Consider the following 56,140-nt stretch of genomic DNA (forward strand, 5'->3'; position numbering starts at 1 on the left):
CGCGGCGCCGCCGACGTGCGGCTGGTGCGGTCACGTGGAGGCGTCCTGGTCCTGCGGAGCATGTGGCGGCGTCGGGCTGCGCGCCCCGGTCATCGGCGAGGCGCGCACCGCCGAGGAGATGGGCCGTTCCTTCGCCGGTGTGCGGGTGGTGACCTCCTCGGCGGGGTCGGTCCGCCAGACGGTGCCGGACACACCCGCGATCGTCGTCGCGACCATCGGCGCCGAGCCGGTGGTCGCGGGAGAACCGGGCACGCCCAGCGGCTACGCCGCGGTGCTGATGCTCGACACCTGGCTGCTGCTGGGGCGGCCCGACCTGCGCACCGACGAGGAGGCGCTGCGGCGCTGGAGCAACGCCGCCGGACTCGTCCGGCCCGGCGGCCGGGTCTTGGTCGTCGGTGACCCCGGCCTTCCGGTGCTGCAGGCGCTGGTGCGCTGGGACCAGCCCGGCTTCGCCCAGCGGGAGGCGGCCGCCCGCCAGGAGGCCCACCTGCCGCCGGCCTCGCGGCTGGCCACCATCACCGGCACCCCCGGGGCGCTCGACGACGCGCTCACCCTGCTCGCGCTCCCGCCGGGAGCCGAGGTGCTCGGCCCCGTGCCCGCCGAGCCGACCTCGACAGGTGATCCCCGGCTGCGCGCGGTCGTACGCGTCCCGCGGGCGCTCGGCACCAAGCTCACCGAAGCGCTCGGCGAGCTCCAGCGGGTGCGCTCCGCGCGGCGGCTCGACCCGGTGCGGGTCCAGGTGGATCCGCCGACGCTCTGACCGACCCGCGGCCCACGTATTGTGGTCTCGACAAGCTCGATCATCTAGGAGAACAGTGGCAGTCCAGCCCATCCGCCTCTTCGGCGATCCCGTGCTGCGCAAGCCGGCCATCGAGGTCGTCGACTTCGACAAGGAGCTGCGCAAGCTCGTCAGCGACCTGACCGACACCATGTTGGAGGCGCCCGGCGCCGGGCTGGCCGCGCCGCAGATCGGCGTGAGCCTGCGGGTCTTCACCTGGTACGTCGACGGCGAGGTCGGCCACCTGGTCAACCCCGACCTGACCCTGTCGGAGGAGACCCAGGACGGGGGAGAGGGCTGCCTGTCGCTGCCCGACATCACCTTCGACTGCCGCCGCGCGCTGTCGGTGGTGGCGAAGGGCTTCAACATGCACGGTGACCCGGTCACGATCGAGGGCTCCGAGCTGCTCGCCCGCGCCATCCAGCACGAGACCGACCACCTCGACGGCATCCTGTTCATCGATCGCCTCGACGAGGCCACGCGCAAGGCGGCGATGAAGGAGATCCGCGAGTCGGAGTGGTTCGGCCTGGAGAAGCCGACGGTGAAGATCTCCCCGCACGCGACGAACGGGTTCGGTTTCTGATGCGCGTCGTCTTCGCAGGCACTCCCGAAGTCGCCGTCCCGTCCCTCGACGCGATCGCCGCCTCCCGCCACGAGCTCGTCGGCGTCGTCACCCGGCCCGACGCCGCCCAGGGCCGCAGCAAGCGGCTGGTGCCCTCGCCGGTGGCCCAGCGCGCCGAGGAGCTCGGCGTGCCGGTGCTCAAGCCCGAGCACCCCCGCGAGCCCGACTTCCAGGACGCGCTCAAGGCGCTGGAGCCCGACTGCTGCCCGGTCGTCGCCTACGGTGCGATGCTGCCGCAGTCCGCCCTCGACATCCCGCCGCACGGCTGGGTGAATCTGCACTTCTCCCTCCTGCCCGCCTACCGCGGCGCCGCCCCGGTGCAGCGCGCGGTCTGGGCCGGCGAGGAGATCTCCGGTGCGACCACGTTCCGGATCGTGAAGGCGATGGACGCCGGACCGGTCTTCGGCACCATGACCCAGGCCCTCGCGCCCGACGAGACCTCCGGGTCGCTCTTCGAGAAGCTCACGGTCGGTGGTGCCCAGCTGCTGGTCTCCACCCTCGACGGCATCGAGGACGGCTCCCTGGAGGCACGCGAGCAGCCGGCCGACGGCGTCTCCTACGCCGACAAGATCACCGTCGAGGACGCCCGCATCGACTGGAGCCAGAACGCGGTCGCCATCGACCGGCAGATCCGCGCCTGCACGCCCGCGCCCGGCGCCTGGACGCTCCTCGACGGCGAGCGGTTCAAGGTCGGCCCGGTCACGGTGACCGACGAGTCGGTCGCGCTCGGCGAGCTCGTCGTCCGCAAGAACGAGGTGCTCGTCGGCGCCGGCACCACCTCGGTGCGCCTGGGTCGTGTGAAGGCCTTCGGCAAGAAGGAGATGCCGGCGGCCGACTGGGCCCGCGGCGTACGTCTGGAGTCCGGTGTCCGGTTCGAGTAGGGCACACCCGGGTAGGCGCTCAGGCCCCGGCCGAAGGCCTCCGGGGAAGCCACGAGGCAGCACCAAGCCCGCCGACCCGGCTCGCCTCGCGGCGTTCGAGGTGCTCAAGGCGGTACGGGTCGACGAGGCGTACGCCAACCTCGTGCTGCCGCACGTCCTCGGCCGCCTCGCGCTCGAGGGTCGCGACGCGGCCTTCGCCACCGAGCTGGCCTCCGGAACCCTGCGCCAGCAGGGCACCTACGACGCCGTGCTGGCCGCCTGCATCGACCGGCCACTGACCAAGGTGGAGGCGAAGGTGCTCGACGTGCTGCGGCTCGGCGCCCACCAGGTGCTCTCCATGCGCGTGCCCGACCACGCCGCGATCTCCACGACGGTCGACCTGACCCGGTCGAAGATCGGCCAGGGCCCGGCAGGCTTCGTCAACGCCGTGCTCCGCAAGGTCACCCGCAAGCCGCTCGAGGACTGGATCGCCGAGGTCGCCCCGGCCCGCGAGGAGGACCACGACGGCTGGGCGGCGGTGGCCTTCAGCCACCCGCGCTGGGTCGTCGAGCGGCTCGCCGAGGCGGTCGGCCGCGACGAGGTCGACGCCCTCCTCGAGGCCGACAACGTGCCGCCTGCCGTCACTCTGGTCGCCCGCCCCGGCCGGGCCACCGTCGACGAGCTCGGTGGACCACCGACCCGCTACTCGCCCTACGGGGTCACCCTCGGGTCCGGCTCGCCCGCCGGCGTCACGGCGGTCGCCGACGGCCGGGCCGGGGTGCAGGACGAGGGGTCGCAGCTGGTGGCCCTCGCCCTCGCCGAGGCGCACCTCGACGGCGAATCGACGGCGAAGGCCTGGCTCGACCTGTGCGCCGGGCCGGGCGGGAAGTCGGCCCTGCTGGCGGCCCTGGCCGCCCAGCAGGGCGCCGCGCTGGTCGCCAACGAACGCCAGCCCCACCGCGCCGGGCTCGTCCTCGCGAACCTGACCGACCGAGCCAGCGGCTCGCCGGTCGCCGGCGTCGCCGGCGTCGTCGCCGGGGACGGGACCAACCCGCCCTTCGAGGACGCGAGCTTCGACCGGGTCCTCGTCGATGCCCCGTGCACCGGCCTGGGAGCGCTGCGCCGCCGCCCCGAGGCGCGCTGGCGGCGAGCGACGGCCGACCTCGACGTACTCGTCGATCTCCAGCGTTCCCTTCTCGACCGCGCCCTCGACCTGACCCGCCCCGGCGGAGTGGTCCTCTACGCGACCTGCTCGCCGGTCCTCGCCGAGACCCGCGACGTGGTGAACCGCGTGCTGGAAGGACGCTCCGACGCCAGCCTCGAACCCGTCGCGGCCACCGTGGGCGCAGTCCCCGACAGCACCGGACCGATCGCGGGCACCGTCCAGCTGTGGCCACACCGGCACGGCACCGACGCGATGTTCATGGCCCTGCTGCGCCGCAACCCGACCGGCTGACGTCAGTCGAGGATGTGGCGCAGGTAGCGGCGCGGGTCTTCGAGATAGCTGCGCCAGTGGCGCACCAGCTCGAGCTCCTCCCACGTCGTCTCCCGCAGCCCCCACTCGCCGACCTCGAGGATGGTCGCGCCGGGCATCGCGGCGAGCACGGGGGAGTGGGTCGCGCAAAGCACCTGGCCGCCGTCCTCCACCACCTGGTCGAGGGCGGCGATCAGCCCCATCGTGGACATGAACGACAGCGCCGCCTCGGGCTCGTCGAGGCAGTAGAACCCCGGCGTACGGAACCGGTCGCGCAGCACCGCCAGGAACGACTCGCCGTGGCTCATCTCGTGGAAGACGGGCTCACCCGGCGGCGGCGCGCCGAGCTCCTCGATGTAGGTGTACCAGCTGTGCATCGTCTCCGCGCGCAGGAAGAACCCCCAGCGCGCGGCACCCAGACCCCGCTCGAGCCGGAGCACCCGACCCAGCGGTGACTCCGAGGCCCTCGTCGAGTGACGGCTGTTCTGCGAGCCACCCTCGGGATTGAGCCCGTACGCCGCGGCCACCGCCTCCACCAGGGTCGACTTCCCCGACCCGTTCTCCCCGACCAGGAACGTCACCCCGTCCGCGAGGTCCAACCCCTCCTCGACGATCTGCGCCACCGCCGGGACGGTCAGCGGCCACTCGCCGCGCGCCAACGGCTCGCGTCGGAGGTCTGCTTCGACGCGTACGACGGGCGGCTGGTCGAAGTCCATGTCCTGAATGTTAGGAGCGATGTGCCCTACGCTGGCGAGCATGGCCAAGGCATCGCCGTCGGTGGAGATAGAGGTCGACAACCGCGTCGTGCGGATCTCCAACCCGGAACGGGTCTACTTCCCCGAGATCGGGGCGACCAAGCTGGACGTGGCGCAGTACTACCTCGCGGTCGGGCCGGGGATCGTCAATGCGCTGTGGGAGCGGCCGTGCATGCTGCACAGGTTCCCGAAGGGGCTCTCGGGGCAGAAGGTGCACCAGAAGCGGCTGCCGCAGGGGGCGCCGGACTGGGTCGAGACCGTACGCCTCTACTTCCCGCGCTGGGGGCGGACGGCCGACGAGCTGTGCGTCACCGAGCTCGGTGCGGTGATCTGGGCGGTCCAGATGTCGACGGTGGAGTTCCATCCGTGGAACAGCCGTCGCGAGGACACCGAGAAGCCCGACGAGTGGCGCATCGACCTCGATCCCGGCCCGGAGTGCCCGTTCTCGACGGTGCAGACCGTGGCCGGCGTCGTCCACGAGGTCCTCGACGAGCTCGGCGCGGTGGGCTACCCGAAGACGAGCGGCGGGGCCGGGATGCACGTCTATGTGCGGACCCCGGCGGAGCACGGCTTCCAGGACGTACGCCGCGCCGCGCATGCCTTCGCCCGCGAGGTCGAGCGCCGGGCGCCGAAGCTGGTCACCACCGCGTGGTGGCGCAAGGACCGCGACCCGGCCCAGCTGTTCGTGGATTTCAATCAGAACACCCGAGATCACACCATTGCTTGTGCGTACTCGCTCCGCGGCGTTCCCGACGGCCGGGTCTCCACCCCGATCACCTGGGAGGAGACCAAGGACGTCGACCCGCGTGACTTCACGATGCGTACGGTGCCGGCCCGGTTCGCCGAGATCGGCGACCTGCACGCTGACATCGACGACCATCCGTTCTCGATCGAGCCGCTGCTGGAGTGGGCCGAGCGAGACGAGCGCGAGGGCGCCGAGACGCCAGAGTGACCCCGGCGGTCGAGCCGGTCGCGACCGGGACTCACCAGATCTTGAGCCGCTCGCCCAGGGTGCGGCCTAGCTCGCGGGAGTAGGTCGCGGTCAGGTGGTGGCTGTCGCGGTGGGTCACGGTGTCGCCGACGACGGTGGTGCAGATCTTCACCGAGTCGCAGAACATGTCGTCGAGGTCGATGGTCGGCACATGCGCCGCCCGTGCGGCCTGCATCTGCAGGTCGGCGCCGTCCTGCTGGCTCGCCAGCGGCTTGTAGGTGCACGGCGAGAGCGTCTTGTTGCTGCTCAGGCAGGTGGCCGGGTCGAACTCGAGGGCGGGTACGTCGCGCAGCCACACCGTCCGCTTGGCCACCGGCTTCACGTGGGCGAGGAGCCGCTCGTAGCCGCGGTAGACGCCGCGACGGACGACCTGGCGGTCGGTGTGACGGCCCGAGGAGTCGTGGTAGGCGGCACCGATGGGCCGCGAGGAGATCAGCAGCAGGTCGGGCCGAAGCTTCTTGACCGAGGCGAGCATGAAGTCGTGGAAGTCGTCGCACGAGGTCATCGGGTCGGTGCTGTCGATCTTGTCGGGCGTGACCAAGGAGACCGTGCACTGCGGCATCGCCAGCATGTAGGCGCGATAACCGGCGCGCTCGGCGATCTCCTCGACGGCGGGCGTCCAGTGGCGCGCGTGGGAGTCGCCGATCACGACGATCGTCTTCTCCGAGTCGGTGTCCCCGCGCGGGCACAGCTTGCGTACGTTCGTGGAGTAGTAGTTGCACTCGCCGACCGTCTCCACGTCGTCGGAGAGGTGGGTCAGCCCCGGCTCGAGGTTGGTGGGGATCGGCTGGTTCTTGCGGGCGGCGAGGACCGAGGCCTTCAGCAGCGCCGGCAGCGGATCGGGCGGCTCCTCCACCTTCGCCGCCGGCGGGGCCGAGCTCGCCGCGGGCCGCTCGGGCTGGTCGGACGAGTCTGCCTCGGCGAGCGTGATCGCCGGCTGGTAGCCGTCGCGAGCGGTGCCGGTGGCGTAGGTGTTGGCGCCGAAGCAGGTCACTGCGACCAGGGTGATGCTCAGCGGGTAGAGGGCGACCGGACCCAGCGCACCGGCCCGGCTGAGCAGCGGACGGCGCCACATCACGCCGCGCCGGAACGGCTCCTCGACGAAGTGGTAGGAGAGCCCGGCCAGCGCGAACGCGAGCGCGACGAGGAGCACCTGCTCCCACCAGCGCAGCTCGCGGCCGAGCTGCAGCTCGGCCAGGACGAGCACCGGGAAGTGCCACAGGTAGAGCGAGTAGGACCAGTTGCCGACCACCTGCAGCGGCTTCACGGACAGCAGCCGGCCGACCACGGTCGGACCGTGCCACAAGGTGCCGGCCACGATGATGAAGACGCTGCCGAGCACCGGCACCAGGGCTGGGGTGCCGGGGAACGGGGTGGCGTCGTTGAACTGCAGGCAGGCGCAGACGATGAAGAACATCCCGAACGCCGACAGGATCTGGGCCCGCCACCGCGCGGTGGCGTCCTGGGGCCCGTCGTCGCGGAACGCGATCGCTGCGATCGCGCCCAGACCGAGCTCCCAACCGCGGGTGAAGGGGGAGAAGTACGCCGCCTCGGGGCTGGTCCGGGTCAGCACCGCCGAGGCGAGCAGCGAGGCCACGATCACCACGCCGAGGGCGATGACCAGGGCCCGCCTCCTGCGGAGGTCGAGCCGGTCGAGGCCCTCGGGGCTCCCCGAGGTGGTCTCGGCGGCCTGGCGCCGCTTCCGGATCGCCCACACGCAGCCGAGGATCACCAGCGGCCAGACCAGGTAGAACTGCTCCTCGACCGCGAGCGACCAGAAGTGCTGCAGCGGCGAGGGCGGCAGGGCGGCGGAGAAGTAGTCGGTCTCCAACGACGCGAACCGGAAGTTGGCGGCGAAGGCCGCCGACCACAGCGCGTCGAGGGCGATCACCCGGGTGCGTACGAATCCGAGGAACAGGGCCGCGTAGACGACCGTGGCGAGCAGCACCAGGGTCGCCGCGGGCAGGATCCGGCGGGCGCGGCGGGCGTAGAAGCCGAGCAGGCTGACCCGCCCCTCGGTGCGCACCTGGCGGATCAGCTGCTGGGTGATCAGGAAGCCGGAGATCGCGAAGAAGACGTCGACGCCGACGAAGCCGCCGGTGAGCGAACCGAAGCCCACGTGGAGCGCGACGACCGCGAGCACGGCGATCGCGCGGAGACCCTGGATGTCGGGTCGATGGCGGGAGGAGGTCGCGGTCCCAGGGGTCGAGCCGGTGGACGAGCCGGTGGTCGATTCTGTCGAGACCACGAGCAGCCGCACCTCCCTCAGCCAAGCGCAACGGTCACATTCGTCGCGACGATAACTCCCGTAACCGGTCGATCCCGGTAGACGCGCCTAGGCCCCTAGTCGAGATCGCGGTCATCGCCCGCGGTGACGGGGCCGGGGGTCGGTGGGATCGGGGGAGGGGTGCCGCCGAAGGCGGGGCACAGCGCCTTGTGGGCGCACCAGCCGCACAGGCGGCTCGGGCTCGGCTGCCAGTCGCCGGTCTCCTGGGCGGTGCGGATCGCCCGCCAGATCGCCTCGGCCTTGCGCTCGGTCGCCAGCAGGTCGGCCTCGTCGGGCACATAGCGCAAGATGTCGCCCGAGCCGAGGTAGATCAGCTGCAGCATGGCCGGCACGACGCCGCGGGTGCGCCAGATGACCAGGGCGTAGAACTTGAGCTGGAAGAGCGCCTTCGCCTCGTAGGCCTCGCTGGGCACCCTGCCGGACTTGTAGTCGACCACCCGGATCCGTCCGTCGGGAGCGACGTCGACCCGGTCGATGAAGCCGCGCAGCAGCAGCTTGGAGTCGAGCAGCGCCTCGACGTAGTGCTCGCGCTCGGCGGGCTCGAGCCGGCGTGGGTCCTCCAGGTCGAAGTAGCGCCGCAGCACCTGCCGGCAGGAGTCCAGCCAGCTCTCCTCGGCCTCGTCGGTCGCCGAGGTGAACAGCGTGGCCAAAGCAGGGTCGAGGCTGCGTACGTCCTCCCAGGCCTGCTCCACCATCGACCGCGCCTGCCGAGGTGTGCGCTCGTCGGCCGGGAGGTCGAAGAGGTCCTCGAGCACCTTGTGGACCACTGTCCCGCGCGCGGCCGCCTCCGAGGGCGGCTCGGGGAGCTGGTCGATGGTGCGGAACCGGTAGAGCAACGGGCACGAGGTGAAGTCGCCCGCACGGCTGGGGGAGAGCGAGCCGAGCACCTCGACGCCGTCGACAGGGGTCGACCGCGCGTCGGCTGGTGAGGTGCTCATGGGAACGACACTAGGCGTGACCACCGACAGTCTCGGGTCGGCCCTGCCCGGCGACCGCCGCTCAAGTAGGCTCTGAACGTGGCAGACCCCGACCCACGCCCCGACCGCGACAAGGCCGTCGACGAGGCGCCGCCCACCTACCGGGCCCCCGGCACGATCAAGGTCGGCTCGATCGCGGGCAGCGACGTCCTGGTGACCCCGTCCTGGTTTCTCATCGCGGCGCTGATCGCCTGGCTGATGGCCCCGAGGATCGAGGCCGCCGAGCCCGGTCTGGGCTGGCTGACCTACGTCGCCGGGTTCGCGTTCGCGATCGTGCTCTACGGCGCGGTGCTGCTCCACGAGGCCGCCCACGCCGTCGTCGCCAAGCGGCTGGGCTACCCGGTCGGCGTGATCATGCTCCACTTCCTCGGCGGCGCGACCGCCGTCGAGAGCGAGGCGAAGCGGCCCCGCGACGAGTTCTGGATCGCCGTGGTCGGGCCGCTGGTCTCGCTGGCGGTCGGCGCGGCCGCCTTCGGAGTCTCGTTCCTGACGCCCGACGGGCTGATCGGTCTGCTCGTCATGGGCCTGTGCATCACGAACCTCTTCGTCGGCGTCCTCAACCTCGTCCCCGGTCTGCCGCTGGACGGCGGGCGGCTGCTGAAGGCGGGCGTGTGGGGCGTGACCGGCAACCCCAACCGCGGCAGCATCGTCGCCGGCTGGGCGGGCCGGGTGCTCGCCATCATCGTGCTGCTGTGGCCCTTCACGCAGGGCCAGATCCTCGGCGTGCAGCCGGACCTGACCGACTACGTCCTCGCCGTCATCATCGGCGTCTTCCTCTGGAGCGGCGCCTCCGCGGCGATCATGTCCGGGAAGGTACGCCTCCGGCTGCCGCTCCTGGTCGCCCGTGACCTCGCCCGGCGCACCCTCGCCGTGCCGGCCGACCTGCCCCTGGCCGAGGCCGTACGCCGCGCGCAGGAGGCCGAGGCTGGCAGCATCGTCACGGTCTCGAGCGCAGGTGAGCCGATCGGTCTCGTCCACGAGGGCGCCCTGCTGGCGACCCCGGAGGAGCGTCGGCCCTGGATGGCGACCTCGACGGTCACCCGGCGGCTCGAGGAGGGTCTCACCCTCCCGGCCGACATCGACGGCGAGGCGCTGATCCAGGCGATCTCCAAGACCCCTGCACCCGAATACCTCCTCGTCGAGCAGGACGGGTCGATCTACGGCGTGCTGGTCACCTCCGACGTCGACGCCGCCTTCAGCGCCGGAGCCTGAGCCGGCGGCGTCGCGGTTTGCCTGGTTGGCCGGGGGAACGGGTAGCCTCGGCGGGTGTCAAGCGCTGAGATCCCAGACATTCCGGCCGAGGCCCGTGCGGGTGTGCACCGTGGGCCGCTTCGCGAAGGCGAGTGGGTGCGGCTGACCGATACCAAGGGTCGCCGTCACAACTTCGAGCTCGTCGCCGGCAAGCGCTTCTTCTCCAACAAGGGCCACATCGACCACGACGAGCTGATCGGCCGCGAAGAGGGCTTCACCGTCACCGCCTCCACCGGCGGTGAATACCTGGTCTTCCGCCCCTTGCTGAGCGAGTTCGTCGTCTCCATGCCGCGCGGCGCCGCCGTGGTCTACCCCAAGGACGCCGCCCAGATCGTCGCCATGGCCGACATCTTCCCGGGCGCCTCCGTCGTCGAGGCCGGCGTCGGCTCCGGCGCGCTGACCTGCTCGCTGCTGCGCGCGGTCGGCCCGTTCGGCAAGGTCACCTCCTTCGAGCGCCGCGAGGAGTTCGCCGAGGTCGCCCGCAAGAACGTCGACCAGTTCTTCGGCACCCCCGCCGGCGAGATCCACCCCAGCTGGTCGCTCAACCTCGGCGACCTGCAGGAGGAGCTCCCGCGCCAGCAGATCCGCTGCGACCGGCTCATCCTCGACATGCTCGCCCCCTGGGAGTGCATCGACGCGGCCGCCGAGGCGCTCTACCCCGGCGGCATGGTCTGCGCCTACGTCGCGACCACCACCCAGCTCTCCCGCTTCGTCGAGACCGTCCGTGCCCACGGCGGCTTCACCGAGCCGCAGGCGTGGGAGTCGCTGGTGCGCGACTGGCACGTCGAGGGGCTCGCGGTGCGTCCGGGCCACAAGATGATCGGCCACACCGCCTTCCTGGTGACGGCCAGGCGGCTGGCGCCGGGCGAGCGCGCGCCTCGCAAGACGCGGCGACCGGCCCCCGGTGCGTACGGGCGTGACTACACGGGTCCGCGACCCGCCGACATGCCTGAGCCTCCCGACCCTGCGAGGGACGAGCAGGGTGGGAACGCGAAGGGGTCGAGCGAGCGCAGCGGGTGAGCTTGCGAACCCGCGAAGCGGGTCGAGACACCGGCTGCCGCCGCGGAGAGACGTCTCCCGAGCCCATCGCCGACGTCGTTCCGGAGACCGGCACCGACGTCGACTGAGCCGGTTCCGCGGCACACCGCGGCCTGGGCCGTGCCGCGGGTCGACACGAACCGGTCGATGTCGACTGAATAGTGTCCAACACCGATAAATCTCTCCCCTCTCCTACCCCTCAGCCTTGTAGGGTCGAAGAAGTAGAGGAGGTGTGCTGATGTCGACATCCGATGGATTCCAGTCCGAGGGGCGCAGCCCCGAGGAGCTCGAGAGTCATGTCCGTTTCCTCGAAGCTGAGGTGACCGACCTACGGCACAGACTGACCGAGATGCCGGGATCTTCGCGTGGCCTGGAGGCGCGGCTCGCTGACGCGCAGCGCTCCCTGGCCGCCGTCACGTCGCAGAACGAGCGACTCACCGTGACGCTTCGTGACGCCCGGGACCAGATCATCAAGCTCAAGGAGGAGGTCGACCGGCTGGCCCAGCCGCCGGCAGGCTTCGGCACCTTCATCGAGCGCAACGACGACGACTCGATCGACGTCTTCACCGGTGGGCGCAAGCTCCGGGTGACCGCGTCGCCCAACGTCGATCTCGACGATCTCCGGTATGGCCAGGAGGTCATGCTCAACGAGGCGCTCAACGTCGTCGCCGCGATGGAGTTCGAGAAGGTCGGCGAGGTGGTGATGTTCAAGGAGCTGCTCGCCGACGGCGAGCGCGCCCTGGTGATCGCCAACGCAGACGAGGAACGGGTCGTACGCCTGGCCGAGCCGCTCCTGCAGGACTCGATCCGTGCAGGTGACTCGCTGCTGCTCGAACCACGTTCGGGATATGTCTATGAGAAGGTCCCCAAGTCCGAGGTCGAGGAGCTCGTCCTGGAGGAGGTGCCCGACATCGCCTACGACTCGATCGGCGGCCTCTCCGGCCAGATCGAGCAGATCCAGGACGCGGTCGAGCTTCCCTATCTCTACCCCGAGCTCTTCATCGAGCACCAGCTCAAGCCACCGAAGGGCGTCCTGCTCTATGGTCCTCCAGGTTGCGGGAAGACCTTGATCGCGAAGGCCGTCGCCAACTCTCTGGCTAAGAAGGTCGCCGCGAAGACGGGAGCCGACGGCAAGTCCTACTTCCTCAACATCAAGGGCCCCGAGCTTCTCAACAAGTACGTCGGTGAGACCGAGCGCCACATCCGCCTGGTCTTCCAGCGTGCCCGTGAGAAGGCCGCGGCCGGCACCCCGGTGATCGTCTTCTTCGACGAGATGGACTCGCTGTTCCGCACCCGCGGCACCGGCGTCTCCTCCGACGTGGAGAACACGATCGTGCCCCAGCTCCTCTCCGAGATCGACGGTGTCGAGGCCCTGGAGAACGTGCTGGTCATCGGTGCCTCCAACCGTGAGGACATGATCGACCCGGCGATCCTGCGGCCGGGCCGTCTGGACGTGAAGATCAAGATCGAGCGTCCCGACGCCGAGGGCGCGCGCGACATCTTCTCGAAGTACCTCGTGCCCGACCTGCCGCTGCACCCGACCGACGTGGCCGAGTTCAACGGCGACAAGCAGGCCACGGTCGACGAGCTGATCCGCACCACCGTGGAGCGGATGTACACCGAGTCCGAGGAGAACCGCTTCCTGGAGGTCACCTACGCCAACGGTGACAAGGAGATCCTCTACTTCAAGGACTTCAACTCCGGCGCGATGATCCAGAACATCGTCGACCGGGCCAAGAAGATGGCGATCAAGTCCTTCCTCGACTCCGGCGAGGACGCCGGCCAGAAGGGTCTGCGCGTGCAGCACCTGCTCCAGGCCTGCGTGGACGAGTTCAAGGAGAATGAGGACCTCCCCAACACCACCAACCCCGACGACTGGGCCCGCATCTCCGGCAAGAAGGGCGAGCGGATCGTCTTCATCCGCACCCTCATCACCGGCAAGCAGGGCACCGAGCCCGGCCGTTCGATCGAGCAGGTGTCGAACACGGGTCAGTACCTGTAGCCCTCGTTCACATCTGGATCGGCCCGCCCCTGAGCAATCGGGGGCGGGCCGATCGCTCTGTTCAGATGAGCGCGTCCGCCTGCAGGGCGAGAAAGAGGTCGACGCGACCGTCGGTGGTTCGGACGTCGCGTCGGGTGAGCTCTGCGAGCTTGGTCAGGCGGTTGCGGAGCGTGTTGACGTGGATGTGCAGCCGCTCGGCCGTGGCCCCGTAGTGGCCGTCCAGATCCAGGAAGGCTCGGAGCGTGGACTCGAGGTCGCCGCTGCGATCTTGTTCTCGGAGATCGCCCAGGACGCCGGCCGAGAACCGTGCGAGCGTCTCGCGGTCGAGCATCGAGACCAGCAGCCGGTGGCTGTGGACGTCGCCGAACTCCTGGACCACGGGGCCGCCCGTGTCTGCCTGCATGGCGCGGCAGGTCTCTCGTGCCTGCAGCAGAACGGCGCCGAGACCGGTGGAGTTCGGGCTCACGCCGCCGATCGCGACCAGCACCCTGCCGGAGCCGTGAGATCGGAACAGCCTGCGCTGCAGCTCCTCGGCTACCGCGCGGAGGGAGGCCCGCTCAGCCCTCGGCCACGAGACGAAGGCGATCGTCTCCCGTGATCCGCCGACCACCAGAGCCGCGAGTCCCTGGTCGAGGAGGAGGTCGGTCACCGCCTCGGCGTCGTGGGAGACCTGCCCCGGGGCTGCGGACGGTCCGGCGACGGCTAGGGCCGCGACCGGGCTGGTGGGGTCGACACCGAAGGCGCGGAGCCGCTCGGCCACGTCGGCCTCGCGGCTCGATCCTGCCTGCACCATGTCGAGGACCTCTGCGGCGAAGCGTTGCTCGATCGCGTGCACGGCCTGCTGCTTGGCGACTTCGAGGCTGAGGTACGTGCCGGCTTGTTCGAGCGCGGCGACCTCGTCGGGCGTCAGGTCCCGGTAGGGCCGCAGGCAGAAGAGGCCCGCCTCGACGTCGGCGACGGCTGTGACGAGAAAGATCGCGGCGGACGTGCCGTCGAGATCGGCCTCGAGAGGCGGTGGTCGGCGGGTCAGGGCGCGGGTCGCGTCCCGGAGCTGGGTGGGGGAGAGGTCTGCGCTTGCACTCGCGAGCTGGCGGCCCGTGCGGTCTACCACGACGAGCGGGAGGTCGTGCTCTCGGCGTACGACCTGGAGGATCCCGGCCGCTCCGGCACCTCGCGTGATCGCGGAGGCCAGGGCACCGGTGCGTCGCACCGTCCCCGACAGATCGCTGAGGCGCGACTCGGCGAGCAGTGTCGCCGCCGCCCGCGTCACCGCGGTGAAGGGCACGTCGACGGAGATCTCCGCGAGCGGCATGCCGACGGATCGGCACGCCTCGATCAGGTCAGCGGGTGTGGTGGGCGACTCGCGGCGCAGTCCGAAGACGATCCCGGCAGCGTCGGCGCGATGCACCGCGGCGACGAAAGATCTCGGGTCCGTCTCGTCGAGCCAGACTCCGTTGGTGAGGACCAGCTCCCCGGGGCGTACGTAGGGGGCGGGGTCGGCGAGCTCGGTGTTGTGCAGCCACAGCAGTTCGCGGTCCGCGCCCTCACCGTCGCCCGGGACGAGCAGGGTGAGTTCGAGCTCTGCCTGCTGCAACAGGCGATTCAGCGACAGCATGGATGTGATTATCCACCGCTTCAGGGCAGATGTCTGTCGACATCTCCAGTGACCGGGCACGGTTGCCCCTGGTTGTCTTGGCGACTCGACCAGCACGGCGCATGAAGGGACCTCGCTCGTGGACGCCATCACCCTTGTCGCACGCACCGGCCGAGCCATCCGGCTCGGCGCGGGCGACTCGATCGCCATCGTCAACCTGTTCGGCCAGCAGGTGGTCGACACCTGGGCTGTCAGCGCCATCGATCCGACGACCGTGCTCTCGATGGCGCACAGCCGCATGGCGAACGGGCGGCTCGCGGTCGAGGCGGGCGACACCCTGGTCGGCTCCGACCGGGAGCCGATGCTGACGCTCGAGTCCGACACCTCCGGAGGTCGCCACGACACGCTGATCCCGGCGTGCGACCCGGCTCGATACCGACAGCTCGGTGTCGTCGGTCACCACGCCAGCTGCGCGACGAACTTCCGCGACGCTCTCCAGGCGCTCGCGGTTCCCGTACCGAGCCAGGTACCACAGCCGCTCAACCTGTTCATGAACGTGCCCGTGGCGGGCGATGGCTCCTTGGGCATCGAGCCCCCGACGAGCCGGCCGGGTGACCGCGTCACGTTGCGTGCCGTCCAACCGGTCGTGGTCGTGCTCTCGGCCTGTCCTCAGGACCTGGCGCCGACCAACGGCGCCCATCACGAGCCCCGCGACGTCGAGCTGTGGCTACGGCCGTGCCCGGACCACACCGGCGGGCGGCCGTCGTCATGATCGCCGAGCTGATCTCGCGGTTCGGCCGGCTGGAGGACACCCCGACCGGCGTGGTCGAGGACCGTCTCCGGCGCGTCGCGGACGACGAGCACGTCTTCACGAGCCTCATGCCGGGTGCTGCGCGCGAGCAGGCGGCGGCATCCACCGAGCGGTGGCGGGACGGGCGACCCGCCGGGCGCCTCGACGGCCTCCCGGTCGCGGTCAAGGACTGCATCGACGTCGCCGGGACGCCTACGACGAACGGCTCGCTCGTCGATGCCGAAGCATCGGCCACCCGCGACGCGGGGATCGTCCGAGCACTCCGGGCGAGCGGCGCCATCGTGATCGGGAAGGCCAACCTCAGTGAGCTCGCCTTCTCCGGGATCGGGACCAACCCGCACTTCGGATCACCCGTCAACCCGCTGTCGCGCGACGAGCCGCTGATCACGGGCGGGTCCTCCTCAGGGTCCGCGGCCGCCGTCGCCTCCGGCCAGGTGCCGCTCGCCGTCGGCACCGACACCTCGGGATCGGTCCGGGTGCCGGCCGCGCTCTGCGGGGTCGTCGGCTACAAGGCATCCGAAGGACGTTTCCCCCGAGATGGCGTACGGACGCTGTCGCCCACTCTGGACAGCATCGGTGTCCTCGTCCCGACCGCGGCCGATCTCGTCGTCGTCACCGCGGCGCTCGATCCGTGCGTCGGCTCGCCCGGTCCCCGCGCACCCGGCCCGGTACGTCTCGTGGTCCCGGAGGACGAGGTGGTCGCGGACGTCGCGCCCGAGGTGGCTGCCTGGTTCCGGGGCGCGGTCGAGGAGCTTTCCGTGCTCGACGACGTTCGCGTCGAGCGACGTCCCCTCCCCGTGCTCGCCGCGGCTCAGGAGCTGATGGATCGCCACGGCACCCTGGTCGCGGCTGAGGCTTTCTGCGGCTACGGCCGACTCCTCGACGGCACGTCGGCGGGCCTGCTCGATTCGGCGGTGGTGCGGCGTCTCCGGCTCGCGTCCCGGGTGGTCTCGACCGTCGGGCCGGTACGTGCGCACATGACCACGTTGCGCGAGCGGGTGGCCGCCGAGCTCGATGGCGGGCTGCTGCTGTGCCCCACCGTCCGCGATGCCCCACCCGCGGTGTCGCTGGTGACCGCCTCCGCGGACGTCTTCGATCGGTGGAACGCCCGCATCCTGCGTACGACCATGCTGCTCAGCTATCTCGGCATGCCGGGTGTGAGCGTGCCCCGAGGAGACGGTCGGCGGCGGGGCCTCGGCCTTCTCGTCTCCGCCCCCGACGGCCACGACCGCGCTGTCATCCGGGCTGCCCAGCTGATCGATGACGCGCCCACGAATCCCCATCACGTCAACAGATAGGAACCGACCCATGACCGACACCCCTGATCTCCACCCGGCCCTTCAGTCCGGCTCGCTGGGCTCGATCGACCTCGGCAACCGGCTCACGGTCGCACCGATGACGCGTCTCTCCGCGACACCGGCGGGCGTGCCGACGGAGCTGATGGCTGACTACTACGCGGAGTTCGCGTCCGGCGGCTTCGGCCTGGTCATCACAGAAGGCATCTATCCCGATGCGGCCTACAGCCAGGGCTACCTCAACCAGCCGGGCCTGGTCACCCAGGAGCACGTCGCGGGCTGGCGAGTCGTCACCGACCGAGTGCACGCAGCGGGCGCCAGGATCGTCGCTCAGCTGATGCACGCCGGTGCTCTCTCGCAAGGCAACCCGCACCGTACGGAGACGCTCGCACCGTCGGCGGTCCAGCCGCTCGGCACCATGATGCGGGCGTACGGTGGCAGCGGTTCGTGGCCGCTGCCGCGCGAGGCCACCAGCGATGACATCGCGGAGGTCGTCGAGGGCTTCGCGGCTGCGGCCCGCAACGCCGCCGAGGCCGGTTTCGACGGCATCGAGGTGCACGCGGCCAACGGCTATCTGCTGGACCAGTTCGTCACCGAGTACACCAACCTGCGCACCGACGGGTACGGCTCCTCGACCGCCAACCGCATCCGGTTGACGGCTGAGGTCGTCGAGCGCCTCGTCGCGGAGGCACCCGAGGGCTTCCTCGTCGGCGTCCGGATCTCGCAGACGAAGGTCAACGACGTGGTCTACCGCTGGTCGGGCGGCGCCGAGGACGTCGTTGTCATCGCCGAGGCCCTCGCCAAGGCCGGTGCCGACTACATCCACGTGGCGAGCGAAGGACGGTCCTGGTTCGAGACCGCCCGGCTCGAGGACGGCTCGACCGTGACCGGCCTGGCTCGGGAGGTGTCTGGGCTCCCGGTGATCGCCAACGGTGGGATGCACGACCGCGACCAGGCCGAGCGGGTGCTGCACGACGGGCACGCCGACTTCCTTTCGATCGGCCACGTCGCGCTCGCCAACCCGGACCTGCCGAACCGCTTGGCAGCCGGTGACGAGCTGGCCGACTTCGACCCGGCGATGCTGCGCCCGAGTGTCACAATCGAGTCCAGCAACCGGTGGCGGCGAGCGGGATGAGCATGGATGTGGACAGTGGTGCATGGCGCGGGTCGGCAGCCGCAGTGGCGACGTTGACCTTCGACGTCGACGCCGAGACTCCCGTGCTCGCAGCCGGTGGTCGCTACTCCCGGCATCTGACCACGATGTCCCACCAGGCGTACGGGCCGGATGTGGGGGTGCCGCGGATCCTCGACCTGCTCGACGAGCTCGAGGTGCCGGCAACGTTCTTCGTGCCCGGTTGGGTGGCCGAGAGGCGTCCACACCTGGCGGCGAGCATCGTCGAGCGGGGCCATGAGGTGGCGCATCACTCCTACAGCCACCAGACCGCGACGGACATGACGGAGCAGGCGCAGCGCGACGACTTCGAGCGCGCGCTGTCCGTCTTCGCGAGCCAGGACATCGAGGTGAGCGGGTATCGCGCTGCCATGTGGCAGACGACCGCCACCACGATGGAGCTTCTGGCCGAGCACGGTCTGTCCTACGACTCCTCGATGATGGCCGACGACCGGCCCTACCTGCTCAAGCTCGGTGACACCGATGTCGTGGAGCTTCCGGTCCACTGGTCACTCGATGACTGGGAGCAGTACGCCTTCCTGCCCGAGCCGTTCGTGGGCGGTCTGATCGAGGCGCCGTCGAAGGTCTTCGACATGTGGCGCGACGAGCTCGAAGGGATGAGTGCGTACGGATGTCTGTTCAACCTGTGCCTGCACCCGTTCCTCACCGCCCGTCCGGGCCGACTCGCCGTCGTGCGCCGGCTGATCGAGTGGGCCCGCGAGCGGGGCGACATCTCCTTCGAGAGGTGTCGTGACGTCGCGGCTCGCGTCGCGGAGGTCGGTGGCGTACGTGAGGTCCGTCCGGACCGCACGGAGATCGACCCGGACACCTATCCGGACTGACGTTCCAGCTTCACCGAGCAGGCCGTTCAAAGGCGCCCGGCGGGATTCCCGCCGGGCGCCTTTCTGCTGTGCTGGCGGACGGACCCACGACGGGTGAAAATGTACATCGGGACCGCGCGGATCCTGTGTGAATGTCCACTGACTGCTCGGCTGGGCCGGTGGTTCAGTGGCGGTCATCACACCAGGAGGACCACCATGAACTATTCGCCTTCGGCCCCGCCCAGCGACAGTGAGGCGGTGCCGTTCGATGCCCACGGCATCGGCCCCATCCCCGCCGAGTCCCGTGACTCGACCCCGTCTGAGCAGTTCTGGATCTGGTTCGGCGCGAACCTGGCGCCGGTCAACTGGGTCCTGGGAGCTCTCGGGATCGTGCTCGGCCTCAGCCTGGTCGAGACCATCCTCGTGGTGGCGATCGGAAACCTCTTCGGCTGCGCGCTCTTCGGGCTGTTCAACGTCATCGGCCACCGCACGGCCGTGAACCAGATGGTGCTCGGCCGGGCCGCCTTCGGGCGACGCGGGAGCGTCGTACCCGGCCTCATCCAGGGCCTCCTCACCATGGGGTGGGTGGGCGTCAACACCTGGGTCGTCCTCGACCTCGCGCTCGGCGTCCTCGCCGAGCTCGGCATCGAGGGCGGCACGGTCCTGAAGTACGTTGTCGCGGCCATCATCATGCTGACCCAGCTCGGCCTCGCGCTCTACGGCTTCTACGCCATCCGTACCTTCGAGAAGTACACCGTGCCGGCCACTGCGGTCGTCATGGTCATCATGACCGTCGTCGCGCTCTCGCAGGTGAGCATCGACTGGACCACCGGCCAGGCGACGACCACGACCGACAAGGTCACCGCGATCACCCAGCTCGTCACCGCGATCGGCGTCGGCTGGGGCATCTCGTGGATCCCCTACTCGGCTGACTACAGCCGTTTCGTACGCAAGGGCGCGACCGACAGGTCGGTGTTCTGGGCAGCGGCCGCCGGGATGTACGTCCCCACCGTCTGGCTGGCTGTGCTCGGCGCCTGCCTGGCCAGCGCCGGCAACGGCGGCGACCCCGCCGAGCTGGTGATCGCGACCTTCGGTGTGCTCGCGATCCCGGTCCTGCTGCTGATCATGCACGGACCGGTCGCGACCAACATCCTCAACCTGTACTCCTGCTCGCTCGCCGCGCTCTCCGTCGGCGTCCGGGCTGCGCGGTGGAAGGTCACCCTCGTCGCCGGCGCGGTCGCCTCTGCGGTGCTCGTCGTGTTCGTCAGTGCTGACAGCTTCGCGCAGGCCTTCGACCACTGGATGCTGTCGATCCTGGTCTGGATCAGCCCGTGGGCGGCCGTCGTGGTCGTGGACTTCGTCGTGATCCGCCGAGGTCGCCTCGACGTAGCTGATCTCTACCGTGACGGTGCGGACTCACCGTACGGCTCGGTCAGCAAGGCCGGCATGGTCAGCCTCGCCCTCGGCATCTTCGCCGGCTGGGCCTGGCAGTACGGGATGGTGCCCGTCATGCAGGGCCCGCTGGCCCGGCTGATGAATGCCACCGACATGTCCTGGCTGTCCGGCGGGCTGGTCGCGGGTGGGCTCTACCTGGTCCTGGCGCGCCGTGCGGTGGCTTCCGAGACCCTGGGCATCGTCGAGGCGGCCAGATGAGTGCGTTTCCCACCACCCGGCCCCGCGGCCGACCCGGTCGAAAGCGAGAGGATCACATGTCCGAGCCCGACGTCTTCCCCCAGGTGCTGAGCGCATCAGCGATGAGCAACACCTTCCTCGGCAACCTGATCGAGGTCTGCTTCGCCACCGAGGACTACCTGCGGACGATGCGAGGAATGGTCCGTCTCGGTATCGGTCCGTGGCGTGTGTACACGTTCGACGGGTCGACGGTGGCTGACCGGGAGTACGGCGGTGAGCCCGCCGACTGGGCGCTCAAGGTCGCTTTCGCCGACGTCGGCGACGTGGCCTTCGAGATCATGCAGCCGTTGTACGGCCCCTCGATCATCCGCGAGTTCCTGGACAGCCATGGCGAGGGAGTCCATCACCTCGCCTTCGACTGCGGGGAGGCCGCATGGGACAGTCGGGCCGAGGAGTTCGCTCGTCGTGGGTTCCGGTGTTCCCAGGCCGGAAGGTTCATGGATGCCAACGCGTTCGCGTTCTTCAGCACCGAAGGTGCCGTCACCACCACGTTGGAGACCTACTCGATCCCCGATGGATTCGAGTGGCCCGAACCCGAGGAGTGGTTTCCCGGGCCTCCTCCCGCTGGTGAAGCTGCGGTGGTGCGGGCGCAGCGCAGCTAGACCCGCTCGTCGTCCGGTGCGGTCTGGGCTCGCCTGGAAACACCTCGGTCCGGACCTAGTCTACCTGAGCCTGTTCGCGTTCGTCGCCTGGGGCCGGCTCGACCTGCAGCCGTTCTAGGCTCGGCACCGCCCGCGCCGATCGGTATTCGGCTGCGGGTGGAGCCTCGGCCGACTAGTGTTTGACCGTTCGTGGGACGAGCCTGCGAGTGTGGGGAGCTTGATGGCAGCGTTGTTGTTGGTAGTCGTCGGAGCAGCGCTGCTTCTGGCCGTCCTCGCGGTCGTGGTCCTGGTCGTGGTGCTGGCCCGGTCCGGTCGAGCGCGGCCGGAGCAGGGGTTCGACCTGCACCATCACCCGCGAGTGCCGGCGAACGCCGAGCAACCCAGCAGCCAGCACGACACCGGGGACACTGGCCCCGACTTCTGATGTGAATAAGGTTGATCGACGTGGCAGACGAGATGGGTCGTAAAGACATCGAGGCCGGGTTGGAGACCCGCCATGAGCTCGGGGACGCGTTCGACGCCGAGCTGGTCGCCGGCTTCGCCGACCGCATCGAGAAGACCGTCCAGGAGCGCGTAGGCGCCACCGCTGCGGCTCGCACCCTCGCCGAGCGCAACGAGTCCCGCACCTCGGTCTTCCAGTTCGTCCTCGGCGCCGGATCGGCCGTCGCCGGCATCCCGATCAGCATCACCCTCGGCGTCACCGACAACCTCGGGGCCCTGGTGGTCTCCTGGGTCGGCATCGTCGGCGTCAACGTCGCTCACGCGCTGCGTACGCGCAAGCGCTGAAGCAAGATCGCCGACTCGGCGCATCTGCCCCGCTATAGATCGCCGAGTCGGCGCATCTGCCCCGCTGAAACTCGTCGAGTCGGCGCGTCAGCCCCGAGTGGTCGAAGCGGTGCGTACGGCTCTGGGGCAGTTGCGCCGACTGGGCGTGTGTGGGTGGGGCAGTTGCGCCGACTCGGCGTACGTCGGCGGGGCAGTTGCGCCGACTGGGCGTGTGTGGGTGGGGCAGTTGCGCCGACTCGGCGTACGTCGGCGGGGCAGTTGCGCCGACTCGGGGAAGGTTGGACAGATTTACGACGGGAGGGCTGCCCGGCCCGCGGACAGATACCCCCACGGCCGCGAGACGGTCGGGCCGGGGAGGTAGGACTGGTCGAGATGCTCGAGCGTGAAGCCGCCGGACTCGACGAGGCGGGGGATGTCGCGGGTGAGGTGGCAGCCGCCGAAGAGGCGCTGCTGGAGACCGTCGAGGCGGTGCTGCCAGCGGGCGACGGCGGGGTCGGGGGAGAGGCCGTGCTCGGCGAAGCCGACGGTGCCGCCGGGGCGGAGTACGCGGCAGAGCTCGGCGAGGGCACCGGCGACGTCGGGGATGGTGCACAGCGAGAACGTGACCAGGGCGGTGTCGACGGAGGCGTCGTCGAGGGGGAGCCGGGCGCCGTCGAGGCCGACGCGGGTCACCGGGACCGATGACTCTGCGCGGCGCGGCGCCGAGAGCCGCCAGGCGACGTCGGAGGGCTCGACCGCGACGATCTCGGTGACGGACGAAGGGTAGAGGCCGATGTTGCTCCCGCTGCCGAAGCCGATCTCGACGACCCGACCGCGCAGCCCCGAGCAGGCCAGGTCACGCAGCGGGCGGAGCTGCGGGATGCCGCAGGTGCGGTCCACGATGTGTGGCACGACCCGCTGCTCCCACAGTCCCATGGAAGGTCATTCTTCCATCTCGCCGGTCCACTGGACCCCCATCAGCCTCGAGTCCTCACCCTCGACGAGCGTGGTGAAGCCGATGCGCTGATAGAAGCTGATCGCGCGGGTGTTGCCGGCGCCGACGCCGAGATGGGCGCCGCGTACGCCAGCGACGTGGAAGGCGCCGAGCATCATCGCGATCAGCTCCTTGCCCACGCCCTGGCCCTGGGCGCGGGGGAGCAGGTTGATGTGCAGGTGGGCGGGGTAGTCGGTGAGGATCTCGGCCAGCATCCGCGGCGGCCGGTGGATCTGGGAGCGGAGCCGCGCGTTCCAGTCGGTGCGGTCGTGGTCGGGGCCCGGGTCGGGGTTGACGACACGCAGCGCCGGCCACCAGTCCTCCTCGCACTCCTTCTCGAAGGCACGCGTGAACGGGGTGCCGACGACGTAGCCGACCACACCCTCGGAGTCGACGGCGACAAAGCCGAGTCCGAGACGGAGCACGATGTAGGGCGCCGCGTAGATGTTCCCCGGCAGCCGCGGGTCGTCGTAGAACTCGGAGGCGTCCTCACCCGACGCTGCCGTCTGCAGGCAGATCGAGAAGAGGTCGTCGAGGTCGTCGGCGGTGGCCCGCCGGATCTCAGGAGTGCCCATGGTCCCACTTCACCATGACCCGCCACCGCCGTCGCCGCCGCCTCCACCGCCGCTGAATCCGCCGCCCCCACCGCCGCCTCCGCCGGAGTAGGAGAAACCGCCGCCCGAGGACGACGACCCGCCGCTGCTGAAGGCCGAGGAGGCCTCGTAGGAGCGGATCGCGGAGCCCACGGACCGTTCGAAGTCGCTGGTCAGAGCCGAGACCAGACCCAGGCCGTCGCCGTCGGTCGCGGTGAGGTGACGGTTGAGGGTGTGCTGGTCGTAGGGGAGGTACGCCGGTACGGCGACTGTGGCGACGCCACTCGCGACCCGGAAGCGCCGCGACCATTCACGCGTGAGCCCGAACGCCACGGCCCAGGGGAGAGCGGAGTCGTAGCGTGCCTGGTCGCTCTGGAAGTCGTCGGCCCGCTCTCGCAGCGACTGCCGGAACCCGGCCACCTGCGCTGCCAGGTCTCGACCTGCCGCGGTGCGTCGCAGGCCTGCGCCGGGAGGCAGCATCGGTAGGACCAGCACCGCGAAGAGACCAGGCACGAGCACCCAAAGCGTGGTGTCGTTGGGACGCAGGAAGGCCAGCACGACGGCCGCGATCACAGCGAAGGTGAAGCCGAGCCTGCAGAGGAAGGGATCGACGGCCTCCTCGAGCAGCTTCTCGCCGATCGCCCACTCCCGCAGACCGTTGCGGGTCTTGATCTGTGCGTCGTAGAGCTTCCTCGCCGAGCGCTTCGCCGCCTTCGTCTTCTTGCGAGCGCCGATCGCCCCTCCGCCGATCGATCTCACCTTCGTGGTGACCGGGTCGACCCCGTCCCAGGAGAGGTCGGTGTCGACGGCGACCCGCCAGCCGTTGTTGGTCGATCGGAGCGCGACCACACCGCGTGAGGCGGCGTAGAGCACGCTGGAGGCGAGCAGGTTCGGCGTGGCCCTCTTCGACAGCAGGTACGCGGCCTGCGCAGGCCCCACGCCCTCTGGCGCGATCGTCCGGGGCTGCGCCTGCGGCAGCGGATCCCGGGCGCGCACCAGCACACAGACGGCCGGCACGGCGAGCCCGAGAGCCAGCGCGAGGATGACGGCGGCCAGGGTGCGGTCGGTCCCGAGCACCGCGTCCCACTCCTGGGACCAGGGCAGCTCGTCAGCGGTCACCAGCGGCGCGGCCATGTCGACTCCCGCGCGCAGGGTGACCGGTGTGCCGGGCTCCAGCGCTCCGGTGGCGATCTGCAGCTCTGTGCTGCCCTCACCGCTCACGCTCGCGCAGCCGCCGGGTGCGCCGGTGCCGACGGCGCAGCGTACGTCCCTCGACGAGGCCGGGAGGGTGACGGACAGCGACGCCTTCTCGATCGGCTGCCGCCACCCCGACGGGACCAGGTTCCAGTAGAACCTGGACCCGTCGGCGTCGGGCAGCAGAACATCAGGCACCTCGTACTCGATCACGTACACGTGCTCGCCGGCGGGCAGCCGGTTGTACTCGTCGCCGATCCGCAGAGTGGTGTAACGCCCGGACCACCCTCGGCGGGTGATCTCGGTGTCGTCGAAGGAGGGGCTGTAGCGCTCCGCCGCTCGAAGCTTCCCCTCCTCCTCGCCGTACTGCGCGATCAGGTCGGCCAGGTCGTCCTCGAACAGGCTCGACCGTTCGCGGGCCAGGTCGAGACGCTGATCCAGAGTCAGCTGAGGATCGACCTCGACCTCCACGGCCTCGGGCACGCGCCGCAGCCCCGGCGCGTTCGGGTCGCGCGAGTCGAAGAAGCGATAGATGCCGTGGCTCTCGGAGTCGGGGAAGTCGACGGTGACGGTCTCGGTGACCCTCATCCGGCCGAGCTCGTCGACGACGAACTCGCCGCGGTAGTCGGTGATCGTGGTGCCCTCGGCGACCTCCTCGCCGTCGCCGAGACCGACCTGTGCGGCGGCCAGCGGCCACAGCACGAGCCCGGCGAGGACGAGCACTCCGATGACGTACCCCAAGACACGACGTCTCACTTGCGGTCTCTCTCCTCACAGTGCCGCTCAGCCGAACAACGGCGACCAACCTCAGCGTGGCGCGTGGATGCTCACGTGCCTTCGCACACATGGCCGGTAGCCTTGCGAGCATGAGCGTACGACGGGTGATGGGCACGGAGGTCGAATACGGAATTTCCGTGGCCGGACAGCCTCAGGCGAACCCGATGGTGGCCTCGAGCCAGGTCGTCAACGCGTACGCATCCTCGACCCTGAAGGCGAGGAGAGCGCGCTGGGACTTCGAGGAGGAGTCGCCGCTGCGCGACGCGCGCGGGTTCGACATGTCCCGCCAGGTGGCCGACCCCAGCCAGCTGACCGACGAGGACCTCGGCCTGGCCAACGTCATCCTCACCAACGGCGCCCGGCTCTACGTCGACCACGCCCACCCGGAGTTCTCCTGCCCCGAGGTGACCAACCCGCTCGACGCGGTGCGCTGGGACAAGGCCGGCGAGCAGGTGATGCTCGACGCCTCGCGGGCGGCGCAGCGGCTGCCGGGAAACCCGCAGATCCACCTCTACAAGAACAACACCGACAACAAGGGCGTCTCCTACGGCGCGCACGAGAACTACCTCATGCGCCGGAGCACCGCCTTCGCCGACATCGTCAAGCACCTGACCCCGTTCTTCGTGTCCCGCCAGGTCTTCGCCGGCGCCGGACGCGTCGGGATCGGGCAGGAGCGGCCCAAGAACGGCTTCCAGATCTCCCAGCGCGCCGACTTCTTCGAGGTCGAGGTCGGGCTGGAGACCACCTTGAAGCGGCCGATCATCAACACCCGCGACGAGCCCCACGCCGACCCGGAGAAGTACCGCCGGCTCCACGTCATCCTCGGCGACGCCAACCTGGCCGAGATCTCGACCTACCTCAAGGTCGGCAGTACGTCGCTGGTGCTCGCTATGATCGAGGACGGCTACATCACCCGTGACCTCAGCGTCGACGGCCCGGTCTCGGCGCTGCGCGCGGTCTCCCACGACCCCACGCTGAAGACCTTGATCACGCTCAAGGACGGCCGCAAGCTGACCGGCGTCCAGCTGCAGATGGAATACCTCGACCTGGCCAAGAAGTTCGTCGAGGAGCGCTACGGCTCCGACGCCGACTACCAGACCAAGGACGTCCTGGAGCGCTGGGAGTCGGTGCTCGACCGGCTCGAGCGCGACCCGATGGAGTGCGCCACCGAGCTCGACTGGGTCGCGAAGTACAAGCTCCTGCTCGGCTACCGCGACCGCGACGGTCTGGAGTGGGACGACCCCAAGCTCCACCTGATCGACCTGCAGTACGCCGACATCCGCCCCGAGAAGGGCCTCTACCACCGGCTCGTCCGGGCCGGCCGGATCGAGCGGCTGATGACCGACGACCTGGTCGAGAAGGCGATGCACGAGCCGCCGACCGACACCCGGGCCTACTTCCGCGGCCGCTGCCTGGAGAAGTACTCCGAGAACGTCGCGGCCGCCAGCTGGGACTCGGTCATCTTCGACCTTCCCGGGCGGGAGTCGCTGCAGCGGGTGCCGACCATCGACCCGTTGCGCGGCACGAAGAAGCACGTCGGCGGCCTGCTCGACTCTTCCGAGACCGCCGTCGATCTCTTCAACAGGCTCACCGGCGCCTGAGCGACCGCGTGCCGTTGGACGGCGCATTCGAACGTACGACTTCCTCCCTCAGCGAAATCGTGCAATCTTGCCTCAGGTTTGTCGGTCCTAGTGGATAGGTTGGTGACATGGCACAGGAGCAGAAGCAGCCGAAGAAGTCCTCCGAGACCGAGGAGGCAGTCGAGACCGCGCCCGAGACCGACGTCAACGAGCGTAAGGAAGCGCTGGACTCCGACGTCGACGACATCCTGGACGAGATCGACGACGTCCTGGAGACCAACGCCGAGGACTTCGTGAAGTCCTTCATCCAGAAGGGCGGACAGTAAGAGATGTCGGAGTCCCGCATCCCGGCGGCCTACATGACGCCGGGCACCTCGTCCTTTGCCGATTTCCTGACCGCGCAGTCCCCGGAGCTGCTCCCGCGCCACAACGCGGCCGCGGGCAACAACCTCGGTGACATCGCGCCCCACGGCACGACCATCGTGGCGGCCACGTTCCCCGGAGGCGTGATCATCGCCGGTGACCGCCGCGCCACCCAGGGCAACCTGATCGCCGAGCGCGACATGCGCAAGGTCTTCCCCTCCGACGAATACTCCGCGGTCGGCATCGCCGGCTCTGCGGGGCTCGCGGTCGAGCTGGTCAAGCTCTTCCAGACCGAGCTGGAGCACTACGAGAAGATCGAGGGCACCACGCTCTCCATCGAGGGCAAGGCCAGCCGGCTCTCCGCGCTCGTCCGCGGCAACCTGCCGATGGCGATGCAGGGCCTGGTCGTGGTGCCGCTCTTCGTCGGCTTCGACCCCGACGCGGGGGCGGGCAAGATCTACGGGTACGACCCGACCGGCGGCCGCTACGAGCAGACCGGATACTCCGGCGTCGGCTCCGGCTCGCTCTTCGCCAAGGGTGCCCTGAAGAAGCTCTACCGCCCCGACCTCGACGAGGACACCCTGGTCGCGGTGCTGATCCAGGCGCTCTACGACGCGGCCGACGACGACTCGGCCACCGGCGGTCCCGACCTGTCCCGCAGGCTCTTCCCGCTGGTCCACGTGATCACCGCCGACGGTGGGCGCACCCTGCCCGACACCGAGGTCGCCGCCGTCGCCCAGTCCGTCATCGCCGGGAGGCTCCAGCGGCCCGACGGCCCCATCGCCGAGATTGAGGGTGGCCAGTGAGCACTCCTTTTTATGTCAGTCCTGAACAGCTGATGCGCGACCGCGCGGACTTCGCGCGCAAGGGCATCTCCCGGGGCCGGGCCCTGGTCTCCCTGCAGTACGCCGACGGCATCGTCTTCGCCTCGGAGAACCCCTCCGCGGCGCTGCACAAGGTCAGCGAGATCTACGACCGGATCGCCTTCGCGGCGGTCGGGCGCTACAACGAGTTCGAGAACCTCCGCATCGCGGGTGTGCGCCTGGCCGACATGCGCGGCTACGCCTACGACCGGCGCGACGTGACCGGCCGCGGCCTGGCCAACGCCTACGCCCAGACCCTCGGCACGATCTTCTCCTCCGGTGGCGAGAAGCCCTACGAGGTCGAGCTCTTCGTCGGCGAGATCGGCGACACCGCCGAGTCCGACCAGCTCTACCGGCTCACCTACGACGGCCAGGTCGTCGACGAGCACGGTTTCGCCGCGATCGGTGGCGCGGCCGAGTCCGTCGGGGGCTACCTCAAGGAGCGCTACACCGAGGGCGCCAGCCTCGAGGAGGCCATCAAGCTGGCCGTGGCCGCCCTGGGCCACACCGACACCGACGACCGCGAGATCGCCGCCAAGGACCTCGAGGTCGCCGTCCTCGACCGCACCCGCACCCAGCCGCGCAAGTTCCGCAGGATCCGGCCGGCCACGCTGGTCGAGATCCTCGGATCGGCCACGGTCGGCGCGGCCGCGCAGACCGATAGCAGCGAGCCTCCTGCGGCCGAGCCGGCTCCCGAGGAGCCTGCTGAGAAGCCGGCCGAGAAGCCGGCTGAGAAGCCGACCGAGGAGAAGGGCGCCGACGACGTCCCGCTGGCCCCGCCGGCCGACGACGACGGCGAGCCGCCGATCGCTCCTCCGCTCGACTGACGCCAGAAGCCGGGGAGCCCCGGGCGCACCAGGTGCACCCGGGGCTCCCCGGCTTCGCGCTCCGTCGACCTACGCGAGACCGGCGATCGCGACCAGGATCAGCGCGACCCCGGCGACCGCGGGTCCGGCCAGGCGCTCGCCGAGGACCGCCGCGGCGGCGATCGCGGCGGCGACCGGCTCCATCAGGGTGGCCACGCCGGCAGCGCTGCTGCGCGTGGTGCGCAGACCTGCGTAGAGCAGGCCGTAGCCCAGCGCCATCGTCGCGACGCCCAGGTAGACCAGCCAGGCCCACACCGTGGCCGAGGAGGACACGAACGTTCCCCCGCCGACCAGTGCCAGCGGCACGAGGACGACGGCCCCGGCACCGGTGGCACCGGCGGTGACCAGCAGCGGGCTGCGCCGCTGCGCGAGCGGTCGCCCGACGGCGGTCGTTAGCGCGTAGGCGGATCCGGCGGCGATCGCGAGCAGCACCCCGGTCACCGGCCGGTCGCCGCCGGCCCGGCTGCCGGCGTACGCCGAAGCGAGCACCAGCCCGAACAGGGCGGTCACCAGCACGATGAGCTGTCGGCGCGTCGGCCACCGCCGCGCCGCGACGGCCTCGCCCGTCAGCAGGATCGCCGGAGCGATGCCGATGCTGACGACGGTGGAGACGGTCACGCCGACCGCGACCACGGCGCCGAAGTAGAGCGCCTGGTACAGGCCCGTCGCCACGCCGACGATCACCGTGCGACGGTCGAGGCGAAGCTCGCGCAAGCGGCCGATGATCGCGAGGACGGCGAATAGCGAGACCGAGGCGATCAGCATGCGGTAGGCGCTCACGGTGAGCACCGACATCGGCGTGATCGCGCGGACGATCTGCAGGACGAGGCCGCCGGTGCCCCACAGGATCCCGGCGAGGCATATCTGGATGAGCCCGAAGCGGGCATGGAGAGAAGACATCGAAGTGGCGCTCCAGGTTCGACGAGACGGATGGAAAGCGTCTGGAGCACGCCGAAGAGAGCCGGTCCCCGCGCTCAGCGGTGGATCGGCGCGGCCGCTCCGGTCAGGCGACCGGCGGCGGAAGCAGACCGAGGTGCTTCGAAGTCATGGCTCGCAGTGTTCCACACCCCCCTTCGGGTGTGGCCCGGGGTTTTCGGATGGTGACGTCGTCGGTCAGTCGATCCTGTCCGAGAGCGAGACGACGATGCCCTCCGGGCCACGCACGTACGCCATCCGCACGGTCTCCTGGTAGACACCGACCCCGCCGACGAGGCCGTAGCCGTCCGCGGCGAGACGCGCCAGGACCGCGTCCAGGTCGTCGACCTCGAAGCAGACGTTGCGCAGGCCGAGCTCGTTGGCCATCGCCTCCGGCGATCCCGGAAGGTGGTCGGGTGTCACGAACCGGGAGAGCTCCAGCGCCGTTCCGCCGCCCGGCGGGCGCAGCATGACGATCTCGCACCGTGCGCCCGGGATCGCGCAGACGGTGTCGATGAACTCCCCCTCGACGAAGCCGCGGCCCTCGACCTCCAGGCCGAGACCGACGAAGAACTCCGTGACTCTCTCGATGTCGGCGACGGTGATGCCGACGTGGTCGAACCGCAACGTGTGTGTCATGACTGCCATCCTCGTACTCGCTGGTGTCCAGGTGGGTGCCTTCGAGGGAGGAACGGAGCCCGCGCGCAGTTCTCTACATGCCGCTGAGCTGCCCGGTCAGCCGCTCGTGGCGGTCGGCGCTGGCGGCGTTGAGCCCGATGATGCGTACGGACTTGTTGCGGGTGGCGTACTTGTGGGTGATCGCGTCGAGCGCGGCGACGGTGGAGGCGTCCCAGATGTGGGAGTCGGTGAGGTCGATGACGACGTCGTCGGGATCGGTGGCGTACTCGAACTGGGTGTAGAGGTCGTTGCTCGAGGCGAAGAAGAGCTCGCCGGTGACCCGGTAGACGGCACTCACCGAGCCGTCGGGACCCTCCACGAGCGAGCGGTGGGTGGCGGTCACGTGGGCGACCCGTCGGGCGAAGAGGGTCATCGCGACCAGGACGCCCACGATGACGCCGATCGCGAGGTTGTGGGTCGTGACGGTCGCGACCACGGTCGAGAGCATCACCGCGGTCTCCGAGCGCGGCATGCGGCGCAGGGTGGCAGGCCGGATCGAGTGCCAGTCGAAGGTGCTGACCGAGACCATGATCATCACCGCGACCAGGGCGGCCATCGGGATCAGCGCGACCACGTCGCCGAGCCCCACGACCAGGACGAGCAGGAAGACGCCGGCGAGGAAGGTCGACAGCCGGGTGCGTGCACCGGCGACCTTCACGTTGATCATCGTCTGGCCGATCATGGCGCAGCCACCGATGCCGCCGAAGAGCCCGGTGATCAGGTTGGCGAAGCCCTGGCCGCGCGCCTCGCGGGACTTGTCGGAGGGGGTGTCGGTGATGTCGTCGACGAGCTTGGCCGTCAGCAGCGACTCGAGGAGCCCGACCAGTGCCATGGCGAGCGCGTAGGGCGCGATGATCCGCAGCGTGTCGAGATCGAGCGGTACGTCGGGGAGGAACAGGGTCGGCAGGCTGTCGGGCAGCTCACCTTCGTCGCCGACGTTCGGCACGTCGAAGCCGCCGAGGACGGTGAAGGCGGTGAGCGCGACGATCGCCACCAGCGGAGCCGGGACCACCTTGTTGATCCGCGGGAACCCGACGACGATCGCGATGCCGGCGGCGATCATGGGATAGACCAGCCACGGCACGCCGATCATGTGCGAGACCTGGGCCCCGAAGATGAGGATCGCCAGAGCGTTCACGAAGCCGACCATCACCGAGCGTGGGATGAACCGCAGCAGCCTGGTCACTCCTGCCAGCGCGAGCGCCACCTGGATCAGCCCGCCCAGGAGCACGGTCGCGATGAGGTAGTCGTAACCGTGGTCGCGCATCACCGGAGCGACCACGAGCGCGACCGCCCCGGCCGCCGCCGAGATCATCGCCGGTCGCCCGCCCAGGAACGAGATGGCCACGGCCATCGTGAAGGAGGCGAACAGCCCGACCCGAGGATCGACGCCGGCGAGGATCGAGAACGAGAGCGCCTCAGGGATCAGGGCGAGCGCGGTGACGAGCCCGGCGAGCACCTCGGTACGCAGCAGCCGCGGCGAACGGAAGGCGTCGAGGACGCTCGGCGCAGCGGCGGTGGAGGACGAGGGCGACGGGGACGGCACGAGGGGAAATCCTATGGTCGGAGCACCCTGCGCCCCGCACCGTGAACGGTGTGAGATTCGACCACCCCGGCACCGGCCCGCGGCGTACGTGCCGGTGGACGGAGCGCCGCGCCGTGTCGTACCTGTGATCGTGCCCGGAGTGACCGCCCACCGTCTAGGGTTTCAGGTATGGACAGGCGCATCTTCGGCATCGAGAACGAGTACGGCGTGACCTGCACGTTCCGTGGCCAGCGTCGGCTGAGCCCGGACGAGGTCGCCCGCTACCTGTTCCGCAAGGTGGTGAGCTGGGGCCGCAGCTCGAACGTGTTCCTCCGGAACGGCGCGAGGCTCTACCTCGACGTCGGCTCCCACCCCGAGTACGCCACGCCCGAGTGCGACGACGTGATCTCGACCGTCACCCACGACAAGGCCGGTGAGCGGATCCTGGAGGGCCTCCTCCTCGACGCCGAGCAGCGCCTCCACGACGAGGGCATCGCGGGCGACATCTACCTGTTCAAGAACAACACCGACTCGGCCGGCAACTCCTACGGCTGCCACGAGAACTACATGGTCAGCCGATCGGGGGAGTTCAGCAAGCTCGCCGACGTGCTGATCCCGTTCCTGGTCACCCGCCAGCTCATCGTCGGCGCCGGAAAGGTCACCCACACCCCTCGCGGTGCCGGGTTCGCGGTCTCCCAGCGCGCCGAGCACATCTGGGAGGGCGTCTCCAGCGCGACGACCCGGTCCCGGCCGATCATCAACACCCGCGACGAGCCGCACGCCGACGCGGAGAAGTACCGCCGCCTGCACGTCATCGTCGGTGACTCGAACATGTCCGAGACGACCACGATGCTCAAGATCGCCAGCTGCCACCTGGTGCTGCGGATGATCGAGGAGGGCGTCGTCATGCGGGACATGACGATGGAGAACCCGATCCGCGCTATCCGGGAGATCGCCCACGACCTGACCGGCCGCCGCAAGGTGCGGCTGGCCAACGGCCGCGAGGCCAGCGCCCTGGACATCCAGAACGAATACCTCACCAAGGCGCGCGAGTTCGTCGACCGCCGCGAGATCACCGACCCGACCATGCTGGCCGCCCTCGACCTGTGGGAGCGAGGCCTGAAGGCGATCGAGTCCGACGACCTCTCCCTGGTGGACCGCGAGATCGACTGGGTCATCAAGTGGAAGCTGATCGAGCGCTACCGCGCCAAGAACGGCCTCCCGCTCGGCCACGCGCGCGTCGCCCAGCTCGACCTGGCCTACCACGACATCCACCGCAACCGCGGCCTCTACTACCTGCTGGAGAAGAAGGGCGCGGTCAAGCGGGCCACCACCGACCTGAAGATCTTCGAGGCCAAGTCGGTGCCGCCACAGACCACGAGGGCCCGGCTGCGCGGCGAGTTCATCAAGAAGGCCCAGGAGCGCCGCCGCGACTTCACCGTCGACTGGGTCCACCTCAAGCTCAACGACCAGGCACAGCGCACCGTCCTGTGCAAGGACCCGCTGCGGGCGTACGACGAGCGGGTCCAGCGGCTCATCGACGGCATGTGAAAGGCCAGCCGACAGCGAGCGGAGCGAGCTGTCGGCGTCGGCGTTTGAGATCGAGCAAGCCCCGCTGTCGGGAGCGAAGCGACGCGACAGCGACGGGTGCGTCGAGATCTACGCCCCGTGTCGGGGTGGCTCTAGCATCAGGCAACCACCGTGCGGATATGGTGTGCTCCGCTGTCGTCTCATCTCTCACCTCACGAAGGTTTGCACTGTGCCCACTGCTCCTCGGCCTCGTCTGCGCCACGCGCTGAGCGCGCTGACTGTGTTCCTGCTCCTCCCGGCTCTCGTCGCCTGCGGCGAGAAGGTGACGGGCTACGGCGACGAGACCGTCTCCGGTTTCGAAGGGGCCACGGTCTCCAGCTCGGTCGACAAAGCGCCCACGCTGAAGTGGAAGTCCGCGATCTCCTACCCGAAGGACCCCAAGGTCAAGACCCTGACCGAGGGTGACGGGGAGGAGATCCCGAAGGACCGCGGCGTCTTCGCCAAGATCTACATCGGCAACGCGACCACCCTGGACAAGGACTGGGCCTACGAGAGCCAGGCGCCCGAGGGTGAGGAGCTGCCCGCGGAGAAGCCGTGGAGCACCATCTTGAAGGGCGCCAAGGTCGGCGACCGGATCGAGGCGATCGTCGGCTCGGCCGACCTGCTCGGCGAGGGTGGCAACCCGCAGATGGGCATCGGCAACCACGACACGCTGCTGGTCGTCGTCGACGTGGTCAAGCCGGCCGCCGACAAGACGCCCCACGACGTCGACCCCGCCGAGCTCCCGAAGCTCGTGGAGAAGAACGGCAAGCCGACCGGCTTCGACTTCAAGGGTGTCGAGAAGCCCAAGGCCGACGACGTCCTCAAGCGGGCTGTCGTCAAGGAGGGCGACGGCGAGGAGATCACCACCGACCAGACGGTCACCGCCAACTACCTCGGCATGACCTACGGCGCGAAGAAGCCCTTCGACGAGTCCTACAGCAAGGAGGCCGTGCCGTTCGCCCTCAACCAGGTGGTCGCGGGCTGGACCAACGGTCTGGAGGGCGTCAAGGTCGGCAGCCGTGTTCTGCTGCAGATCCCGCCGGAGCTGGGCTACGGTGCAGAGAAGAAGCCGGGCCAGGGCGGCAAGCCGGGGATCCCGGCCAACAGCACGCTCTACTTCGTCATCGACGTGGTGAAGGCCGAGACGTCCCCGGCGCCGCAGTAGAGAGTCTCTAGGGGGCAAGCACACCGTGGCGGCGGGTAAGACCGAGCGGCTGATGAATCTGCTCATCATGCTGCTGGTGCAGCGCGGCAACGTGTCGAAGGAGCGGATCCGCGAGGTCCTCTACCCGTCGTCCCACGGTGAGGCGTTCGAGAAGATGTTCGAGCGCGACAAGGAGGAGCTGCGCAGCCTCGGCGTGCCGATCGAGACCGGCGTGATCGACTCCTTCTTCGAGGACGAGATCGGCTACCGGATCAGCCCGGAGCAGTTCGCGCTCCCGCCGATCACCCTCGAGGCCGACGAGCTCGCGGTCGTCGCCCTGGCCACCAAGGTCTGGGAGAACGCCTCGATGGCGGAGGCGACCGCGGAGGCAGTACGCAAGCTCAACGCCGCCGGGCTGCAGACCGACGTCTCGGCGCTGGAGATCGTCCAGCCCCGCCTGGCCGCGGAGGAGGGCTCCTTCGACGTCTTCGTCGCCGCGACCCAGGACCGACAGGTCGTCGAGTTCGACTACCGCGGCTCCCGCGCCACCGAGCCGTCCCACCGCAGGCTCCAGCCGTGGGGCGTGGTGCGCTACTCCGGCCGCTGGTACGCCGTGGGTCATGACGTCGACCGCGACGACACCCGCATCTTCCGCCTCTCCCGCGTCCTGGGGGAGGCCCGCGCGGTCGGTGAGGTCGACGCCTTCGAGGTGCCGCCCGAAGTCGACGTACGCGATATCGCACGAGACCTGGCGCCGGCCCCGCCGACGGGGAAGGCCGTCCTCCTGCTGCGGCAGGGGAGCGGCTACGCCTTGCGCCGCGCAGCCGACTCCACCGAGCCCGGGGTCGCCGGCCCCGACGGCAGCCACGACTGGGACCGCGTGGTGCTGACCCGGGTCCCCGCCGACCTGGTCGGCACCGTGCTGGGGCATGGCCCGGATGCGTACGTGGAGGAGCCGGAGAGCCTGCGTCGCGAGGTCGCCTCGCGGCTGGAGAAGCTGGTGGCGCGGCTGGACGAGGTGGGTCGATGAGCGAGCGACAGCACGCCTCGGGCGCGAAGGGCCAGGTCGGCCGGCTGCTGACGCTGGTGCCCTACCTCTACTCCCAGGAGACCGACGTACGCCTCGACAAGGCCGCCGCCGACCTCGGTGTCGAGGAAAAGCAGCTGGTCAAGGACCTGCAGGTGCTCTTCATGTGCGGGCTGCCGGGCGGCTATCCCGACGACCTGATCGACGTCGACATCGACGCGCTGACCGCGCCGGACGGCGACCGAGTCATCCGGATCTCCAACGCCGACTACCTCGACCGGCAGCTGCGGCTGACCCCGACCGAGGCGACCGCCGTGATCGTCGCGCTGCGCGCGCTCCGGGGCGGTGCGGTGAGCGCTGAGACCAAGGAGGTCGTCGACCGCACCCTGGCCAAGCTCGAGCAGGCGGCCGCCGAGGGCGCCGCCGGCAGCGTCGACCCGGGCGAGGAGACGATCGACACCTCGCTCGTCCAGATCCACGCCGCGATCGCGACCGCGATCGACCAGGGCCGCCAGGTGCGCATCGACTACTGGGTCCCCGCCCGCGACGAGGAGTCCTCGCGCGTCGTCGACCCCCGCGCCCTGGTCTCGATCCACGACGTCGAATACCTCGACGCCTGGTGCCACCGGGCCGAGGCGCCGCGCAGCTTCCGGCTCGACCGGATCCGGGGCGCCGAGGTGCTCGACACGCCCGTGGTGGCCGCGCCCGAGTCCGGCGAGCGCGCGGATCTCGCCAGCGAGGCCGGGGCGGAGCGTACCGACGCAGGCACCGTGGTCCGGGTCCGGCTCGCGCCGGATGCCCGCTGGGTGGCCGAGTACTACTCGGTGATCGACCCGGTCGAGCAGCCCGACGGCGGGCTCGAGGTGGGTGTGCGGGTCTATGACCAACGCTGGCTCACCCGGCTGCTGATGCGACTGGCTCCCCATGCCGAGCTCGTCGAGATCGACGGCGAGGACCGGTCGGCCCACGCACAGTTCACCGGATCGTTCGCCACGACTGCACGACAGGCTCTCGGCCTGTACCGTTCGAACGCGTAGACTTCTGGCGTTCCCCCTAGACGTAGATGAGGTAGTTCATGTTCACTCCATTGATCGGTATGCCGCAGGGAGCCGAGTGGCTCATCATCCTTGCGATCGTGATCCTCGTCTTCGGCGCTGCCAAGCTCCCCGAGCTCGCCCGCGGCACCGGCCAGGCGCTGCGCATCTTCAAGTCCGAGACCAAGGGTCTGCGCGACGAGGACGAGAAGGAGAAGGGTGAGAAGGTCGAGAAGCCGGCCGAGCTGACCGCCTCCGAGCAGGAGCGCATCGCCGAGCTCGAGCGTCGTGAGGCCGAGATCCGGGCCGAGCGCGAGCGCCTCTCCGGCAACTGAGGCGCACCTTGTCCATCGCCGGTGTTGTCGCGATCCTTCGCGGCACCCCCAAGCATCCCATCGGCGACGACGGCCGGATGGCGCTCTCCGACCACCTGCGCGAGCTCCGTGCGCGGGTGATCAAGGCATCCCTGGCGCTGATCGTCGGCTTCGTCGTCGCGCTGTTCTTCTTCCAGCCGCTCTTCGACCTCGTCATGAACCCGTACCTCCAAGCGGTCGAGATGATGGACATGAAGAGCGGAGCCGAGTCGCTGAGCTCCGTCGACGGTGCGGCCGGCGGCTTCATGCTCTACCTCAAGCTGTGCGGACTGGCCGCCTTCATCGGCACAAGCCCGATCTGGCTCTACCAGATCTGGGCCTTCCTGATGCCTGGTCTGCACGCCCACGAGAAGAAGATGTCGCGCATCTTCGTGGCGGTCGCGAGTCCGCTGTTCCTCGCCGGCGTCGTCCTCGGCTACGTCACCCTGCCCAAGGGCCTGGAGATCCTGTTCGGCTTCGTTCCCGAGGGCTTGACCAACATCGTCGAGTTCAGCGACTACCTCAGCTTCCTGAGCCGTACGCTCCTGGTCTTCGGCATCGCCTTCGAGATCCCCGTCTTCGTGATCATGCTCAACCGGATCGGCGTCCTCCCCGGCGCCGCCCTGGGCAAGTACCGCTCCTGGATCATCGTCGGCTCGTTCGTCTTCGCCGCCGTCGCGACGCCCTCCGGCGACCCGTTCACGATGACGCTCATGGCCGTCCCGATGGTCGTGCTCTTCGGTATCTCCGAGGTCATCGCGCGCATCCACGACAAACGCAAGGCCGCGCGGAAGCAGGACCTGGTCGGGGATCCTGACGTCCCGTCGGTGATCTGACCAGTACGATGCGGCGCGTGACGCGCCAGATCGCCCTGCTTGCCAACCCCACCGCCGGCCGCGGTGACGCCGACCGGATCCTGGACGCGGTCACCGAGCGGCTGACCGTCTCCGGGGCGTCGGTCGAGCACCTCATCGGCGACGACGCCGAGCATGCGCTGGAGCTGGCCCGGAAGGCCGTCGCCGACGGCGTCGACACGGTGGCGACCCTCGGAGGCGACGGCATGGTGCACGTCGCGGTCCAGGCGCTGGCGGGCTCCGAGGTGAGCCTCGGGGTGGTGCCGCTCGGCACCGGCAACGACTTCGCCCGTGCCCTCGGGATCCCGACGGGCGACCCGCTGGCCGCCACGGACGTGGTCGTACGCCACCAGACCCGTCGCGTCGACCTGGGCCGCGCCCGGCGTGCTGGGACGGGCTCTGTCCCGGCGAGCGACACCTGGTTCGCCACCGTCCTCGCCGCCGGCTTCGACGCGGCGGTCAACGAGCGGGCCAACGCGATGCGCTGGCCTCATGGCGACCTGCGCTACACGCTCGCCGCGCTCGCGGTCATCCGCGGCTGGAAGCCGGTGCCCTACCGCCTCGAGATCGAGGACGCGAGCGGCGAGGTCACCGTGCGCGAGCAGCCCGCGATGTTGCTCGCGGTCGCCAACACCGAGTCCTACGGCGGCGGGATGCGGATCGCTGCCGACGCCGACCCGGCCGACGGGCTGCTCGACGCGATCCTCATCAAGCCGGTGTCCCGGCTGGAGTTCCTGCGGGTCTTCCCGGGCGTACGCCAGGCCAAGCACCTCACCCACCCGGCGTTCGAGCGCATCCACGCCCGCCGGATCACCGCGACCGCGCCGGACGTGGTCGCCTACAGCGACGGGGAGCGGCTCGGCCCGCTGCCGCTCGATGTCGAGTGCGTGCCGGGGGCCCTTCGCGTACTGGTCTGAATTGGGCGGGCCGTTGCCTCTCGAGCGGTCTCGACAAGCTCGACCACCGGCGGCGCGGTGTCGGTGCCACCCCGTAGGCTCGTGCGCATGGACGCCTCGCCAGCGGAGAAGTACGCCGCTTTCAAGCGTGACAAGGACTATCCCGTCTACCGGGACTTTGCCGCTCTCTACGACTTCGGGCTCGACGACTTCCAGATCCGGGCGTGCCGGGAGATCGAGGACGGCAAGGGCGTCCTGGTCGCCGCACCGACCGGATCGGGCAAGACGATCGTGGGCGAGTTCGCGATCCACCTGGCGCTGGCCACCGGCCGCAAGGCGTTCTACACCACCCCGATCAAGGCGCTCTCCAACCAGAAGTACAACGACCTGGTCCGGCGCTACGGCTCCGACCAGGTCGGGCTGCTGACCGGCGACAACGTCGTCAACGGCGAGGCGCCGATCGTGGTGATGACCACCGAGGTGCTGCGCAACATGCTCTACGCCGGCTCGCAGACCCTGATGGGTCTCGGGTTCGTGGTCATGGACGAGGTCCACTACCTCGCCGACCGCTCCCGCGGCGCGGTCTGGGAGGAGGTCATCATCCACCTGCCCGAGTCGGTGGCGGTCGTCTCGCTCAGTGCCACCGTCTCCAACGCCGAGGAGTTCGGCGAGTGGCTGACCACGGTGCGCGGCGAGACCACCACCATCATCGAGGAGAAGCGGCCGGTCCCGCTCTACCAGCACGTGATGGCCGGCCGCCGGATCATGGACCTGTTCGCCTCCTCCGACGTCGACGCGGCGGCTGGGTTCGTCAAGGAGGGCGCTCCGGTCAACGGCGAGCTGATGAGGCTGGCGCGCGACGACTGGGCCGCCGGCCGGATCAAGGACCGGCGTACGCCCAAAGACCGGCGCAAGGGCAACGGCAACCGTCGCGTCGGCAACGGTCGCCGGGTCTGGATCCCCTCGCGCGTCGAGGTGATCAACGCGCTGCAGCGCGACAACCTGCTGCCCGCGATCAACTTCGTCTTCTCCCGGGTCGGCTGCGACGCCGCGGTCCAGCAGTGCATCCAGGCCAACCTGCGCCTGACCACGCCCGACGAGCGCGACGAGATCTTCGCCTACGTCGAGGAGGCCTGCTCCGACCTGCCCGACGAGGATCGCCACGTGCTGGGCTACCACGACTGGATCGACGGCCTGAGCCGCGGCGTCGCGGCCCACCACGCCGGCCTGCTGCCGGCCTTCAAGCAGGTCGTCGAGGAGCTGTTCCTGCGCGGGCTGGTGAAGGCTGTCTTCGCCACCGAGACGCTCGCGCTCGGCATCAACATGCCCGCGCGCACCGTCGTCATCGAGAAGCTGTCGAAGTGGAACGGCGAGGCCCACGTCAACCTCTCGCCGGGGGAGTACACCCAGCTCGTCGGCCGCGCCGGCCGCCGCGGCCTCGACGTCGAGGGTCACGGCGTCGTGCTGTGGCAGCAGGGCCTCAACCCGCGCGAGCTGGCCGGTCTCGCCTCGACGCGTACGTACCCGTTGCGCTCGAGCTTCCGGCCCTCCTACAACATGGCGGTCAACCTGGTCCACCAGTTCGGCCGGGCGCGCTCGCGTGAGCTGCTGGAGCAGTCCTTCGCCCAGTTCCAGGCCGACAAGGCGGTCGTCGGGCTGGCACGCCAGGTGCGCAAGGCGGAGGACGCCCTCGACGGCTACCAGGAGGCGGCGACCTGCGACCGCGGCGACTTCATGGAGTACGCCGCGATCCGCCGCAAGATCTCCGACATCGAGAAGTCCTCCTCGCGTGAGCGGCGGGCCGACCGGCGCGAGGAGATCATCGAGTCGCTCTCGAAGCTGAAGATCGGCGATGTCATCGACGTGCCGACGGGCAAGTTCGCGGGTTACGCGGTCGTCATCGACCCGGGCTTCGACCCCGACGGGCCGCGCCCCTACGTGCTCACCCAGGACCGTCAGGCCCGCCGCCTGGCGATGATGGACTTCAACGTGCCGATCGTGGCTCAGACCCGGCTGCGGGTGCCGAAGTCGTTCAACGGCCGCAACCCGCAGATGCGCCGCGACATGGCCTCGCGGCTGCGGGAGAAGACCCGCGACCTGCGGCCGGTGCCCTACGAGGGCTCGCCGAAGGCCCGCAAGGAGCGCAAGAGCTCGGCCGAGACACAGATCTCCGAGCTGCGCCGCGAGCTGAAGGTGCACCCCTGCCACGACTGCCCCGACCGCGAGGACCACGCCCGCTGGGCGGAGCGCTGGTTCAAGCTCTCGCGCGACACCGACGCCCTGCGGCGTCGGGTCGAGGCGCGCACCAACACCGTCGCGCGCACCTTCGACCGGGTCTGCGACGTGCTCACCGCCCTCGACTACCTCGACGGCGAGACCGTCACCGAGCGCGGCACGCACCTGATGCGGCTCTACTCCGAGATGGACCTCGTCGCAGCCGAGGCGCTGCGCGAGGGTCTCTGGGACGACCTGACCCCGTCCGAGCTCGCCGCCGCCCTCTCGGTGCTCGTCTACGAGGCCCGCCGCGCCGACGACGCCACCCCGCCGCGCCTGCCCGGCGGCCGGGTCAAGGACGTCATCGCCGAGACCGTACGTCTCTGGGGCCAGCTCGACGCCCTCGAACGCGACCACAAGCTCGACTTCCTCCGCCAGCCCGACCTCGGCTTCGCCTGGGCCGCCTACCGCTGGGCCGAGGGCGACGAGCTCGACGACGTGCTCAACGAGGTCGAGCTCGCCGCCGGCGACTTCGTCCGCTGGGTCAAGCAGCTCATCGACCTGTGCGGCCAGGTCGCCGACGCCGCCGGCGACGTCCCCCTCCGCCGTACCGCCCGCCAGACCATGGACCTCATCAAACGCGGCGTCGTGGCGTACTCCTCGGTAGTCGAATAACGCCGAGACGTCAGAAATCGACGCCGAGACGTCAGAAATCGACGCCGAGACGTCAGAAGTCGACAGCCAGAGGTCAGTTATCGCCGTTGGAGCCGAGACCTGAACGCCGAGTACGTGCCGGCTGCACAAGGGGCGACGGTTCTGCCGTCCGGCTCCCTGACGGACTCGGCACCGCTACGGTGTCGGCGTGAAGATCGGCGCGCTGGTCATCGCGTACGTCGGTAGGACGTGGATCGGAGTCTTGACGATCGCCTCGACCGGGCTGCGGGTCGGCTTTCGGGCGCGGGCCGTGATCACGAGCGACGGCTTGGTCCTCGCCGGGCCTGTTCGAGTGCAGACCATCCGGTCGGTCGACATCGCCGAGGTCGACATGGTGCTCAACCGTACGTGGGGGAGGTGCCGGGACTCAGAGGGTCGCGTCTCGAACCTCATGGCGGCCTCGGCCTGGTACCTGCGTACGAACGGCCGAGCTCGGCGGGACGATGAGGAGCTGGCGACCTGCTGTGGAATGAGAGCAGGTCGTGGGCGGCTTAGCCCGTCGGGTGCGTCCTTCTGACCTCTCGCCCTCGTTTTTCGACCTCTCGCCGTCAATTTCTGACGTCTCGGCGTCAGATTTCGACGTTTCGGGGTGGGGAAATAGGATGGAGCGGTGGATGTCTCTCCTTATGATGCGCTGCTGTTCGTCTCCTTCGGGGGCCCGGAGAAGACCGAGGACGTGGTGCCGTTCCTGGAGAACGTCACCCGGGGGCGGGGGATCCCGCGGGAGCGGCTGGTCGAGGTGGGGCATCACTACTTCGACCGCGGCGGGAAGTCGCCGATCAACGACCAGAACCGCGCGTTCCTGGCGGAGCTCCGCAAGGACCTGGCCGACAACGGCATCGACCTGCCGGTCTACTGGGGCAACCGCAACTGGGACCCCTACCTGAGCGACACGGTCGCCCAGATGCGGGCCGACGGGATCGAGCGGGCGGCGGTCTTCGCGACCAGCGCCTACTCGTCGTACTCCTCGTGCCGGCAGTACCGCGAGAACCTCTTCACGGCCTGCGACGCGACCGGCGACGTCACGGACGCGCCGGTGCTCGACAAGCTGCGCCACTACTACAACCACCCCGGCTTCGTCGCTCCGGTCGTGGACGGCGTGCTCGCCTCGATCGAGGACCTCCCAGAGGGCGAGCGCGACCAGGCGCGGATCCTCTTCGTGACCCACTCGATCCCGACCTCGATGAACGACAACGCGGGGCCCGAGGGCGGGGCGTACGTCGCCCAGCACCTCGACGTCGCCGGCGTGGTCGCCGAGCAGGTCGCCGAGCGGCGTGGGGTCACCCACGAGTGGGACCTCGTCTACTGCAGCCGCTCGGGCGCACCGCACGTCCCGTGGCTCGAGCCCGACGTCAACGACCACCTCGAGGAGCTGGCCGGCAACGGCGTCGGGGCCGTGGTGATGTGCCCGGTCGGTTTCGTCTCCGACCACATGGAGGTCGTCTACGACCTCGACACCGAGGCGCTGGCGACCGCCGAGAAGCTCGGCATCGATGCCCGCCGCAGCCCGACCGCGGGGGAGGACCCGCGCTTCGTCGCCGCCGTACGCGACCTCCTGCTCGAGCGCGCCGCCGCGGAGCGCGGAGAGGCGGCTGAGCGGGCCACTCTCGGCAGCCGTGGCCCCAGCGCCGACCGCTGCCCGGTGGGCTGCTGCTTCAACCAGCGCTCGCAGCTGCCGACCCTGGCCGGGGAGGACTCGCCTCAGTACGCCGGGTGATCACCTGCGGCATAGGGTCGGCCCCATGACTGACCAACCTGCGCCCAAGCCCGGAGACCTGCTCGCGCTCGCCGTGACGACCGCCCGCGCGGCCGCCGACCTCGTTCGCGAACGGGCCGCCGGCGTGGTCGAGGTGGCGGCCACGAAGTCGACGGCGACCGACGTCGTCACCGAGGCCGACCGCGACACCGAGGCCCTGATCCGCCGGCTGATCTCCGAGCAGCGACCCGACGACGGCTTCTTCGGCGAGGAGGGCGCCAGTGACGGAGAGACGACCGCAGGCACCAGCGGTGTCCGCTGGATCGTCGACCCGATCGACGGCACCGTGAACTTCCTCTACGGCCTGCCGCGCTATGCCGTCTCGATCGCGGCTGAGTACGCCGGAGAGGTGGTCGCCGGAGCGGTCGTCGACGTCCCCGCAGGCACCCTCTACGCGGCCTTCCGCCAGCCTGACGGCTCGGCGGCCGCGGTCAAGGACGGCGAGCCGGTCGCGGTGCGCCAGCCGGCCGATCTGTCCCAGCGACTGATCGCGACGGGCTTCTCCTACGACGCGAGCCTCCGCCGGATCCAGGCCGAGGCGCTGGTGCGGTTCATCCCGGTCGTCCGTGACGTTCGTCGCATCGGTTCGGCCGCCCTGGACATCTGCAGCGTGGCCGACGGCTCGCTCGACGGCTACCTCGAGGAGGGCCTGCACCTGTGGGACCACGCCGCCGCCTGCCTGGTCGCCGAGGCAGCCGGTGCACGCTGGGAGGCCACGACGGGGGTCGGTGGGCGCCGATTCGTCGTCGTCGCGCCGGATCACGGCTACGATGAGCTGCGAAAAGCGGCTGTTCAGGCCGGTTTTCTGCCAGTTGACTCGCTCCCGGGTGTCGTACCGGACTGAAAGCCGCTGGTTGATGTAGATCTATGACCGGCCGGCGTCCGGGAAGGCCCCGGAGCCCCGTCGGCCACAGCCGCGTTCACCCACCCGAAACCCACTGATCATGGATCCCCGTGATAGGGAATACCGCCAGATGAACAGACGTTTCGGCGACGCGGTTCCGATTGAGTGTGCGAAATGAGCCTCAATGGTGCACAATCACGGGCCGTGCCGCTGCCCTCGGGGGCGCGCGGGGGGACTGAAGATGAGTGAGAAGGGGAGTGGCGCATATGGCGACGGACTACGACGCACCGCGTAAGAACGAAGAAGATCAGTCCGAGGAGAGCATCGAAGAGCTCAAGGCTCGTCGTCATGACAAGAACTCGGGCAAGGTGGACGAGGACGAGGCCGAGGCGGCCGAGTCGTTCGAGCTCCCCGGAGCCGACCTGAGCCACGAGGAGCTCGCGGTCGAGGTGAAGCCCAAGCAGGAGGACGAGTTCACCTGCATGAGCTGCTTCCTGGTCCACCACCGCAGCCAGCTTGCCGACGAAAAGAAGATGATCTGCTTCGACTGCGCGTAGCGCAGTCGAAAGCCGGCGAGTCGGTGCATCTGCATAGCTTGCGCTAGCAAGCGCTCTGTGCTGATGCGCCGACTCGCCGGAAAGCCCGGCGTAAGCCAGGGCGAAGAGCAGAAGGCCGCACGGATCCCGTGCGGCCTTCTGCTATATCGGAACCCCTTGTCTCAGGCGTCCTTCTCCAGCTGCTTGGGCAACCGCCCGACCGACTTCACGAAGTAGTCAGCAGCCCGCCGCTGCACGAACATCCGCGCGAGCGCGACCAGCGCGCCGGTGGCGATCGACCAGGCCACGGCCTCGCCGATGCTCACGTCCGGGTCGGCCGGGTTGGCGGGTGGTTTGCGTCCGGTGGACGCCTTCCAACCCGTGGAGAGGAGCTTGTTGGTGACCTTGGCGGCACCGAGGCCGCTGACGACGGCCATGATCGCCCAGAGCTTGTCGCCCTTGTCAGATTGTGTGGACTTGGACATGCATCGAGCCTAGGCCATGTCCGAGAAGATGGCGCTCAGAGACTCGCGCGCAGGGCGTTGACCGTCTTGGCGAGGGCGACCGGGTGGCGGGTGAAGAGCAGCCAGTAGGGAGCCGGGTCGGCCGGGTCCTCGATGGCGACCCGCACGGCCCGCTTGAGGTAGGGACGAAGCAGCAGGTACGCCCTCGCGTCGGCGTCGCGGCCGGCGAGGTGACGTGACTCGGTCTCGTCGAGCGCGATCGCCTCGCCGAGGAACTGGGCCTCGATCCGAGCGGGCCCGGCGCGGAGCGTCCCGTCGGCGATCGTGATCCGCGCGTTGCCGTAGACGATCATGGCCAGCGCGAACAGGCTGACGGTCGCGGCGGTGATGCCCCAGGCGAGCGCGGCCGGGACCCACAGGATGACCGCGATCCACAGGGTCGCCAGGAACATGACGCCCTGGACCCACCACCTCAGCGGCACGGTCAGTCGCTCGTCGTACGCCGGGGTGCTCACGGATCGTGAGTTTTTCACGCCGGTCAAGGGAGTAACGAATCGGGTGAGGCTCCGAGCATCTAAGGTGCAGGTTGTGTCTGATCTCGAAGTAGCCCTGGTGCGTCTCGACGCGGAGCTGCCACCCCCTGCGTACGCCCATCCGGGGGATGCCGGAGCCGACCTCCGCACCACCGTCGACGTCACCCTGAAGCCGGGGGAGCGGGCCCTGGTGCCGACCGGGATCGCGATGGCGCTGCCGGAGGGATACGTCGGCCTGGTGCACCCGCGCTCCGGCCTGGCCGCCAAGCACGGCCTCTCCATCGTCAACGCCCCCGGCACCGTCGACGCCGGATACCGCGGCGAGGTGAAGGTGGCGCTGGTCAACCTCGACCCCGTTGAGGCCATCGAGCTGCGCCGCGGCGACCGCATCGCCCAGCTGGTCATCCAGCGGGTCGAGCAGGCTCGTTTCGTCGAGGTCTCCGAGCTTCCGGGATCGGTTCGTGGCGATGGGGGCTACGGTTCTACTGGGGGCTTCTCCAGCCGCTGAAGGACAGTGTTAGATATGGCCCCCGAAGACCCACCGCAACCTGAAAGCAGATGGTCGTGAAGTTCCGTCGCAAGTCCACGCCCTCCCACCGCGGAGAGCCATCTGCGTCGTCGGATCACCGGATCCTCCCCGACGAGCGGCCGGTGCCGGCAGCGCCCGAGATCGGGCCCTACGACATCGACTCGGTCCCCGACGGCCTGATCCAGGACGACTGGGTCGACCTCGGTTCGATGATGCTCGCACCGGCGCCCGGCAAGGAGCTGCGCCTCCAGGTGGACGAGGCGTCCGGCCAGATCGCGGCCGTGATGCTCACCGCCGAGGACGGTGCCATGGAGCTGCGGGCCTTCGCCGCGCCCCGTGACGGCGACCTGTGGAACGAGTCGCTGCCGCTGCTGCGCGAAGACGTCCAGCAGCGCGGTGGGGCCACCGCCGACCTGCAGGGCCCGTGGGGCGACGAGCTGATCACCCAGATGAAGGTCAAGCTTCCCGACGGCCAGCCGGCCGTCCAGCAGACCCGCATCATCGGCATCAACGGGCCGCGCTGGATGCTCCGCGCCACCCTGCTCGGCCGGCCGGCGATGGAGCCGAGCGCCGGCAAGGAGTGGGAGCAGCTCCTCGAGCGCGTCGTCGTGCGCCGCGGCAACGAGGCCAAGCCGAAGGGCGAGGCCCTCGAGGTGAAGCTCCCGCCCAACGCCCGTCCCGTCGAGAAGTAGCAGCCACCATGGCCAAGGGGCGCCTGCGCGCGAAGATCAGTGAGTGGGCCAACACGGCCACCATGGACGCCAGCGAGATCCGGGCTGCCTACGTCACTAAGGATGTCGCCTCCGTCGCCGACGCGCCGGACCGTCAGCCGGTGCGGTTGCGGGGGACGTTGCGTACGATCACGTTGCGACCGCGTGGCGGCGTCCCCGCGCTGGAGGCCGAGCTCTTCGACGGCTCCGGCACGGTGATGATCATCTGGCTGGGCCGTCGGCGCATCGCCGGCATCAACCCGGGACGCTCCCTGCAGGTGCAGGGCCGCATCGGGCGCAACGACGGCCAGCGCATCATGTTCAACCCTCGCTACGAGCTGATCCCGGACCCCAACGAATGAGCCAACCACACGTGAGCCCCACCTCCGAGTCCTCTGCCGGCGACGGCCCAGCCGACGACCACGACCACAACCATCCGACGGTCGACACCGTCGAGGCGGTCGTACGTCGCCAGATGTCGGCCGGGCTGGGCGGTGTGCGCGGGATGCTCGAGGCCGGCGTGCCCGGCCTGGTCTTCACGATCGCCTGGCTGGTGACCAAGGACCTCAAGACGGCGCTGATCGCCTCGGCTGCGACCGCGGTCGTCTTCCTGCTCGTGCGGCTGGTGCAGCGCTCGAGCCTGCAGTACGTCGGCAACGCCATCTTCGGCATCCTGATCGGCTTCGCGGTGGTGCGGCTGGCCCAGTCGATGGGCGGCTCGGCCGAGGAGCAGGCGCTTGCCTACTTCCTGCCCGGCATCCTGATCAGCCTCGGCTACACGGTCGTCGTCGGTGGCCTGTGCCTGATCGGCTGGCCGTTCTTCGGCTTCTTCATCGGGGTCGCCAGCGGCGACCCGCTGGAGTGGCACCAGGACAAGCAGATCGTGAAGCTCTGCTCGCGGCTGACCTGGCTCTTCCTCGCCCCCGGCGCGATCGGCGTCGCCATCCAGGGACCGATCTGGTTCCTGGCCTGGAGCGGTGTGATCGACCGTGACTGGGCGATCCTCGCCCTCGGCATCCTCCGCACCGGCCTCGGCTGGGCGCTGCGGATCGCCTGCTACGGCACCATGATCTGGCTGCTCGCGCGCAACCACACGCCGGTCCAGCAGCAGGCCCAGGCCCAGTGAACCTGCGGGTGGTGAGGCCGACGCGCGGAAGCGCGTGGCTCTCGCTGCTCGCCACCCTCGAGATCATGACCGGCGCCGTGCTGGCCCACGGTGCGGCCGGCGGTGCCCTGCCCAGCGCCGGCTGGCTGGTCGCCGCCGGCCTCGCCGTCTTCGGTGCCGGTGTCGTGGTCCTGCAGCGTCGGGTGGGACTGCTCACCGGCGCCGCCGTCGCCGGCGTCACCCAGCTCGGGCTGCACGAGCTCTTCGCAGCTCTCTCCGCGGCGCCCGGTGCCTCCCACGACCACGCCCTCGCCGCCTCGTCGGGGTCCGGCGGCGACGCGATGCTCGCCGCCCACGCGGGTGCCGCGGTGCTCTCCGTCCTCGTCTGGCTGCTGCATCGCCGCGCCCTCGCCGTGGTCGTACGCCGCCTCCCGGTGCCCCGGGTCGCCGTCGTCGGCCGCCTGCTCGCCGAGGTGCGAGCTTTCGTCCCACGGCCCGCCCTGTGGGCCCACGTCTCTCCGCGAAGGGGACCGCCGAGGCTCGCGAGCCTCTGAGATCCCTCTGCGAGCACCACCGGGCGAGTCCCGGTGGCTGTCTTGCGTACCCGAAAATTCGCGAGAAGAGAAGCTTCGAATGCCCGTTCCGACCCAGATCCACCCCGTCTCACCCACAGCCCCGCCTGCCGGTCCGCCCGGCTCGCCCGCCCCACGGCCCGAGCCGCCGTACCGAGCGGGCTGGTGGGCGCTGCTCCGCCCGCTGGTGCTGCGGCTGCACTTCTACGCCGGGGTGCTCGTCGCCCCGTTCATCCTGGTCGCCTCGGTGACCGGGCTGCTCTACACGATCTCGCCGCAGGTCGAGCAGATCGCCTACCGCGACCTGACCCATGTCGGCGCCTCCGGCGGCAGCACGGTCCCGCTCGCCGACCAGGTCGCCGCCGCCCGTGAGACGCACCCCGAGGGCACGGTGGTCCGGGTCGACGTCCCGCAGGCCGCCGACCGCACCACCCGGGTCGTCTTCACCGACGAGACCGTCCCGGCCGACTACGACATGTCGGTCTTCGTGAACCCCTACACCGGTCAGGTCCAAGGACAGGTGCGCAGCTACGGGCAGTGGCTCGGCTTTCGCGCGTGGCTCGACGACCTCCACCGCAACCTGCACCTCGGCGCCCTCGGCCGCAGCTACAGCGAGCTCGCCGCGAGCTGGTTGTGGGTGATCGCCCTGGGTGGACTGGCGCTGTGGGTCGGCAGGCGACGCGGCGAGCGACGGGTTCGCAGGCTGCTCGTCCCGGACCCGCAGGCCCGCGGTCGCGCCCGGACGATGTCCTGGCACGGCGTCGTCGGAGCCTGGGTGCTCATCGGCGCGCTGGCGCTCTCGGTCACCGGGGTGACCTGGTCGCGCTACGCCGGAGCCAACGTCGACGAGCTGCGTACGGCGCTGTCCTGGATGAAGCCGCTGCCCTCCACCTCGACCGGAGCAGCTGCGCCACCAGCGGGGCATGAGCACCACGGTCCGGGCTCGGCGGCCCACAGCGATAATCCCGACGCGCTCGTCCTCGACGGCGTCGGGATCGACGGGGTGCTCGCCACCGCACGCGAGGAGGGGCTCGGCCACCCGCTGTACCTGACCCCGCCCACCGCGGCCGGCAGCGCCTGGACGGCGGCGGAGAACAAACGGGACTGGCCCACGAGCCTCGACTCGGTCACGGTCGACCCGGCTCACGGTGCGGTCGTGGACCGGGTCGACTTCGCCGACTGGCCGCTGATGGCCAAGCTGACCACCTGGACGATCGCCGCCCACATCGGCATCCTCTTCGGCGTCGCCAACCAGGTCGCCCTCGCGGCGGTCGCGATCGGATTGATCGTGGGTATCCTGCTCGGCTACCGGATGTGGTGGCAGCGGCGCCCCCGCGGTGCTGGCAACCTGCGCTTCGGTCGGCCCGTGCCGCGCGGGGCTTGGCGGCGGCTTCCGCCTCCGCTGGTGGTGGTCGGCGTGGCACTCACCGGGGTCGTCGGCTGGTTCTTCCCGCTGCTGGGCATCAGCCTGGTCGCGTTCCTCGCCGTCGACGTGGCGCTGGGCGCACTGCGGCGCAGGAGGGGCTGAGCCGGACCGGGTCAGGCGGCGCAGCCGGCACAGACGCCGAAGATCTCCACCGTGTGGTTGACGTCGGTGAAGCCGTTCTGCGCCGCCACCTTGTCGGCCCAGGTCTCCACGGCCGGCCCGTCGATCTCCACCGCCTTGCCGCAGTCACGGCACACCAGGTGGTGGTGATGGGTGGAGGAGGCGTCGCCGCACAGCCGGTACGTGGACTCGCCGTCGGGCTTGTGGATCACGTCGGCGAGCCCGTCGTCGACGAAGATCTGCAGGTGGCGGTAGACGGTGGACAGGCCGATCTTCTCGCCGTTGGCTCGCAGCGTGGCGTACACGTCCTGGGCGCTGCGGAAGGTGTCCTCGGCGGCGAGAGCCTCCTTCACCGCGGCACCCTGGTTGGTGGCGCGCCGCTTGACCTGCTGGGTTGCTGCCATGGGCGCCATGCTAGTCGGCGCAGGGGCTGGTGCCGTGCCCCGTACGCTGCAACGAGCTGCCGCATCCGAAACACTAATCGGAATCATTCTTACTCGGCGAGGCGTGGTCTCGGCGCTGCCGGGCCGTGCTAGACACACGGTCCATGAGCAGGAGTGCCCCCGATCGGGCGGTGGCGAAGAACCCTGGGCCGAGGCTGGGACAGACGGAGATCGTGGCGGTCGCGCTGCTTGCCGTGCTGCTCTCGCAACGCTGGCTGCTGCCCCTGCTGGACCATGATCTCTTCAACACCTGGGGCACGATCTTCGTCGCCATCGTGGTGCAGTCGGCGCCCTTCCTGCTCGGCGGCGTGCTGCTCAGCGCGATCATCTCGACGTTCCTCTCCGAGCGGGCGCTGAGCCGGATCGTGCCGCGGAGCCCGGCGCTCGGCGTCCCGGTCGCCGGACTCGCCGGGATCGGGCTGCCGGGCTGTGAGTGCGCCGCGGTGCCGGTGACCAACTCGCTGATCCGCCGCGGCGTCGCCCCCGCGGTCGCGCTGACGTTCCTGTTGGCAGCGCCGGCGGTCAACCCGGCGGTGCTGGTCTCCACCGCGGTCGCGTTCCCCGGCCAGCCGGTCATGGTGCTGGCCCGGTTCCTGGCGTCGCTGGTCACCGCCGTGGCGGTCGGCTGGATCATGCTCGCGCGTGGCAGGCTGCTGCTCGAGCGGCTCGCCGGCGCCGGCCGCGACCAGCACGCTCACGAGCGCTCGTTCCTCGGCAACGTCAGTCATGACTTCCTGCACGCCTCCGGGTTCCTGGTGCTGGGCGCCATGCTGGCCGCGGCGGTCAACACCTTCGTACCCCGCTCCGTGGTCGACACCGTCGCCGGACAGGCGGTGCTGGGGATCCTCACGCTCGCGCTCCTCGCGTTCGTGGTGGCGCTCTGCTCGGAGTCGGACGCCTTCGTGGCGGCCTCGTTCACCGCCTTCTCCGACACCGCGAAGCTGGTCTTCCTCGTCGTCGGCCCGGCGATGGACATCAAGCTCGCCTCGATGGAGGCCGGCCACTTCGGCACGGGCTTCGCGCTGCGCTTCGTCCCGCTGGTGATCCTCACGGCCATCGCCTCCGCGGTCGGCGTCGGGTGGTGGTTGCTGTGACGCGTACGACCCAGGCGCTGGTCATCGGCTTCCTCGGCGCCGTCCTGCTGCGGCTCTCGCTCGGTGACGGCTACCTGAGGTACGTCTCGGAGTGGATGAAGTGGCCGCTGGTCGCCACCGGCGTGGTGCTGCTCGGGCTGACTGCGTGGATGCTGCTGCGTCCTGTGCCGGAGGATGGCTCGAAGGACGGCTCGGCGGAGGACGGCCCCGGCCACAAGGTGCCCGCGATGACCTGGCTGGCCATCCTGCCCGGCGTGATCGTCTTCGTCGCCAGTCCGCCGTCCCTGGGCGCCTACCTCGCCGAGCGTCGCGCCGGCGACCCGGTGGCGGCCGCCCCCGACGCCGAGATCCTGCCCCTGCCGGCGAGCGACGGTCCCGTCGACGTCGAGGTCGCCGAGTTCATGTGGCGGGCGGGGGTGGAGGACGGTTCGACGATCGAGGACCGCGACGTACGTCTCACCGGCTTCGTCAGCACCGACGAGTCCGGCAGCTGGTATGTCACCCGCATCGCCATCGCCTGCTGCGCCGCCGACGCCACCGCCTCGCGGGTGCGGGTCGAGGGCCACGCCGACGTACCGCCCCGCGACTCCTGGGTCGCGGTCACCGGCCGCTGGGTCGTGGGCAGCGCGCCCGGTGCCGAGTCGGAGACCGCCATCGAGGCGACCTCGGTCCAGCCGCGCGAGGCGCCGGCCAACACCTATCAGTGACCTCGGTGGTGCGTGTCGGCGGCCGGTCGCCGAGGCTTCTGGTCGGTGTGCTGATCGCGGTCGCGATCGGCGTGGTCGTGCTCACCCGTGACCTGGGTGCCTGTGACGTACCACCCGTACCGGCCGCCTCCGTCGGTCCGGTCGCCTCGCTGGAGGAGTTCTGCGCCGGTGTGCAGACGGTGGCCGACGCCCGCGCCGCCCACATGACTGCCCGGACGCAGGAGACCGGGACGGCGCTGGGCCGCGAGGTGCGGCGGCTGCGGGTGGTCGGTATCCCAGCAGCCACGCCGGCTGCCGCCGTCGCCGGCGTCCGGATGTTGATCGACGACGCGCTCCGGGAAGCCCAGGACCAGGCGCCGGTCGCGCGCGGCGAGGCCGAGGAGATCGCATACGGGCGTCTCGGGAAGTTCCTCACCGAGAGCTGTGGTGCTGGTCGGTGACGGCTCGGCTCACCGACGCCGCAGCAGCACGACGGCGTCCTCGAGCGTCGCGGGCTCACCGGACGGGCTGGTCACCGCACGCTCGCGGTGCTCGACGACGATCCGCTCCCAGTCGTCCTCGGGCAGGTCGAGCTCGTCGAGCTCCTCCTTGGCATCGAGGAATCGGTGCTCGTGGGCGGCGGCATCGGCCCACGACGGTGCGGCCGCGTGGGAGGTGATGAGCAGGTGACCACCGGCGTTCACCAGTGCGGCCGCCCGGCGCAGGATCTCGGTGCGAGGCAGCTCGACGGGGGAGTGGAAGAAGCTGGCGGTCACCAGGTCATAACCCCGGTCGAGCACCGACGGGTCGGACAGGTCGGAGACGACGAAGCGCGCCCGCTCCTCGGTGAGCCCGGCTGCCAGGGCGGCGTCCCGGCCACGGGCGATCGCGTTCGCGGAGATGTCGATGCCGGTGGCTCGCCACCCCTGCTTCGCCAGCCAGACGACGTCGGCGCCCTCGCCGGACCCGAGGTCGAGCGCCGTCCCGGGCTCGAGGCCGGCGGCGATGTCACCGAGCACCGCGTTGACCTTGCCGGACCAGATCCGGTCGTCACCGGCGTACCTGTTCTGCCAGAAGCCGACCGGATCGCTCGGCTCGGCCTGCTCGGTCTGCTCGGCGACGGCGCGGTCGAAGTCCTCGCCCACCAGGGTCGCGTTCACGAAGCTGCCCGCCATGGTGCCGGCACTCATGCTGATCGGGACGTTGGCCATCGGGTTGGAGACGTTGCCGACCGCCCAGATCCGCTCGCTGCTGGTCTTGCCGGTCGCGTCGACGGCGAGGAAGCTGCCGGCCGGGGTGTCGGTGCGGTCGAGGCCGAGGTGGCTCAGGAAGTCGTCGTGGGGACGCAGCTCACCGGCGGTGAAGATCGCGCCGACCTCGGTGGTCTGGCCGTCGGCGGTACGCACGGCAGTGACCTGGTCGCCCTCGCCCAGGACCTCGACGACGGGGGAGGGGACGAGCGTGATCCCGCGGGCCTTCAGCCGCTGCTCGTCGGTCTCGCTGAGCTCGCCGAGGCCGGCGGTGAAGACGACGACGTCGTCGCTCCACTGCCGGAGCAGCTGCGCCTGGTGCATGCTGAGCGGCGAGGTGGTCAGCACCCCGATCCGGCGATCACGTACCTCCCAGCCGTGGCAGTACGGGCAGTGCAGCACGCTGGTGCCCCAGCGCTCGGCGAGACCAGGGATGTCCGGGAGGTCGTCGCTGAGCCCGGTCGCGACGATGGCGGTGCGGGCGGTGATCTGCTCGCCGTCCTCGAGGGCGACGCTGACGCCATCCTCGGTCTCGTCGAGGCGGGTCACGCGTCCGGAACGGACCTTCACGTCGTACGCAGCCAGCTCCTCGCGCCCTTGGCGGAGCAGCTCTGCGGGGTCGGTCCCGTCGTGGCCGAGGACGCCGTGCATGTGCTCGGCGAAGCGGTTGCGGGGAAGGCCGGAGTCGATCACGAGCGTCCTGCGACGGGATCGGCCCAGCATGAGGGCGGCGGAGAGTCCGGCGGCGCTGCCGCCGATGACGATGGCATCAAGAGAACTGGTCATGTCATCCAGTTGACTGCCATAATGTGGATCTAGCAAGGATTCTTGCTGAAACGGCAAATGGGAGGTGGCGCACATGATCGACGAGCTCAAGCAGGTCGGCCCGCGGATCCGAGCGATCCGGCACAGCAAGGGTTGGACCCTCGAGCAGCTGGCCGCGATGGCTGAGATGTCGCCGAGCACCCTGTCCCGGCTCGAGTCGGGCAAGCGCCAGGCGAGCCTCGAGCTGCTGATCCCGCTGACCCGCCACCTCGGGGTGGGTCTCGACAGCCTGGTGACGCCCTCGGTCCCCGATCCCCGCGTCCGCCGCCCGGTGATCCGCCGTGAGAACCACGTCATCGCGCCGCTGACACCTGAGGGATCGCCGGTCAACACCTTCAAGATCACCTATGAGCCGGTCGCGGAGATCCCCGAGCAGCGCGTCCACGACGGCTACGAGTGGCTCTACGTCATCTCCGGCAAGCTGCGCCTCCTGCTCGGAGACCGCGACCTGGTGCTGACCCGGGGCGAGGCGGCCGAGTTCGACACCCGAGTGCCTCACGCCCTCTTCGCCGTCGGCTCCCGCCCGGCGCAGGTGCTGAGCATCTTCAACCGCGACGGCGTACGCATCCACACCCACACCGCCGAGGAGTGAACCCCCTCGGTGCTGGACCGGGGCTTGTGTCATGATGAGAATCATTCTCATTAACGACAAGGGAGGTCCTCGTGAAGCAGGTACCGGTGATCCTGATCAGCGGAGTGGAGGAGCGCGCCATGCTGTCGGCGGCGATCTCGCTCCAGTTCGGCCTCGCCGACGCGGTCATGGTCCGTCACGTCATCGACCCGGAGCGTCAGGTCCTCACCCGGACGGTCAGCGACCTGACCGGTGTGATCGAGCACGAGGAGATCGACCTCGCTCACGCCTGCGTCGCCTGTGCGGTCCGCGAGGACATCGTGCCCACCCTCGAACGGCTCGCCGCCCAGGGCCGCTGGAGCAGCATCGTGGCGTGCCTACCCGTGGCTGCCGAGTCGGTCCAGGTCTGCCGCGTCATCGCCTGGGCTCCGCGACAGGCGCCGCACGTGGACATCGCCGCCGTGGTCGCCGCACTCGGGGGCACCACGGTGACCGCCGACCTCCTCGGCTCTGACCTGCTGGACGAACGCGGGCTCGCCACCTCTCGTGAGGACCGTCGCGGAGTCGCCGAGGTCGCGTGTGCCATCGTCGAGTACGCCGACGTCGTCTGCCTTACCGAGGACCCCGATCCCGCGGAGCACACGTTGGTCGCGACGCTCGCCAGGCCACGTACGCCGCTGGTGACCGACCCCGCCCTCCTGGATGCCACCGCCCTCGTCGCCGGTGTCCATCGT

57 protein-coding genes (2 of these 57 only partly in view) are annotated in these 56,140 nt (G+C 70.0%); 42 read left to right on the forward strand and 15 right to left on the reverse strand.

The window, feature by feature from the left end; genetic code table 11:
- The 4 genes in view from IEY81_RS00805 to IEY81_RS00820 are tightly spaced (at most 55 nt apart) and all read left to right on the forward strand, a layout consistent with a single transcriptional unit that may run on beyond the window.
- Positions 1-760, forward strand: the end of a protein-coding gene (locus IEY81_RS00805; RefSeq protein WP_189116542.1) for a primosomal protein N'. The gene continues 1,337 nt to the left of window position 1, outside the view; only the last 760 of its 2,097 coding nucleotides appear in the window; its start codon lies beyond the left edge, outside the window; its stop codon occupies positions 758-760.
- A gap of 55 nt (positions 761-815) precedes the next feature.
- The gene (gene def / locus IEY81_RS00810; protein WP_189116543.1) at positions 816-1,361 is read left to right on the forward strand and encodes a peptide deformylase; all 546 of its coding nucleotides are present in this window, start codon (positions 816-818) and stop codon (positions 1,359-1,361) included.
- Positions 1,361-2,281 carry a methionyl-tRNA formyltransferase gene (gene fmt / locus IEY81_RS00815; RefSeq protein WP_189116544.1) on the forward strand — a complete coding sequence of 307 codons (921 nt, stop codon included), beginning with the start codon at positions 1,361-1,363 and terminating at the stop codon, positions 2,279-2,281. Before def ends, fmt begins: the two co-directional genes overlap by 1 nt.
- Positions 2,265-3,716 carry an RsmB/NOP family class I SAM-dependent RNA methyltransferase gene (locus tag IEY81_RS00820; RefSeq protein ID WP_189116545.1) on the forward strand — a complete coding sequence of 484 codons (1,452 nt, stop codon included), beginning with the start codon at positions 2,265-2,267 and terminating at the stop codon, positions 3,714-3,716. Before fmt ends, IEY81_RS00820 begins: the two co-directional genes overlap by 17 nt.
- Before the next feature lie 2 nt (positions 3,717-3,718).
- On the opposite strand, the gene IEY81_RS00825 is transcribed toward IEY81_RS00820, so the two are convergent.
- A complete protein-coding gene (locus IEY81_RS00825) occupies positions 3,719-4,450 on the reverse strand; it encodes an AAA family ATPase (protein WP_189116546.1) in 732 nt (243 codons plus the stop codon).
- Positions 4,451-4,490: 40 nt separating this feature from the next.
- On the opposite strand from IEY81_RS00825, the gene ligD reads away from it, so the two are divergent.
- The gene (gene ligD, locus IEY81_RS00830) at positions 4,491-5,441 is read left to right on the forward strand and encodes a non-homologous end-joining DNA ligase (protein WP_189116547.1); all 951 of its coding nucleotides are present in this window, start codon (positions 4,491-4,493) and stop codon (positions 5,439-5,441) included.
- A 31-nt stretch (positions 5,442-5,472) separates the two neighbouring features.
- Here the strand turns inward: ligD and IEY81_RS00835 are convergent, their stop codons facing one another.
- Together IEY81_RS00835 and IEY81_RS00840 are read right to left on the reverse strand one after the other, a co-directional pair.
- Positions 5,473-7,740, reverse strand: coding sequence for an acyltransferase family protein (locus IEY81_RS00835; protein WP_189116548.1), 2,268 nt, complete (start codon positions 7,738-7,740; stop codon positions 5,473-5,475).
- Between the two features lie 83 nt (positions 7,741-7,823).
- Positions 7,824-8,705: a RecB family exonuclease gene (locus tag IEY81_RS00840; RefSeq protein ID WP_189116549.1), complete on the reverse strand. Its 882-nt coding sequence runs from the start codon at positions 8,703-8,705 to the stop codon at positions 7,824-7,826.
- A gap of 78 nt (positions 8,706-8,783) precedes the next feature.
- On the opposite strand from IEY81_RS00840, the gene IEY81_RS00845 reads away from it, so the two are divergent.
- The 3 genes from IEY81_RS00845 (at position 8,784) to arc (ending at position 13,035) form a co-directional block, all read left to right on the forward strand.
- A complete protein-coding gene (locus tag IEY81_RS00845; RefSeq protein ID WP_189116550.1) occupies positions 8,784-9,956 on the forward strand; it encodes a site-2 protease family protein in 1,173 nt (390 codons plus the stop codon).
- A 102-nt stretch (positions 9,957-10,058) separates the two neighbouring features.
- Positions 10,059-11,015, forward strand: coding sequence for a tRNA (adenine-N1)-methyltransferase (locus IEY81_RS00850; RefSeq protein WP_189116845.1), 957 nt, complete (start codon positions 10,059-10,061; stop codon positions 11,013-11,015).
- A 256-nt stretch (positions 11,016-11,271) separates the two neighbouring features.
- Positions 11,272-13,035, forward strand: a complete 1,764-nt coding sequence (gene arc, locus IEY81_RS00855; protein ID WP_189116551.1) for a proteasome ATPase — start codon at positions 11,272-11,274, stop codon at positions 13,033-13,035.
- 61 nt (positions 13,036-13,096) lie between these two features.
- Here arc and IEY81_RS00860 read toward each other — a convergent pair whose 3' ends face one another.
- On the reverse strand, positions 13,097-14,650 hold the full coding sequence (locus IEY81_RS00860) for a PucR family transcriptional regulator (RefSeq protein ID WP_189116552.1): 1,554 nt from the start codon (positions 14,648-14,650) through the stop codon (positions 13,097-13,099).
- 118 nt (positions 14,651-14,768) lie between these two features.
- Between IEY81_RS00860 and IEY81_RS00865 the strand changes: the two genes are divergently transcribed.
- The 8 genes from IEY81_RS00865 (at position 14,769) to IEY81_RS00900 (ending at position 21,807) form a co-directional block, all read left to right on the forward strand.
- Positions 14,769-15,401: a DUF1989 domain-containing protein gene (locus tag IEY81_RS00865; protein WP_189116553.1), complete on the forward strand. Its 633-nt coding sequence runs from the start codon at positions 14,769-14,771 to the stop codon at positions 15,399-15,401.
- Positions 15,365-16,738 (forward strand): amidase family protein, encoded by a 1,374-nt coding sequence (locus tag IEY81_RS00870; protein WP_189116554.1) that lies wholly within the window; start codon positions 15,365-15,367, stop codon positions 16,736-16,738. Before IEY81_RS00865 ends, IEY81_RS00870 begins: the two co-directional genes overlap by 37 nt.
- A gap of 10 nt (positions 16,739-16,748) precedes the next feature.
- Complete coding sequence (locus IEY81_RS00875) at positions 16,749-17,870, forward strand: oxidoreductase (RefSeq protein WP_189116555.1); 1,122 nt, start codon at positions 16,749-16,751, stop codon at positions 17,868-17,870.
- 8 nt (positions 17,871-17,878) lie between these two features.
- Positions 17,879-18,748: a polysaccharide deacetylase family protein gene (locus IEY81_RS00880; RefSeq protein WP_229787139.1), complete on the forward strand. Its 870-nt coding sequence runs from the start codon at positions 17,879-17,881 to the stop codon at positions 18,746-18,748.
- 195 nt (positions 18,749-18,943) lie between these two features.
- On the forward strand, positions 18,944-20,380 hold the full coding sequence (locus IEY81_RS00885; protein WP_189116557.1) for a purine-cytosine permease family protein: 1,437 nt from the start codon (positions 18,944-18,946) through the stop codon (positions 20,378-20,380).
- Between the two features lie 56 nt (positions 20,381-20,436).
- The gene (locus IEY81_RS00890) at positions 20,437-21,021 is read left to right on the forward strand and encodes a VOC family protein (RefSeq protein ID WP_229787141.1); all 585 of its coding nucleotides are present in this window, start codon (positions 20,437-20,439) and stop codon (positions 21,019-21,021) included.
- A gap of 220 nt (positions 21,022-21,241) precedes the next feature.
- Positions 21,242-21,445: a hypothetical protein gene (locus tag IEY81_RS00895; RefSeq protein WP_189116558.1), complete on the forward strand. Its 204-nt coding sequence runs from the start codon at positions 21,242-21,244 to the stop codon at positions 21,443-21,445.
- 20 nt (positions 21,446-21,465) lie between these two features.
- Positions 21,466-21,807 (forward strand): hypothetical protein, encoded by a 342-nt coding sequence (locus IEY81_RS00900; RefSeq protein WP_165111488.1) that lies wholly within the window; start codon positions 21,466-21,468, stop codon positions 21,805-21,807.
- A 288-nt stretch (positions 21,808-22,095) separates the two neighbouring features.
- Here IEY81_RS00900 and IEY81_RS00905 read toward each other — a convergent pair whose 3' ends face one another.
- From IEY81_RS00905 to IEY81_RS00915, 3 genes are read right to left on the reverse strand one after another with little or no spacing between them, the layout of a single operon-like run.
- The gene (locus IEY81_RS00905; RefSeq protein ID WP_189116559.1) at positions 22,096-22,722 is read right to left on the reverse strand and encodes a class I SAM-dependent methyltransferase; all 627 of its coding nucleotides are present in this window, start codon (positions 22,720-22,722) and stop codon (positions 22,096-22,098) included.
- A 6-nt stretch (positions 22,723-22,728) separates the two neighbouring features.
- Positions 22,729-23,355 (reverse strand): GNAT family N-acetyltransferase, encoded by a 627-nt coding sequence (locus IEY81_RS00910; RefSeq protein ID WP_189116560.1) that lies wholly within the window; start codon positions 23,353-23,355, stop codon positions 22,729-22,731.
- Positions 23,356-23,364: 9 nt separating this feature from the next.
- A complete protein-coding gene (locus IEY81_RS00915; RefSeq protein WP_189116561.1) occupies positions 23,365-25,323 on the reverse strand; it encodes a DUF2207 domain-containing protein in 1,959 nt (652 codons plus the stop codon).
- 110 nt (positions 25,324-25,433) lie between these two features.
- Here IEY81_RS00915 and dop point away from each other — a divergent pair, with 110 nt between their 5' ends.
- From dop to prcA, 4 genes are all read left to right on the forward strand, one after another.
- Positions 25,434-26,945, forward strand: a complete 1,512-nt coding sequence (dop, locus tag IEY81_RS00920) for a depupylase/deamidase Dop (protein WP_189116562.1) — start codon at positions 25,434-25,436, stop codon at positions 26,943-26,945.
- Between the two features lie 107 nt (positions 26,946-27,052).
- A complete protein-coding gene (locus IEY81_RS00925) occupies positions 27,053-27,250 on the forward strand; it encodes a ubiquitin-like protein Pup (protein WP_045550810.1) in 198 nt (65 codons plus the stop codon).
- A gap of 3 nt (positions 27,251-27,253) precedes the next feature.
- Positions 27,254-28,093, forward strand: coding sequence for a proteasome subunit beta (gene prcB / locus IEY81_RS00930; protein ID WP_189116563.1), 840 nt, complete (start codon positions 27,254-27,256; stop codon positions 28,091-28,093).
- Positions 28,090-28,977, forward strand: a complete 888-nt coding sequence (prcA, locus tag IEY81_RS00935; RefSeq protein ID WP_189116564.1) for a proteasome subunit alpha — start codon at positions 28,090-28,092, stop codon at positions 28,975-28,977. Before prcB ends, prcA begins: the two co-directional genes overlap by 4 nt.
- Positions 28,978-29,046: 69 nt before the next feature.
- Here the strand turns inward: prcA and IEY81_RS00940 are convergent, their stop codons facing one another.
- From IEY81_RS00940 to IEY81_RS00950, 3 genes are all read right to left on the reverse strand, one after another.
- The gene (locus tag IEY81_RS00940; protein ID WP_189116565.1) at positions 29,047-29,916 is read right to left on the reverse strand and encodes a DMT family transporter; all 870 of its coding nucleotides are present in this window, start codon (positions 29,914-29,916) and stop codon (positions 29,047-29,049) included.
- A 213-nt stretch (positions 29,917-30,129) separates the two neighbouring features.
- Positions 30,130-30,570, reverse strand: coding sequence for a VOC family protein (locus tag IEY81_RS00945; protein ID WP_189116566.1), 441 nt, complete (start codon positions 30,568-30,570; stop codon positions 30,130-30,132).
- A 73-nt stretch (positions 30,571-30,643) separates the two neighbouring features.
- A complete protein-coding gene (locus IEY81_RS00950; RefSeq protein ID WP_189116567.1) occupies positions 30,644-32,155 on the reverse strand; it encodes a SulP family inorganic anion transporter in 1,512 nt (503 codons plus the stop codon).
- Positions 32,156-32,323: 168 nt separating this feature from the next.
- On the opposite strand from IEY81_RS00950, the gene pafA reads away from it, so the two are divergent.
- The 8 genes from pafA to IEY81_RS00990 all read left to right on the forward strand — a co-directional run bounded on the left by pafA (position 32,324) and on the right by IEY81_RS00990 (position 41,903).
- On the forward strand, positions 32,324-33,685 hold the full coding sequence (gene pafA, locus IEY81_RS00955; protein ID WP_189116568.1) for a Pup--protein ligase: 1,362 nt from the start codon (positions 32,324-32,326) through the stop codon (positions 33,683-33,685).
- Positions 33,686-33,893: 208 nt separating this feature from the next.
- Entirely contained in the window at positions 33,894-34,871 is a 978-nt protein-coding gene (locus tag IEY81_RS00960) for an FKBP-type peptidyl-prolyl cis-trans isomerase (RefSeq protein WP_189116569.1), read from the forward strand.
- A gap of 52 nt (positions 34,872-34,923) precedes the next feature.
- Entirely contained in the window at positions 34,924-35,880 is a 957-nt protein-coding gene (locus IEY81_RS00965) for a helix-turn-helix transcriptional regulator (RefSeq protein ID WP_229787143.1), read from the forward strand.
- Positions 35,877-36,914: a helix-turn-helix transcriptional regulator gene (locus IEY81_RS00970; RefSeq protein ID WP_189116571.1), complete on the forward strand. Its 1,038-nt coding sequence runs from the start codon at positions 35,877-35,879 to the stop codon at positions 36,912-36,914. Before IEY81_RS00965 ends, IEY81_RS00970 begins: the two co-directional genes overlap by 4 nt.
- Before the next feature lie 38 nt (positions 36,915-36,952).
- Entirely contained in the window at positions 36,953-37,246 is a 294-nt protein-coding gene (tatA, locus tag IEY81_RS00975; protein WP_189116572.1) for a twin-arginine translocase TatA/TatE family subunit, read from the forward strand.
- An 8-nt stretch (positions 37,247-37,254) separates the two neighbouring features.
- Positions 37,255-38,100, forward strand: coding sequence for a twin-arginine translocase subunit TatC (gene tatC / locus IEY81_RS00980; RefSeq protein ID WP_189116573.1), 846 nt, complete (start codon positions 37,255-37,257; stop codon positions 38,098-38,100).
- A 17-nt stretch (positions 38,101-38,117) separates the two neighbouring features.
- Positions 38,118-39,035 carry a diacylglycerol/lipid kinase family protein gene (locus tag IEY81_RS00985; protein WP_189116574.1) on the forward strand — a complete coding sequence of 306 codons (918 nt, stop codon included), beginning with the start codon at positions 38,118-38,120 and terminating at the stop codon, positions 39,033-39,035.
- Between the two features lie 87 nt (positions 39,036-39,122).
- Entirely contained in the window at positions 39,123-41,903 is a 2,781-nt protein-coding gene (locus IEY81_RS00990; protein WP_189116575.1) for a DEAD/DEAH box helicase, read from the forward strand.
- A gap of 174 nt (positions 41,904-42,077) precedes the next feature.
- Here IEY81_RS00990 and IEY81_RS24005 read toward each other — a convergent pair whose 3' ends face one another.
- Positions 42,078-42,275 (reverse strand): hypothetical protein, encoded by a 198-nt coding sequence (locus IEY81_RS24005; RefSeq protein ID WP_229787145.1) that lies wholly within the window; start codon positions 42,273-42,275, stop codon positions 42,078-42,080.
- A 277-nt stretch (positions 42,276-42,552) separates the two neighbouring features.
- On the opposite strand from IEY81_RS24005, the gene IEY81_RS01000 reads away from it, so the two are divergent.
- From IEY81_RS01000 to IEY81_RS01010, 3 genes are all read left to right on the forward strand, one after another.
- Entirely contained in the window at positions 42,553-43,659 is a 1,107-nt protein-coding gene (locus tag IEY81_RS01000) for a ferrochelatase (RefSeq protein WP_189116577.1), read from the forward strand.
- Positions 43,660-43,684: 25 nt separating this feature from the next.
- On the forward strand, positions 43,685-44,542 hold the full coding sequence (locus IEY81_RS01005; protein WP_189116578.1) for an inositol monophosphatase family protein: 858 nt from the start codon (positions 43,685-43,687) through the stop codon (positions 44,540-44,542).
- Positions 44,543-44,808: 266 nt separating this feature from the next.
- Entirely contained in the window at positions 44,809-45,099 is a 291-nt protein-coding gene (locus IEY81_RS01010) for a DUF4193 domain-containing protein (RefSeq protein ID WP_040755057.1), read from the forward strand.
- Positions 45,100-45,260: 161 nt separating this feature from the next.
- Here the strand turns inward: IEY81_RS01010 and IEY81_RS01015 are convergent, their stop codons facing one another.
- Positions 45,261-45,563 (reverse strand): DUF4235 domain-containing protein, encoded by a 303-nt coding sequence (locus IEY81_RS01015; RefSeq protein ID WP_189116579.1) that lies wholly within the window; start codon positions 45,561-45,563, stop codon positions 45,261-45,263.
- A gap of 35 nt (positions 45,564-45,598) precedes the next feature.
- Entirely contained in the window at positions 45,599-46,057 is a 459-nt protein-coding gene (locus IEY81_RS01020; protein WP_189116580.1) for a DUF3093 domain-containing protein, read from the reverse strand.
- A gap of 73 nt (positions 46,058-46,130) precedes the next feature.
- On the opposite strand from IEY81_RS01020, the gene dut reads away from it, so the two are divergent.
- The 6 genes from dut to IEY81_RS01050 all read left to right on the forward strand — a co-directional run bounded on the left by dut (position 46,131) and on the right by IEY81_RS01050 (position 50,519).
- A complete protein-coding gene (gene dut / locus IEY81_RS01025) occupies positions 46,131-46,583 on the forward strand; it encodes a dUTP diphosphatase (protein ID WP_189116581.1) in 453 nt (150 codons plus the stop codon).
- A 50-nt stretch (positions 46,584-46,633) separates the two neighbouring features.
- Positions 46,634-47,296 carry a DUF3710 domain-containing protein gene (locus tag IEY81_RS01030; RefSeq protein WP_189116582.1) on the forward strand — a complete coding sequence of 221 codons (663 nt, stop codon included), beginning with the start codon at positions 46,634-46,636 and terminating at the stop codon, positions 47,294-47,296.
- An 8-nt stretch (positions 47,297-47,304) separates the two neighbouring features.
- Positions 47,305-47,676 carry an OB-fold nucleic acid binding domain-containing protein gene (locus IEY81_RS01035; protein WP_189116583.1) on the forward strand — a complete coding sequence of 124 codons (372 nt, stop codon included), beginning with the start codon at positions 47,305-47,307 and terminating at the stop codon, positions 47,674-47,676.
- 11 nt (positions 47,677-47,687) lie between these two features.
- On the forward strand, positions 47,688-48,440 hold the full coding sequence (locus IEY81_RS01040) for a DUF3159 domain-containing protein (protein ID WP_189116584.1): 753 nt from the start codon (positions 47,688-47,690) through the stop codon (positions 48,438-48,440).
- 11 nt (positions 48,441-48,451) lie between these two features.
- On the forward strand, positions 48,452-48,973 hold the full coding sequence (locus IEY81_RS01045) for a cell division protein FtsQ (RefSeq protein ID WP_229787147.1): 522 nt from the start codon (positions 48,452-48,454) through the stop codon (positions 48,971-48,973).
- Between the two features lie 79 nt (positions 48,974-49,052).
- The gene (locus IEY81_RS01050) at positions 49,053-50,519 is read left to right on the forward strand and encodes a PepSY-associated TM helix domain-containing protein (protein ID WP_189116586.1); all 1,467 of its coding nucleotides are present in this window, start codon (positions 49,053-49,055) and stop codon (positions 50,517-50,519) included.
- An 11-nt stretch (positions 50,520-50,530) separates the two neighbouring features.
- On the opposite strand, the gene IEY81_RS01055 is transcribed toward IEY81_RS01050, so the two are convergent.
- Entirely contained in the window at positions 50,531-50,941 is a 411-nt protein-coding gene (locus IEY81_RS01055; protein ID WP_189116587.1) for a Fur family transcriptional regulator, read from the reverse strand.
- A 143-nt stretch (positions 50,942-51,084) separates the two neighbouring features.
- Between IEY81_RS01055 and IEY81_RS01060 the strand changes: the two genes are divergently transcribed.
- Genes IEY81_RS01060 through IEY81_RS01070 form a run of 3 tightly spaced genes read left to right on the forward strand, consistent with a single transcriptional unit; the run spans position 51,085 to position 53,221 of the window.
- Positions 51,085-52,074: a permease gene (locus IEY81_RS01060; protein WP_189116588.1), complete on the forward strand. Its 990-nt coding sequence runs from the start codon at positions 51,085-51,087 to the stop codon at positions 52,072-52,074.
- The gene (locus IEY81_RS01065) at positions 52,071-52,781 is read left to right on the forward strand and encodes a TIGR03943 family putative permease subunit (protein ID WP_189116589.1); all 711 of its coding nucleotides are present in this window, start codon (positions 52,071-52,073) and stop codon (positions 52,779-52,781) included. The genes IEY81_RS01060 and IEY81_RS01065 overlap by 4 nt, the downstream gene beginning before the upstream one ends.
- A complete protein-coding gene (locus IEY81_RS01070; RefSeq protein WP_189116590.1) occupies positions 52,778-53,221 on the forward strand; it encodes a hypothetical protein in 444 nt (147 codons plus the stop codon). The genes IEY81_RS01065 and IEY81_RS01070 overlap by 4 nt, the downstream gene beginning before the upstream one ends.
- Before the next feature lie 9 nt (positions 53,222-53,230).
- Here IEY81_RS01070 and IEY81_RS01075 read toward each other — a convergent pair whose 3' ends face one another.
- Positions 53,231-54,796 carry a bifunctional NAD(P)/FAD-dependent oxidoreductase/class I SAM-dependent methyltransferase gene (locus IEY81_RS01075; protein WP_189116591.1) on the reverse strand — a complete coding sequence of 522 codons (1,566 nt, stop codon included), beginning with the start codon at positions 54,794-54,796 and terminating at the stop codon, positions 53,231-53,233.
- A gap of 73 nt (positions 54,797-54,869) precedes the next feature.
- Between IEY81_RS01075 and IEY81_RS01080 the strand changes: the two genes are divergently transcribed.
- Both IEY81_RS01080 and IEY81_RS01085 read left to right on the forward strand, forming a co-directional pair.
- A complete protein-coding gene (locus IEY81_RS01080; RefSeq protein WP_189116592.1) occupies positions 54,870-55,427 on the forward strand; it encodes a helix-turn-helix domain-containing protein in 558 nt (185 codons plus the stop codon).
- Between the two features lie 71 nt (positions 55,428-55,498).
- Positions 55,499-56,140: the 5' portion of a GTP-binding protein gene (locus IEY81_RS01085; protein ID WP_229787149.1), read on the forward strand. The gene runs 435 nt beyond the window's last position; 642 of the gene's 1,077 nt are visible here — the first part of the coding sequence; its start codon is at positions 55,499-55,501; the stop codon falls past the right edge of the window.

This window comes from Nocardioides luteus (assembly GCF_014648595.1).
Taxonomy (GTDB): Bacteria; Actinomycetota; Actinomycetes; order Propionibacteriales; family Nocardioidaceae; genus Nocardioides; species Nocardioides luteus.

Coding starts and splice junctions, on each gene's coding strand:
- IEY81_RS01060 (WP_189116588.1), top strand. CDS start 51,085: ATGAGCAGGAGTGCCCCCGATCGGGCGGTGGCGAAGAACCCTGGGCCG.
- IEY81_RS24005 (WP_229787145.1), bottom strand. CDS start 42,275: ATGTCGACCTCGGCGATGTCGACCGACCGGATGGTCTGCACTCGAACA.
- IEY81_RS00840 (WP_189116549.1), bottom strand. CDS start 8,705: ATGAGCACCTCACCAGCCGACGCGCGGTCGACCCCTGTCGACGGCGTC.
- pafA (WP_189116568.1), top strand. CDS start 32,324: ATGGACAGGCGCATCTTCGGCATCGAGAACGAGTACGGCGTGACCTGC.
- prcB (WP_189116563.1), top strand. CDS start 27,254: ATGTCGGAGTCCCGCATCCCGGCGGCCTACATGACGCCGGGCACCTCG.
- IEY81_RS00860 (WP_189116552.1), bottom strand. CDS start 14,650: ATGCTGTCGCTGAATCGCCTGTTGCAGCAGGCAGAGCTCGAACTCACC.
- IEY81_RS01075 (WP_189116591.1), bottom strand. CDS start 54,796: ATGACCAGTTCTCTTGATGCCATCGTCATCGGCGGCAGCGCCGCCGGA.
- IEY81_RS00940 (WP_189116565.1), bottom strand. CDS start 29,916: ATGTCTTCTCTCCATGCCCGCTTCGGGCTCATCCAGATATGCCTCGCC.
- IEY81_RS01010 (WP_040755057.1), top strand. CDS start 44,809: ATGGCGACGGACTACGACGCACCGCGTAAGAACGAAGAAGATCAGTCC.
- IEY81_RS00825 (WP_189116546.1), bottom strand. CDS start 4,450: ATGGACTTCGACCAGCCGCCCGTCGTACGCGTCGAAGCAGACCTCCGA.
- IEY81_RS01055 (WP_189116587.1), bottom strand. CDS start 50,941: ATGGCAGCAACCCAGCAGGTCAAGCGGCGCGCCACCAACCAGGGTGCC.
- IEY81_RS00905 (WP_189116559.1), bottom strand. CDS start 22,722: ATGGGACTGTGGGAGCAGCGGGTCGTGCCACACATCGTGGACCGCACC.
- IEY81_RS01030 (WP_189116582.1), top strand. CDS start 46,634: ATGGTCGTGAAGTTCCGTCGCAAGTCCACGCCCTCCCACCGCGGAGAG.
- IEY81_RS00990 (WP_189116575.1), top strand. CDS start 39,123: ATGGACGCCTCGCCAGCGGAGAAGTACGCCGCTTTCAAGCGTGACAAG.
- arc (WP_189116551.1), top strand. CDS start 11,272: ATGTCGACATCCGATGGATTCCAGTCCGAGGGGCGCAGCCCCGAGGAG.
- IEY81_RS01035 (WP_189116583.1), top strand. CDS start 47,305: ATGGCCAAGGGGCGCCTGCGCGCGAAGATCAGTGAGTGGGCCAACACG.
- IEY81_RS01080 (WP_189116592.1), top strand. CDS start 54,870: ATGATCGACGAGCTCAAGCAGGTCGGCCCGCGGATCCGAGCGATCCGG.
- IEY81_RS00890 (WP_229787141.1), top strand. CDS start 20,437: ATGTCCGAGCCCGACGTCTTCCCCCAGGTGCTGAGCGCATCAGCGATG.
- IEY81_RS01015 (WP_189116579.1), bottom strand. CDS start 45,563: ATGTCCAAGTCCACACAATCTGACAAGGGCGACAAGCTCTGGGCGATC.
- IEY81_RS00910 (WP_189116560.1), bottom strand. CDS start 23,355: ATGGGCACTCCTGAGATCCGGCGGGCCACCGCCGACGACCTCGACGAC.
- IEY81_RS01005 (WP_189116578.1), top strand. CDS start 43,685: ATGACTGACCAACCTGCGCCCAAGCCCGGAGACCTGCTCGCGCTCGCC.
- fmt (WP_189116544.1), top strand. CDS start 1,361: ATGCGCGTCGTCTTCGCAGGCACTCCCGAAGTCGCCGTCCCGTCCCTC.
- IEY81_RS00875 (WP_189116555.1), top strand. CDS start 16,749: ATGACCGACACCCCTGATCTCCACCCGGCCCTTCAGTCCGGCTCGCTG.
- IEY81_RS00965 (WP_229787143.1), top strand. CDS start 34,924: ATGAATCTGCTCATCATGCTGCTGGTGCAGCGCGGCAACGTGTCGAAG.
- tatA (WP_189116572.1), top strand. CDS start 36,953: ATGTTCACTCCATTGATCGGTATGCCGCAGGGAGCCGAGTGGCTCATC.
- ligD (WP_189116547.1), top strand. CDS start 4,491: ATGGCCAAGGCATCGCCGTCGGTGGAGATAGAGGTCGACAACCGCGTC.
- dop (WP_189116562.1), top strand. CDS start 25,434: ATGAGCGTACGACGGGTGATGGGCACGGAGGTCGAATACGGAATTTCC.
- IEY81_RS01050 (WP_189116586.1), top strand. CDS start 49,053: ATGCCCGTTCCGACCCAGATCCACCCCGTCTCACCCACAGCCCCGCCT.
- IEY81_RS00925 (WP_045550810.1), top strand. CDS start 27,053: ATGGCACAGGAGCAGAAGCAGCCGAAGAAGTCCTCCGAGACCGAGGAG.
- IEY81_RS00945 (WP_189116566.1), bottom strand. CDS start 30,570: ATGACACACACGTTGCGGTTCGACCACGTCGGCATCACCGTCGCCGAC.
- IEY81_RS00970 (WP_189116571.1), top strand. CDS start 35,877: ATGAGCGAGCGACAGCACGCCTCGGGCGCGAAGGGCCAGGTCGGCCGG.
- IEY81_RS00885 (WP_189116557.1), top strand. CDS start 18,944: ATGAACTATTCGCCTTCGGCCCCGCCCAGCGACAGTGAGGCGGTGCCG.
- IEY81_RS00895 (WP_189116558.1), top strand. CDS start 21,242: ATGGCAGCGTTGTTGTTGGTAGTCGTCGGAGCAGCGCTGCTTCTGGCC.